General features: G+C 71.4%; 53 protein-coding genes (1 of these 53 running past the window's edge). 26 read left to right on the plus strand and 27 right to left on the minus strand.

Annotated elements, in window-relative coordinates; all coding sequences use genetic code 11:
- The first annotated feature begins 188 nt into the window (after positions 1–188).
- From IG02_RS0103790 to IG02_RS0103820, 7 genes are all read left to right on the plus strand, one after another.
- On the plus strand, positions 189–1,451 hold the full coding sequence (locus IG02_RS0103790; RefSeq protein ID WP_030741802.1) for an MFS transporter: 1,263 nt from the start codon (positions 189–191) through the stop codon (positions 1,449–1,451).
- Positions 1,420–2,592 (plus strand): acetoin utilization protein AcuC, encoded by a 1,173-nt coding sequence (locus IG02_RS0103795; RefSeq protein WP_030741805.1) that lies wholly within the window; start codon positions 1,420–1,422, stop codon positions 2,590–2,592. Before IG02_RS0103790 ends, IG02_RS0103795 begins: the two co-directional genes overlap by 32 nt.
- Before the next feature lie 229 nt (positions 2,593–2,821).
- Positions 2,822–3,637, plus strand: a complete 816-nt coding sequence (locus IG02_RS0103800) for a phosphatase (RefSeq protein WP_030741807.1) — start codon at positions 2,822–2,824, stop codon at positions 3,635–3,637.
- Positions 3,638–3,764: 127 nt separating this feature from the next.
- A complete protein-coding gene (locus IG02_RS0103805) occupies positions 3,765–3,977 on the plus strand; it encodes a helix-turn-helix domain-containing protein (RefSeq protein WP_158712231.1) in 213 nt (70 codons plus the stop codon).
- 142 nt (positions 3,978–4,119) lie between these two features.
- Positions 4,120–4,218, plus strand: a complete 99-nt coding sequence (locus IG02_RS38680; RefSeq protein WP_003948845.1) for a 30S ribosomal protein bS22 — start codon at positions 4,120–4,122, stop codon at positions 4,216–4,218.
- A 309-nt stretch (positions 4,219–4,527) separates the two neighbouring features.
- Entirely contained in the window at positions 4,528–5,574 is a 1,047-nt protein-coding gene (locus tag IG02_RS0103815; RefSeq protein ID WP_030741812.1) for an NAD-dependent epimerase/dehydratase family protein, read from the plus strand.
- Positions 5,567–6,850 (plus strand): lysophospholipid acyltransferase family protein, encoded by a 1,284-nt coding sequence (locus IG02_RS0103820; RefSeq protein WP_030741815.1) that lies wholly within the window; start codon positions 5,567–5,569, stop codon positions 6,848–6,850. The genes IG02_RS0103815 and IG02_RS0103820 overlap by 8 nt, the downstream gene beginning before the upstream one ends.
- 115 nt (positions 6,851–6,965) lie before the next feature.
- Here the strand turns inward: IG02_RS0103820 and IG02_RS0103825 are convergent, their stop codons facing one another.
- The 3 genes from IG02_RS0103825 to IG02_RS0103835 form a co-directional block, all read right to left on the minus strand.
- The gene (locus tag IG02_RS0103825) at positions 6,966–8,216 is read right to left on the minus strand and encodes a DUF5667 domain-containing protein (protein WP_030741817.1); all 1,251 of its coding nucleotides are present in this window, start codon (positions 8,214–8,216) and stop codon (positions 6,966–6,968) included.
- 453 nt (positions 8,217–8,669) lie between these two features.
- A complete protein-coding gene (locus tag IG02_RS0103830; protein WP_030741818.1) occupies positions 8,670–9,473 on the minus strand; it encodes an ECF subfamily RNA polymerase sigma factor, BldN family in 804 nt (267 codons plus the stop codon).
- Between the two features lie 481 nt (positions 9,474–9,954).
- The gene (locus IG02_RS0103835; protein ID WP_030741820.1) at positions 9,955–10,920 is read right to left on the minus strand and encodes an HAD family hydrolase; all 966 of its coding nucleotides are present in this window, start codon (positions 10,918–10,920) and stop codon (positions 9,955–9,957) included.
- Positions 10,921–11,071: 151 nt separating this feature from the next.
- Here IG02_RS0103835 and IG02_RS0103840 point away from each other — a divergent pair, with 151 nt between their 5' ends.
- The 5 genes from IG02_RS0103840 to IG02_RS0103860 all read left to right on the plus strand — a co-directional run bounded on the left by IG02_RS0103840 (position 11,072) and on the right by IG02_RS0103860 (position 16,577).
- The gene (locus IG02_RS0103840; RefSeq protein ID WP_030741822.1) at positions 11,072–11,350 is read left to right on the plus strand and encodes a glutaredoxin family protein; all 279 of its coding nucleotides are present in this window, start codon (positions 11,072–11,074) and stop codon (positions 11,348–11,350) included.
- Positions 11,351–11,735: 385 nt separating this feature from the next.
- Complete coding sequence (locus IG02_RS0103845) at positions 11,736–12,527, plus strand: redox-sensing transcriptional repressor Rex (RefSeq protein WP_030741823.1); 792 nt, start codon at positions 11,736–11,738, stop codon at positions 12,525–12,527.
- The gene (locus IG02_RS0103850) at positions 12,524–13,939 is read left to right on the plus strand and encodes a glutamyl-tRNA reductase (protein WP_030741826.1); all 1,416 of its coding nucleotides are present in this window, start codon (positions 12,524–12,526) and stop codon (positions 13,937–13,939) included. The genes IG02_RS0103845 and IG02_RS0103850 overlap by 4 nt, the downstream gene beginning before the upstream one ends.
- A complete protein-coding gene (hemC, locus tag IG02_RS0103855; protein ID WP_030741828.1) occupies positions 13,936–14,913 on the plus strand; it encodes a hydroxymethylbilane synthase in 978 nt (325 codons plus the stop codon). Before IG02_RS0103850 ends, hemC begins: the two co-directional genes overlap by 4 nt.
- Positions 14,910–16,577 (plus strand): uroporphyrinogen-III synthase, encoded by a 1,668-nt coding sequence (locus tag IG02_RS0103860; RefSeq protein ID WP_030741831.1) that lies wholly within the window; start codon positions 14,910–14,912, stop codon positions 16,575–16,577. The genes hemC and IG02_RS0103860 overlap by 4 nt, the downstream gene beginning before the upstream one ends.
- Before the next feature lie 152 nt (positions 16,578–16,729).
- Here IG02_RS0103860 and IG02_RS0103865 read toward each other — a convergent pair whose 3' ends face one another.
- Positions 16,730–17,761, minus strand: coding sequence for a medium chain dehydrogenase/reductase family protein (locus tag IG02_RS0103865; RefSeq protein ID WP_030741834.1), 1,032 nt, complete (start codon positions 17,759–17,761; stop codon positions 16,730–16,732).
- Positions 17,762–17,913: 152 nt separating this feature from the next.
- Here IG02_RS0103865 and IG02_RS0103870 point away from each other — a divergent pair, with 152 nt between their 5' ends.
- Positions 17,914–18,636, plus strand: a complete 723-nt coding sequence (locus IG02_RS0103870) for a TetR/AcrR family transcriptional regulator (protein WP_030741836.1) — start codon at positions 17,914–17,916, stop codon at positions 18,634–18,636.
- A 152-nt stretch (positions 18,637–18,788) separates the two neighbouring features.
- Complete coding sequence (gene hemB, locus IG02_RS0103875) at positions 18,789–19,778, plus strand: porphobilinogen synthase (protein ID WP_030741839.1); 990 nt, start codon at positions 18,789–18,791, stop codon at positions 19,776–19,778.
- 19 nt (positions 19,779–19,797) lie between these two features.
- Here the strand turns inward: hemB and IG02_RS0103880 are convergent, their stop codons facing one another.
- Positions 19,798–20,139, minus strand: coding sequence for a branched-chain amino acid transporter permease (locus IG02_RS0103880; protein WP_030741840.1), 342 nt, complete (start codon positions 20,137–20,139; stop codon positions 19,798–19,800).
- Entirely contained in the window at positions 20,132–21,019 is an 888-nt protein-coding gene (locus IG02_RS0103885) for an AzlC family ABC transporter permease (RefSeq protein ID WP_078854180.1), read from the minus strand. Before IG02_RS0103885 ends, IG02_RS0103880 begins: the two co-directional genes overlap by 8 nt.
- Positions 21,020–21,081: 62 nt before the next feature.
- Here IG02_RS0103885 and IG02_RS0103890 point away from each other — a divergent pair, with 62 nt between their 5' ends.
- The gene (locus tag IG02_RS0103890; RefSeq protein WP_030741844.1) at positions 21,082–21,540 is read left to right on the plus strand and encodes an Lrp/AsnC family transcriptional regulator; all 459 of its coding nucleotides are present in this window, start codon (positions 21,082–21,084) and stop codon (positions 21,538–21,540) included.
- Between the two features lie 39 nt (positions 21,541–21,579).
- On the opposite strand, the gene crcB is transcribed toward IG02_RS0103890, so the two are convergent.
- From crcB to kdgD, 9 genes are all read right to left on the minus strand, one after another.
- Positions 21,580–21,954, minus strand: a complete 375-nt coding sequence (gene crcB, locus IG02_RS0103895; protein ID WP_030741846.1) for a fluoride efflux transporter CrcB — start codon at positions 21,952–21,954, stop codon at positions 21,580–21,582.
- A complete protein-coding gene (locus tag IG02_RS0103900) occupies positions 21,951–22,379 on the minus strand; it encodes a DUF190 domain-containing protein (protein WP_078854212.1) in 429 nt (142 codons plus the stop codon). The genes crcB and IG02_RS0103900 overlap by 4 nt, the downstream gene beginning before the upstream one ends.
- A complete protein-coding gene (locus tag IG02_RS42510; protein ID WP_420707719.1) occupies positions 22,376–22,732 on the minus strand; it encodes a fluoride efflux transporter FluC in 357 nt (118 codons plus the stop codon). The genes IG02_RS0103900 and IG02_RS42510 overlap by 4 nt, the downstream gene beginning before the upstream one ends.
- 601 nt (positions 22,733–23,333) lie before the next feature.
- Positions 23,334–23,795, minus strand: coding sequence for a RidA family protein (locus IG02_RS0103910; RefSeq protein ID WP_030741854.1), 462 nt, complete (start codon positions 23,793–23,795; stop codon positions 23,334–23,336).
- Positions 23,796–23,901: 106 nt separating this feature from the next.
- Positions 23,902–25,551, minus strand: a complete 1,650-nt coding sequence (locus tag IG02_RS0103915; RefSeq protein WP_030741856.1) for a M24 family metallopeptidase — start codon at positions 25,549–25,551, stop codon at positions 23,902–23,904.
- A gap of 52 nt (positions 25,552–25,603) precedes the next feature.
- Complete coding sequence (locus IG02_RS0103920; protein WP_030741859.1) at positions 25,604–26,383, minus strand: ABC transporter ATP-binding protein; 780 nt, start codon at positions 26,381–26,383, stop codon at positions 25,604–25,606.
- Positions 26,384–26,402: 19 nt separating this feature from the next.
- Positions 26,403–27,428 (minus strand): ABC transporter substrate-binding protein, encoded by a 1,026-nt coding sequence (locus IG02_RS0103925; RefSeq protein WP_030741860.1) that lies wholly within the window; start codon positions 27,426–27,428, stop codon positions 26,403–26,405.
- Between the two features lie 21 nt (positions 27,429–27,449).
- Positions 27,450–28,319, minus strand: coding sequence for an ABC transporter permease (locus IG02_RS0103930; RefSeq protein ID WP_030741862.1), 870 nt, complete (start codon positions 28,317–28,319; stop codon positions 27,450–27,452).
- Between the two features lie 403 nt (positions 28,320–28,722).
- Positions 28,723–29,649 carry a 5-dehydro-4-deoxyglucarate dehydratase gene (gene kdgD / locus IG02_RS0103935; RefSeq protein ID WP_030741864.1) on the minus strand — a complete coding sequence of 309 codons (927 nt, stop codon included), beginning with the start codon at positions 29,647–29,649 and terminating at the stop codon, positions 28,723–28,725.
- A gap of 110 nt (positions 29,650–29,759) precedes the next feature.
- Here kdgD and IG02_RS0103940 point away from each other — a divergent pair, with 110 nt between their 5' ends.
- Positions 29,760–30,725, plus strand: coding sequence for a LysR substrate-binding domain-containing protein (locus IG02_RS0103940; RefSeq protein WP_037802222.1), 966 nt, complete (start codon positions 29,760–29,762; stop codon positions 30,723–30,725).
- A gap of 272 nt (positions 30,726–30,997) precedes the next feature.
- Here IG02_RS0103940 and IG02_RS0103945 read toward each other — a convergent pair whose 3' ends face one another.
- From IG02_RS0103945 to IG02_RS0103955, 3 genes are all read right to left on the minus strand, one after another.
- Positions 30,998–31,384 (minus strand): VOC family protein, encoded by a 387-nt coding sequence (locus tag IG02_RS0103945; protein WP_030741870.1) that lies wholly within the window; start codon positions 31,382–31,384, stop codon positions 30,998–31,000.
- Positions 31,385–31,418: 34 nt separating this feature from the next.
- Positions 31,419–31,916: a hypothetical protein gene (locus IG02_RS0103950; RefSeq protein ID WP_030741872.1), complete on the minus strand. Its 498-nt coding sequence runs from the start codon at positions 31,914–31,916 to the stop codon at positions 31,419–31,421.
- 125 nt (positions 31,917–32,041) lie between these two features.
- The gene (locus IG02_RS0103955; RefSeq protein ID WP_030741875.1) at positions 32,042–33,619 is read right to left on the minus strand and encodes a helix-turn-helix domain-containing protein; all 1,578 of its coding nucleotides are present in this window, start codon (positions 33,617–33,619) and stop codon (positions 32,042–32,044) included.
- 160 nt (positions 33,620–33,779) lie between these two features.
- Between IG02_RS0103955 and IG02_RS0103960 the strand changes: the two genes are divergently transcribed.
- Positions 33,780–34,559 carry a DUF4232 domain-containing protein gene (locus tag IG02_RS0103960; RefSeq protein WP_030741877.1) on the plus strand — a complete coding sequence of 260 codons (780 nt, stop codon included), beginning with the start codon at positions 33,780–33,782 and terminating at the stop codon, positions 34,557–34,559.
- An 81-nt stretch (positions 34,560–34,640) separates the two neighbouring features.
- Here the strand turns inward: IG02_RS0103960 and IG02_RS0103965 are convergent, their stop codons facing one another.
- Positions 34,641–34,940: a DUF397 domain-containing protein gene (locus IG02_RS0103965; protein WP_030741879.1), complete on the minus strand. Its 300-nt coding sequence runs from the start codon at positions 34,938–34,940 to the stop codon at positions 34,641–34,643.
- Positions 34,937–35,764 carry a helix-turn-helix domain-containing protein gene (locus tag IG02_RS0103970; protein ID WP_078854182.1) on the minus strand — a complete coding sequence of 276 codons (828 nt, stop codon included), beginning with the start codon at positions 35,762–35,764 and terminating at the stop codon, positions 34,937–34,939. The genes IG02_RS0103965 and IG02_RS0103970 overlap by 4 nt, the downstream gene beginning before the upstream one ends.
- 112 nt (positions 35,765–35,876) lie before the next feature.
- Here IG02_RS0103970 and IG02_RS0103975 point away from each other — a divergent pair, with 112 nt between their 5' ends.
- The 3 genes from IG02_RS0103975 (at position 35,877) to IG02_RS0103985 (ending at position 38,494) form a co-directional block, all read left to right on the plus strand.
- The gene (locus tag IG02_RS0103975; RefSeq protein ID WP_030741884.1) at positions 35,877–36,323 is read left to right on the plus strand and encodes an ATP-binding protein; all 447 of its coding nucleotides are present in this window, start codon (positions 35,877–35,879) and stop codon (positions 36,321–36,323) included.
- A 101-nt stretch (positions 36,324–36,424) separates the two neighbouring features.
- The gene (locus IG02_RS0103980; RefSeq protein ID WP_324604719.1) at positions 36,425–37,375 is read left to right on the plus strand and encodes an STM4015 family protein; all 951 of its coding nucleotides are present in this window, start codon (positions 36,425–36,427) and stop codon (positions 37,373–37,375) included.
- 63 nt (positions 37,376–37,438) lie between these two features.
- Complete coding sequence (locus IG02_RS0103985) at positions 37,439–38,494, plus strand: hypothetical protein (RefSeq protein WP_030741889.1); 1,056 nt, start codon at positions 37,439–37,441, stop codon at positions 38,492–38,494.
- A gap of 13 nt (positions 38,495–38,507) precedes the next feature.
- Here the strand turns inward: IG02_RS0103985 and IG02_RS0103990 are convergent, their stop codons facing one another.
- Positions 38,508–39,767: a methyltransferase domain-containing protein gene (locus IG02_RS0103990; protein WP_051764445.1), complete on the minus strand. Its 1,260-nt coding sequence runs from the start codon at positions 39,765–39,767 to the stop codon at positions 38,508–38,510.
- Positions 39,768–39,905: 138 nt separating this feature from the next.
- Positions 39,906–41,738, minus strand: coding sequence for an arginine--tRNA ligase (gene argS, locus IG02_RS0103995; protein WP_030741893.1), 1,833 nt, complete (start codon positions 41,736–41,738; stop codon positions 39,906–39,908).
- A 228-nt stretch (positions 41,739–41,966) separates the two neighbouring features.
- Between argS and lysS the strand changes: the two genes are divergently transcribed.
- Positions 41,967–43,754, plus strand: coding sequence for a lysine--tRNA ligase (lysS, locus tag IG02_RS0104000; RefSeq protein WP_030741895.1), 1,788 nt, complete (start codon positions 41,967–41,969; stop codon positions 43,752–43,754).
- A gap of 110 nt (positions 43,755–43,864) precedes the next feature.
- Here lysS and IG02_RS0104005 read toward each other — a convergent pair whose 3' ends face one another.
- Positions 43,865–46,111 carry a BTAD domain-containing putative transcriptional regulator gene (locus tag IG02_RS0104005; protein ID WP_030741897.1) on the minus strand — a complete coding sequence of 749 codons (2,247 nt, stop codon included), beginning with the start codon at positions 46,109–46,111 and terminating at the stop codon, positions 43,865–43,867.
- A gap of 108 nt (positions 46,112–46,219) precedes the next feature.
- Here IG02_RS0104005 and IG02_RS0104010 point away from each other — a divergent pair, with 108 nt between their 5' ends.
- From IG02_RS0104010 to IG02_RS0104025, 4 genes are all read left to right on the plus strand, one after another.
- Complete coding sequence (locus IG02_RS0104010) at positions 46,220–47,170, plus strand: alpha/beta fold hydrolase (RefSeq protein ID WP_078854183.1); 951 nt, start codon at positions 46,220–46,222, stop codon at positions 47,168–47,170.
- Positions 47,171–47,460: 290 nt separating this feature from the next.
- Positions 47,461–47,979: a GNAT family N-acetyltransferase gene (locus tag IG02_RS0104015; protein ID WP_030741901.1), complete on the plus strand. Its 519-nt coding sequence runs from the start codon at positions 47,461–47,463 to the stop codon at positions 47,977–47,979.
- Between the two features lie 102 nt (positions 47,980–48,081).
- The gene (locus tag IG02_RS0104020; protein ID WP_030741904.1) at positions 48,082–49,197 is read left to right on the plus strand and encodes an NADAR family protein; all 1,116 of its coding nucleotides are present in this window, start codon (positions 48,082–48,084) and stop codon (positions 49,195–49,197) included.
- 235 nt (positions 49,198–49,432) lie between these two features.
- Positions 49,433–49,693 (plus strand): hypothetical protein, encoded by a 261-nt coding sequence (locus IG02_RS0104025; RefSeq protein ID WP_030741905.1) that lies wholly within the window; start codon positions 49,433–49,435, stop codon positions 49,691–49,693.
- A 153-nt stretch (positions 49,694–49,846) separates the two neighbouring features.
- Here IG02_RS0104025 and IG02_RS0104030 read toward each other — a convergent pair whose 3' ends face one another.
- The 3 genes from IG02_RS0104030 to IG02_RS0104040 form a co-directional block, all read right to left on the minus strand.
- Positions 49,847–51,454: a DUF2637 domain-containing protein gene (locus IG02_RS0104030; protein ID WP_030741908.1), complete on the minus strand. Its 1,608-nt coding sequence runs from the start codon at positions 51,452–51,454 to the stop codon at positions 49,847–49,849.
- A 297-nt stretch (positions 51,455–51,751) separates the two neighbouring features.
- A complete protein-coding gene (locus IG02_RS0104035; protein WP_030741910.1) occupies positions 51,752–52,555 on the minus strand; it encodes a hypothetical protein in 804 nt (267 codons plus the stop codon).
- A 125-nt stretch (positions 52,556–52,680) separates the two neighbouring features.
- Positions 52,681–53,649, minus strand: coding sequence for a hypothetical protein (locus IG02_RS0104040; protein WP_030741913.1), 969 nt, complete (start codon positions 53,647–53,649; stop codon positions 52,681–52,683).
- Positions 53,650–53,964: 315 nt separating this feature from the next.
- Between IG02_RS0104040 and IG02_RS0104045 the strand changes: the two genes are divergently transcribed.
- On the plus strand, positions 53,965–55,158 hold the full coding sequence (locus tag IG02_RS0104045; protein ID WP_030741915.1) for an RtcB family protein: 1,194 nt from the start codon (positions 53,965–53,967) through the stop codon (positions 55,156–55,158).
- A gap of 192 nt (positions 55,159–55,350) precedes the next feature.
- On the opposite strand, the gene IG02_RS0104050 is transcribed toward IG02_RS0104045, so the two are convergent.
- Positions 55,351–56,141, minus strand: partial view of an SDR family NAD(P)-dependent oxidoreductase gene (locus IG02_RS0104050; protein WP_030741917.1) — the 3' portion only. It continues 34 nt past the right edge of the window; 791 of the gene's 825 nt are visible here — the last part of the coding sequence; the start codon falls outside the window, past its right edge; its stop codon occupies positions 55,351–55,353.

Raw genomic sequence — 56,141 nt, forward strand, 5'->3', positions numbered from 1 at the left:
CTGCAGGGGGGACCCTGTGGGAGAGTAGGACGCCGCCGAACAATTGTTGTGGGTATGCCCCGTGTTGAAGGAGCCTGTGGTTTCTTCGGTGCGGGGCATGCCTGCGTTTACAGGACGGCGCGGCCCGGCCCACTCCCTCCCGTCGCGCGTCTACCCACCGGTAGCGAAGCGCTCTACGCTGTCCGGCCATGACAGACGCGCGGTTGCGGCACGGTCGGGCCTCTCTGGCGCTGAGCTTCCTCGCGCAAGGAGCGACCTTTGCCCTGCTCGTGACCCGTATCCCCGCCATCCAGGACCGGTACGGGATATCCGACGCGCTCCTCCCGGCCTTCCTCGCGGCGGTTCCCGTCCTCGCCGGGGCAGGCAGCGTCGTGGCCGAGAAAGTTGTCGCCCGGGTGCCGCCGGCTGTCGTGCTGCGCTGGTCGCAGCCCGTCGTCCTGCTGGCGTTGCTCGGTGTCGGGGCCGGCGACGCGTTGTGGCAGATCGCCGTCGCCCTCGGGGTGTTCGGGCTGGCGGTGGGTGGGCTGGACGCGTCGATGAACATGCTCGGGGTGAGTCTTCAACGCGCGTACGGGCGCAGCATCATGCTCGGTTTCCACGCCGCGTACAGCCTGGGCGGGATCGCGGGGGCTTCTCTCGCGTGGGGCGGTGCGCACTGGGAGCTGTCGCTGCTCGTGTCGTACCTGCCGGTGGTGGCGGTGTTGCTGCCGGCCGCTCTCGTCGCCAGCCGTTGGTACGTCCATGGCCATGCGGGGCAGCCGACGGCGAGCGGTGGCGGTGGTCGTGGCACTGGCACTGGCACCGGCAGTGGCAGTGGCAGCGAGGAGACCGGCGCCTCCGTGCCGTTCCGGTTGTTGCTGCCGCTGTGTCTTGTGATGTCGTTCGCCTACATCGGCGACTCCACCGTCTCGAACTGGAGCGCCAAGTACCTCCAGGACGTGCTGGGCGGCTCCGAGGAGTTGGCGACCGTTCCCTACAACGCGTACATGGTCACCACCCTGTTGGGACGGGCGGTCGGGGATCTGGGGGTGCGGCGGTTCGGGCCGGTGGCCGTCGTGCGGGCCGGGAGTGTGCTGGCGGGGGCAGGGTTCGCCGTGGTGGCGCTGGCGCCGGGGGCCTGGACGGGGATCGTCGGGTTCACGATGCTGGGGCTCGGGTTGTGCGTGATCGTGCCGCAGACCTTCGCCGCCGCCGGGCGGCGGGCCTTCGAGGCGCACGGTCCGGCGGCCGGGGACGCGGCGGTGGCCCGGCTGAACATCTTCAACTACGTCGGGTTTCTGATCGGATCGCCGCTGGTGGGCGCGCTCGGGGACGCGTGGAGTTATCGCGGAGCCATGCTCGTACCGATGGTGATGGTCCTGGTGACGCTCGGCTACGCCCGCTCGTTCGCGACCGGTCCCGCCCGATACGGTGGCGGGCATGAGCGGCCGCGCACGGTTGATGTGGGATGACGCAGTAACGGGATACGACTTCGGGTCCAGCCATCCGATGGATCCGGTGAGACTCGCGCTGACCATGGAGTTGGTGCGGGCGTTCGGGCTCGACCGGGTGGTGGATGTGGTCGCCGCGCCGGCCGCCGGGGACTCCACGCTCCGGCTCGTTCACCACCAGGCGTACGTGGACGCGGTGCGGCGGGCCTCGCGGGACCCTCGGGGCGCCGACCAGTCGTACGGCCTGGGCACGGTCGACGATCCGGCCTTCGCCGGCATGCACGAGACATCGGCTCTGATCGCCGGGCAGTCGGTCGGCGCCGCGGAGGCGTTGTGGCGCGGGGAGACCGCGCACGCGGTGAACTTCGCGGGCGGACTGCACCATGCGATGCCCGGCTCGGCGTCGGGCTTCTGCGTCTACAACGACCCGGCCCTGGCGATCGCGCGGCTGCTGGAGCTGGGCGCGGAGCGGGTCGCGTACGTCGATGTGGACGTCCATCACGGGGACGGTGTCCAGACGGCGTTCTGGGAGGATCCGCGCGTCCTGACGGTGTCGCTGCACGAGCATCCGCGCACGCTGTTCCCGCAGACCGGCTGGCCGGAGGAGACCGGGGCCGGGGCAGGGGAGGGCAGTGCGGTGAACGTGGCGCTGCCGGCCGGGACGGGGGACGAGGGCTGGCTGCGGGCGTTCCACTCGGTGGTGCCCGAACTGCTGGCGGACTTCCGGCCGGAGGTGCTGGTGACGCAGCACGGGGCGGACACCCACTTCGAGGACCCGCTGGCGCACCTGGCCGTGTCGCTCGACGCGCAGCGGGCCGTACAGGCGTCCTGCCACGACCTGGCGCACGACTACGTCGAGGGCGGCCGGTGGCTGGCGCTCGGCGGCGGCGGGTACGCGGTGGTGGACGTGGTGCCCCGGTCCTGGACGCATCTGGTCGCGATCGCGGCGCACGCTCCGGTCGAGCCCGAGTCGGCGGTGCCGTCGTCGTGGCGGGACGCGGTGTACGCACGGACCCGGCAGCTCGCTCCCGGCCGGATGACGGACGGGCGGACGCCGGAGTGGCAGCCGTGGGACGCCGGATACGATCCGGCGGACCGGCTGGACCAGGCGATCCTGGCGGCGCGCAAGGCGGCGTTCCCGTTGCGGGGGCTCCTGGCGTGAGGAACCCGTGAGGAACCCGTGAGGACCTGTGAGAACCGACGTGCGGGCGGGCCGAGGCGCGGCGTACGGCCGGAATGTTCCTACGGGCCACGGGCCCCGGACCCCGGCGCGCGGCGCGTGGCGTGCGGAGTGGTGAAGAGCGGGGCGGGCGTCGCCTCGTTACGCCAACCGTGCGGCGTCTCCGTCGTTCCGCCCTCCCGCCCTTTTCCCGACCGGCAGGATCAGCAGGGTGTTGAGCACCGGAGCGCTGCGGGCGCATCTGCTGGCGGCCAGGCTGGCCGGACCCGTGGCGACCTCGCGCGAGGCGAGTCTGCGCAGTTACCGTCTCTTCGCGGCCCGTGATCCTCGTGTGATGCTCGGACTCGATCCGGAACGGGCATGGGGGGAACGGGACTTGCTCGGGCTGATGGCCGACAAGTGCGGAGTCTCGGGCGATCCCGGCCATGTGTCCGGGCCCGATGTCATCGATCCCGAGCGGACGCTGACCGCGCTGGACGCGTTCGCGCGGCGGTTGCGGGGGGTGATGACGAGGGGCGCCCCGGTGCTGTTCGGGACCGGGCATCCGCACCGGCTGCTGGAGTTCTACGCAGGTCTGGCAGACGCTTTGTCGGCGGCGGGCTGTGTTGTCCTCACCCCGGCGCAGGGGCGATGTATCGACATAACGACGCGGTTCGGGGTACGCACGTACGCCCTCGACTACGTACGGGGGGTCGCGCTGGTGCGGGAGCCGGGGGTGGTGCACGCCGGGAGTGCGACCGGCGCGCACACACATTCGCCGCTGCCGGTACGGGTCGCCCTGGAGGGTCTGGCGGAGGCCGGCGGGCCGCTCCCCGAGTTGGTCGTCGGGGACCACGGCTGGGTCTGCGGGGCAGGTCAGCTGGGCATTGAGGCCATCGGTCTGGCCGATACGGACGACCCCGCGCTGTTCGTCGGAGAGGCGGAGGGACGGGTGTCGGTGGCCGTGCCGGTCGATGACGCCGTGCGGTCCGCTTACTACCGCCCGCTTACTCGCTATGTACTCAATCGGGCGTGTCTGTCACAGTAGCGGGCCGATGGCTGCTCCTCTTCCCCACTCGCATCACCCGCCCCTACTCTGGGTGTGAGCGCACAGCGACGAAGAGTCACCGGAGGGGAAGCCGGTGGCCGTCGTGTGCGGAAGGTACAGGTGGGTCATGGCTGCTGGCAGCGAGAGGCCTCTCAACGAGGTCAAGTTCCTTACCGTGGCGGAAGTCGCCGCGGTGATGCGAGTGTCGAAGATGACCGTGTACCGCTTGGTGCACAGCGGTCATCTGCCGGCGATCCGGGTGGGGAGGTCATTCCGGGTGCCGGAGCAAGCGGTTCACGAGTACCTCCGCGTGTCCTTTGTGGGGGTGGAATCGGCCTAGTGCCCCTCCCGGTGGCACCAGGACGGGGCAGCGACGTCCCGCGGATTACGTCCCTCACTCGGCGGCGGGTAGGCTAGGCCGACGTAGGTCGTGTGGGCCCAGACGCCCCGCACCGAGTGAAGAGAAGTGAGCGAGGGTAGTCGTGGGCTCTGTTATCAAGAAGCGGCGCAAGCGGATGGCCAAGAAGAAGCACCGCAAGCTGCTCAAGCGCACCCGCGTTCAGCGTCGCAACAAGAAGTAAGCGGCAGCTGTTCGTGCATTCGCGGCCCTCTCACCGGCACGGTGGGAGGGCCGCGGTGTTGTCGTCGGGTGTCGCCGTGTCGCTGCCGCGGTGCCGGGCGGAGAGCCGCGTGCCGGCCCCGGCCCGCGTGACAGCCGGGTGGAGGAGCGCGGTCTCCTGACGGCGGGCCGCGGCAGGGGCGCGGGGTCCGGCTCTGTTCGGCCGAATCGGCCCGTGACGCGGCGTACGGTCACCCCGGCGCGATATCGAGCGGTTACGGTGACCCCGCTACGGTGAGGCCGTGGCCGGAACGAGGGAAAGGCGCTGATCGTGGGCAAGGTCGTGCTCGTGACCGGGGCGGCCCGGCAGCTCGGAGGCCGTTTCGTACGGCGCGTGGGACGTGCGCCCGGGGTGGACCGGGTGATCGCCGTGGACGCCGTTCCGCCCGAGCACGATCTGGGTGGCGCGGAATTCGTCCGGGTGGACATCCGCCGGCCCGCCATAGGGCGGGTGCTGGCCGAGCACGCGGTCGACACCGTCGTCCACATGGATGTGACGGGCACTCCGCTGGGCACCGGTGGCCGGGCGGCGGTCAAGGAGACCAATGTCATCGGCACGATGCAGCTGCTGGGCGCCTGCCAGAAGTCACCGGCCGTGCGGCGGCTGGTGGTGAAGTCCAGTACGAGCGTGTACGGCTCGGCGCCGCGCGATCCGGCGGTCTTCACCGAGACCACCGTGCCGAAGTCGCTGCCGAGCGGCGGATTCGCCAAGGACACGGTGGAGGTCGAGGGGTACGTACGTGGTTTCGCGCGCCGCCGGCCCGACGTGGCGGTGTGCGTGCTGCGGTTCGCCAACATCCTGGGCGCCTCGGCGGACTCCCCGCTGGCCGAGTACCTCTCCCTGCCCGTCCTGCCGACGGTCTTCGGCTACGACCCGCGCCTTCAGTTCGTCCACGAGGACGACGTCGTGGAGGTGCTGCTGCTGGCGTCGGACGAGCCGAGGCGTGCCACGCTCAACAGCGGGACGTTCAATGTCGCGGGTGACGGCGTGCTGCTGCTGTCGCAGTGCTCGCGGCGGCTGGGGCGGCCCACGGTGCCCGTGCCGCTGCCTGCCGTGAACTGGGTGGGCACGGCGCTGCGCACGGTCGGGGTGAGCGACTTCTCGCCGGAGCAGATCAGGCTGCTGACCCATGGGCGGGTCGTCAGTACGGTCCAGATGCGGGAGACACTGGGGTTCGAACCCGCGTACACGACCGCGGAGGCGTTCGCGGACTTCGCGCGCGGTCAGGGGGACGGGCTGCTGCCGCCCGAGACCGTGGCCCGTACGGTCGACCGGCTCTCCACCCTCGTCAGCAAGGAGCTCATCCGACATGGCTGATGCCAAGGTCATTCCCTTCGGTGAGGAGCCGAGGGCGAGGCGTGGGTCCGCCGGTGGCCGGCGGACCCACGCCAAGGACAGTGCCGCGAAGCGCCCGCAGGGGCCGGGGCAGGCCCAGGGGGCGGGCCGGAAGCCCGGGCCGCTGGTGCCCGTACCGGAGCCGGAGCCGGGCGTGGACACGGGTGCCGGGGCGGCGGACGAGGCCGTCGGCGTCGGCGTGGGGGCGGAGGGCGCTCCGGGCCGGGGCGTACGGGACGGACAGGACGCCGGGGACGGGCGGGGAGCCCGGGAAGCGCGTGACGGTGCGTCGGGCGCGTCAGGAGGGCCGTCGGCGTCAGGAGAGTCCGCGGCCGCCGCGGCCGTCCTGGAGGCCGCGGCGGCGCTGGAGGGGCCCGGGGCGGGCGGTCTGCCGGCCGGGCGGGGACCGGACGACGGGAGCGGCTGGGAGCGGCGGCTCGCGGGCGGCCTGGCGTTCCTGCGCCGACGGCTCACCGGTGACTACGAGGTCGACGAGTTCGGGTACGACGAGGAGCTCACCGACCAGGTCCTGATGTCGCTGATCCGGCCGCTCTACGAGAACTACTTCCGGGTCGAGGTGAAGGGCGTCGAGAACATCCCGTCGGAGGGGCCGGCGCTCGTGGTGGCCAACCATTCGGGGACGCTGCCGATGGACGGGCTGATGATGCAGGTCGCCGTGCACGACCACCATCCGGCGGAGCGGCATCTGCGCCTGCTGGCCGCGGATCTGGTGTTCGTGCTGCCGGTGGTCAACGAACTGGCGCGCAAGGCCGGGCACACCCTGGCGTGTACGGAGGACGCGGAGGCGCTGCTGGGGCGGGGCGAGGTCGTCGGGGTGATGCCGGAGGGCTTCAAGGGTCTCGGCAAGCCGTTCGGCGAGCGGTACAAGCTCCAGCGGTTCGGGCGGGGCGGGTTCGTCTCCACGGCGCTGCGGGCGGGGGCGCCGATCGTGCCGTGCTCGATCGTGGGGGCGGAGGAGATCTACCCCATGATCGGTAACTCGCGGACGCTGGCGCGGCTGCTGGGGCTGCCGTACTTCCCCCTCACGCCGACGTTCCCGTGGCTGGGGCCGCTGGGCGCGTTGCCGCTGCCGACGAAGTGGACGATCCAGTTCGGGGAGCCGATCGCGACGGACGGCTATCCGCCGGAGGCGGCGGAGGACCCGGTGCTGATGTTCAACCTGACGGACCAGGTGCGGGAGCAGATTCAGCACACGCTGTACAAGCTGCTGGTGCAGCGGCGGTCGGTGTTCTTCTGACGGCCGTCTGCCGCAGGCCGTCTTCTGTAGGCCGTCTTCTGTAGGTCGTTTTCCGAGAGGCCCGCGGGCGCGGGGGCGCGGCGCCGCCCGGTGGGGGAGCGCCGCGCCCGTTCCGTTACTGGTCCGAGTCGCCGGACCTGAGACCGAGGCCGGGCAGCAGGTCCGGGAGCAGCGGCGGGATCGTGATGTCCGGGGCCGGGCCTCCCTGGTGTTCGTCGGTCTCCTTGTTCTCGGAGGGCGACGGGGGGACGCTGTTCGCCGGGGGATCGAAGAGGCCGCCGGTGCTGCCGCCGAGCAGGCCTTCCTCCGGTGTGCCGGCCGAGTCGGGGGCCGAGGGCTCGGCGGGCTCGCGCCGTTCGGGCCGGTGGGGGCGGCTGTCGTCGGTGTGGCTGGGCGACGAGGACACGGGCCGCTCCTCCGGCGGGCCGGACCCGGGGGCGCTCTGGGAGGAGCCCGGGTGCGTCACGTCCCTGTGTGTCTCCGAGGGGCGTGGCAGCAGTGACCGGAGCGGTGCGACCTCTTCGTCTATGGCGTCGAACACCGAACTCACCTCGTCGCCGACGTCGGTCAGCTGGACCGGGAGCCGGTCGCGCAGCCCGTTCCACGTCTGGCGGTGCGAGCTGGAGAACGAGGAGAGCGTGGCGATCGGGGCGATCGAGCCGTCCTTGTCGTAGGCCTGGCGGAGCAGCCGGTGGCCCTCGGTGACGTCGCGCTTCATCCCGCTGAGCGTGCGCCGGATCTCCGTCAGGGACTCGTGGTCGAGCCGCCCGGAACGGTCGCGCTCCATCAGCCGACGGGCCTCGCCGAGGCGGGTCGAGGCGTGGTCGAGGTAGAGCTCGCCCCGGTCGGACTCACCGTCCGCCAGGTTGAGCTTGAAGTCCTCCATGCCGCGCTTGAGCTGGTACAGCGAATCACCGGGCAGGGCGTCCGAACTGGCAGCGGCCACCCCCCCGAAGGCGCCCGCGGCCACACCGACCGTGAGCCCGCCGGCGGCGATTCCCTTGGACCAGCGGGATCTCGGGCGCAGCTTCCGCAGGGTCGAGGCGCGGTGGGTGTTCCGGGCAGAGGTTCGCTGCTCGGGCACCGTAGGGCCCGGGGATCCGTCCGTGGTGGCGGACCCCTCCCGTTCTCGCAGCATGGTTTCCATGGCGGCCACGAGTTGGGCTCGTTGCACCACCTTGGCCTCGGGGTCCAGCGTGGGCTTCGGCAGTTCACCGAGGCCGCGTGCCAGGGCCAACAGCCGCCCCTGTTCGGCCGGTTCGGCCGACTCGGCGGGCTGTTCGGCCGCCGCGCCCTGGACCTTCTCGTCTTCCAGGGCCTGGGCGAAGGCGTTCGCCCGCCGGTGTGCCGAAACGTTCGCGATCACTGGCGGCACCTCCTCTCGTCATGACGATCGACTCCCCCGGGGGCCGGATGGTTGCGCGTCCCGCACACAACCACACGTGTGAGTGAGTGGCTGTGGACATGACGCGACCGCAGGGAGTCTGCATTCCGCACAACGAGCGGCGCGGCACTTGGGTTACGCGCTGAGGATGATCGGACCAGTGCGTCATCGGGGCGTCACCAACGGTGAGTTGAGTCCGTTGGAGAGAGGGCCGGGACGGACCGGAACCGGCCGGGACGGAGACGAGGGGCGAGGACCGAGGTGCGAGAGGGGTGTGTGCGGTGCCGTGCGGAGGGCGGCGTTCGGAAGGCGGAACGGGGCGAGGACGGTGCGGGTGTGTCTGTGGCCGGTGGGTGCCTGCGCGTGGGTACGAGCCGGGGCCGGCCGGGAGGCGCCGACGGGGACCGGCCGGGAGGCGCCGGACCGGCCGGGGCGTCAGCGGGCGTCCTCGGGGAGCAGCCGGGCCAGGGTGCGGACGGCCCGGTACTGCAAGGTTTTGATCGCTCCTTCGTTCTTGCCCATGACCCGGGCGGTCTCGGCGACCGAGAGGCCCTGGAGGAAACGCAGCGTGACGCACTCCTGCTGCTGCGGATTGAGTTTCCGTACGGCTTCGAGCAGCGCGGCGTTCGAGAGCGACTCCAGGACGGAGTCCTCCGGGCTGCGTTCGACCTCGTTGGCATCGAGCATTTCGCCCGTGGTCACTTCGAGTCGGAAGCGGCTCGACTTGAAGTGGTCGGCGACCAGGTTTCGCGCGATCGTGACCAGCCAGGCGCCGAAGTCACGGCCCTGATAGGTGAACGTGGAGATCCGGCGCAGGGCGCGCAGGAACGTCTCGCTGGTGAGGTCCTCCGCGGTCGCCTTCCCGCCCACGCGGTAGTAGATGTAGCGGTAGACGGTGTCGCTGTACTGGTCGTACAGCCGGCCGAAGGCTTCGGCCTCCCCGGCTTGCGCGCGCTCGACCAGCTCCATCATGCGCGCGCTGTCGCTGTCGGCGGTGGGCCGACGGGCGGCCGGTGCGGCGGTGGAGGCGGCGGCGCTGTTCCGGCCGCCTCGCCTGCCGACCGCCGCACCGCCGTTCGCCAGGGCGTAACAAGGACCGATCGGGCCGCTCACGGCAGGGGCCGGTGCGGCGAGGGCGGGGACGGCGTACGCGGTGGGGACGAAGCCGCGCAAGTGGTCGAGGACCGTTGCGCGCAGCGTAGCCAGGCCCGAGGCGTCAACCCCGACGTGTGGGTACACGGGACTCCCAGAGGCAGAGCTTCCATCACGTGCAGTGCGGGACCGTGCACCCGCCGTGGCGACGTGTGGGGTCCGGTATGCGTCTGAGGAGAATAACGCTTCGTACAGGGAGTGCTACACCCAGTTGCTCAAATCATCGATTACGTCGCTTCCGTGCCGCCTAGGAGGCGGATCTAGTAGCACATCGTGACCGTTTATTGATCGGATTGCGTCAACATCTGCCTGCTGAGGCGATGGGTTATGCCTGAGTGACGACCGGGATACCGGCGTGTCGTCCGGTTGTCAGAACACCGGATTCGCACACGCGCATCCGTGTGCGGAGGCGCGCGGAGGGGGCGTACGGGGCTCGCCCGGAGCGTTCACGCGGTGTGGAGAAACGATCTTCGGCCGCGCGTGTCGTCGGGGCGGGGAGGGCGTGGGCGGCGGGGCGGGGTGTCGCGCCCGCCGGCGACGGTGGCGGGCGGGCGCGGCCCGTGGCGGCTCAGCGGCGGCGGCGGTGCAGGGCTACGGCGGCGGCCGTGCCGCCCGCGATGGCGCCCACGCCGGCCGCTGCCGGGATGCCGACCTTGGCCGCCTTGCGCCCGGTGCGGTAGTCGCGCAGCCGCCAGTCGAGCCGGCGCGCGTGCTTGCGGAGCTTGGTGTCGGGGTTGATCGCGTACGGGTGGCCGACCAGCGACAGCATCGGGATGTCGTTGTGCGAGTCGCTGTACGCCGCGCAGCGGTCCAGGTCGAAGCCCTCGGCGGCGGCCAGCGCCTTGACCGCCTCGGCCTTCGCGGGGCCGTGCAGCGGCTCGCCGACGAGTTTGCCGGTGTAGACGCCGTCGACCGACTCGGCGACGGTGCCAAGGGCGCCGGTCAGTCCGAGCCTGCGGGCGATGATCGTGGCGGTCTCCACGGGCGCGGCCGTGACCAGCCAGACCTGCTGGCCCGCGTCGAGGTGGGCCTGGGCGAGGGCGCGGGTGCCGGGCCAGATGCGGGCCGCCATGTACTCGTCGTAGATCTCCTCGCCGATGGACATCAACTCCGCGACGCGGTGGCCCTTGACGATGGACAGGGCGCTGTCGCGGGCGTCCTGCATGTGCTCGGGGTCCTCGACGCCGGCGAGCCGGAACCACGCCTGCTGCCAGGCGAACCGGGCCAGCTCGCGGCGCTGGAAGAACTTCCGCTTGTACAGGCCGCGGCCGAAGTGGAAGAGCGCGGCGCCCTGCATCACGGTGTTGTCGAGGTCGAAGAAAGCGGCGGCGCGGACATCCCCGACGACGGGGAAGTCCGGTGTCCCGGCGGCCTCGTCCGCGGCGGTGCCGCCGGCCCCGGCGGCCCCGGTGGTCAGTACGTTCAGCGATTCCTGCGTGGACTTGAGTCCAGCCTCGGCTGCGGCCTCGCCCGCGAGCACGCTCCGGGCTGTGGCGGAGCGCCTACGAGGGGTGAGCCATCCCAGTGCGGCCATAGCGTGAGCATAGCCAGTCCGTTCGGTGCCTCCTGACGGGTGGGCATGCCGAGGGGTGAACTCTCCGCGACCGGTGCGTTAATCCGCTGATCGACCGCGGGCTGTGGACAACCGGCGGCCGGGGGCCTTGCGCGGGCGGAGAATGGGGGCCATGAGTCCACTGTTGCGGCGCACGACGAAGAAGAAACCGGGCGAGCGGGTGGTGACGCTCGTCTCCAGGCCGGGGTGCCATCTGTGTGACGACGCCCGGACGGTCGTCGAGGAGGTGTGCGCGCGGACCGGGGCGTCGTGGGAGGAGAAGGACATCACCCTCGACGAGGAACTGCACCGGAGGTACTGGGAGCAGATTCCGGTTGTCCTGGTGGACGGCGAGCAGCACACCTTCTGGCGGGTGGATCCCGACCGGTTGCGCAAGGAACTGGAGGGCTGACGTCCGGCGGAGGGGACGGTGTCCGCGACGGGGAGGAGGGCGGCGCGGTGGGCGGAGCTGGGTGACGGCATGGGCATGACGTGCGCCACGGGGGACCGAATACCTCGGGCGGTTTCCGGGGAGCGGTCCCCGGAAAGACTCCGGGGTGGTCTCGGGGGCGGGTTCGTGAGGAGTGTGCGTGGTTTTGCCCCCTTCGTGTGTGCAACGGGCTGATGCGTTGGCTGGTTCCGTGTTGGCGGGATCCAGTCGCGTGAGCCCGATCACTTTGCTCGGACAAAGCGGACACAATCTTTGTGCACGCGTTCACAAAGACATAGCCTGCATTCGACGGGGCGGTCCTGGGACATACGGCCGCCTGCAGCCCCGCTCATCCCGCAGGAGCACCGTGGCAACTGGCCGAACTCACCGACCGGCGACCCGTAGCCGAGGAATCCCCGAGGCCACCGTCGCCAGGCTCCCGCTGTATCTGCGGGCGCTCACCGCTCTCTCCGAGCGCTCCGTACCCACGGTCTCCTCCGAGGAACTGGCGACCGCGGCCGGGGTCAACTCCGCGAAGCTGCGGAAGGACTTCTCCTACCTCGGTTCGTACGGCACCCGCGGCGTGGGCTACGACGTGGAGTATCTCGTCTACCAGATCTCCCGCGAGCTGGGGCTGACCCAGGACTGGCCGGTCGTGATCGTCGGGATCGGTAACCTCGGCGCCGCGCTCGCCAACTACGGCGGGTTCGCCTCCCGCGGTTTCCGGGTGGCCGCGCTGATAGACGCGGACCCGGCGATGGCCGGGAAGCCGGTCGCCGGGATGCCGGTCCAGCACACGGACGAGCTGGAGAAGATCATCAATGACAACGGCGTCTCGATCGGGGTCATCGCGACCCCCGCGGGCGCCGCGCAGCAGGTGTGCGAACGACTGGTGGCCGCCGGCGTGACCTCGATCCTGAACTTCGCGCCGACGGTCCTGTCCGTGCCCGAGGGCGTCGACGTGCGCAAGGTCGACCTCTCCATCGAGCTCCAGATCCTCGCCTTCCACGAGCAGCGCAAGGCCGGCGAGGACGCCGCGGCCGAGGCGGCCCTGCCCGCCGTCGCCCGGGACGACGCCGCCATCGAGGCCGCGGCCGACGATGTCGCCGCCAGCCGGAAGGGGCCCGACGGGGACGTCCCCGCGGTGATGCCGGCATGAGCCTCCTGGTCGTCGGCCTGAGCCACCGCAGCGCGCCGGTCAGCGTGCTGGAGCGCGCCGCGCTCGCCCCGGACGCGCAGGTCAAGCTGTTGCAGGACACGCTCGCCGCGGAGCCCGCGACCGAGGCCGCCGTGCTCGCCACCTGCAACCGCATCGAGCTGTACGCGGACGTCGACAAGTTCCACGCCGGGCTCGCCGAGCTGTCCACGCTGCTCGCCCAGCACAGCGGCGTCGGCCTGGACGAGCTCACGCCGTACCTCTACGTGCACTACGAGGACCGGGCCGTCCACCACCTGTTCTCGGTGGCCTGCGGTCTGGACTCGATGGTCGTCGGCGAGGGCCAGATCCTCGGCCAGATCAAGGACTCCCTGGCGGCGGGCCAGGAACTGCACACCGCCGGACGGCTGCTGAACGACCTGTTCCAGCAGGCCCTGCGGGTCGGCAAGCGCGCCCACAGCGAGACCGGCATCGACCGGGCCGGGCAGTCGCTCGTCACGTTCGGCCTGGAGCAGCTCGCCGCGGGCGAGCCCGTCGCGGACTGGGCCCGGAACAAGAACGCGCTGGTGATCGGCGCGGGCTCGATGTCCTCGCTGGCCGCCGCGACGCTCGCCCGGGCCGGGGTGGCGGAGATCGCCGTCGCCAACCGCACGGCGGCGCGCGCCGAGCGGCTGGTGGAGATCCTGACCCAGCCGGGCTCCACGGGCGTGCGCGCCCGCACCGTGGAGATGGGCGCCCTGGCCGAGGAGCTGGCGGACGCCGACATCGTCGTGTCCTGCACCGGCGCGACGGGCCTGGTGCTGACCGCGGACATGGTCGGGGCCGCGCTCGCGGAGCGTACGGCGCGTACCGCCGCCGCGGCGGGCGCCGCGGCGGGCGCCGACGGGCCGGGGCGCGCGGAGCCGCAGGCGTTCCTCGACCTCGCCATGCCCCGGGACGTCGACGCGGCCGTGCACCGCCTCGGCGCGGCGGTCCGGCTCGTGGACATCGAGTCGCTGGCCGAGGCGTCCGCCGACGCCCCGATGGCGGCCGACGTGGACCAGGTGCGGACCATCGTCTCCGACGAGGTGGCGGCCTTCGGCGCCGCCCAGCGCGCCGCTCACATCACCCCGACCGTGGTCGCGCTGCGCGCCATGGCCGCCGACGTGGTGCGCAGCGAGGTCACGCGGCTGGAGGGCAGGCTGCCCGGCCTCGGCGAGAAGGAGCGCTCCGAGATCACCAGGACCGTGCGCCGCGTCGTCGACAAGCTCCTGCACGCGCCCACCGTGCGGGTCAAGCAACTCGCCGGCGAGCCCGGCGGCGCCGGGTACGCGGACGCGCTGCGCGAACTCTTCGACCTCGACCCGCAGACGGTCGCCGCCGTCAGCCGGGCCGACCTGAATGACACCGACGGTGTAGGCAGAGGGCGAGTATGACCGACAAGGCATGGAAGCCCGACAGGGCGCTGAGACTGGGGACGAGGCGCAGTCCGCTCGCCCTCGCCCAGTCGCGGCGCGTCGCCGAGGAGGTGCGCGCGCTGACCGGGCATCCGGTCGAGCTGGTCGAGATCACCACGTACGGCGACACCTCGCGCGAGAGCCTGGCGCGGATCGGCGGTTCCGGCGTCTTCGTGACCGCGCTGCGCGAGGCGCTGCTGCGCGGCGAGGTCGACTTCGCCGTGCACTCGCTCAAGGACCTGCCCACCACCGAGCCCGAGGGCCTGACGCTGGCGGCCGTGCCCGTCCGTGAGGACGTGCGGGACGTGCTGGTCGCGCGGGACGGGCTGACCCTGGAGCAGCTGCCCGCCGGCGCGCGCGTCGGTACGGGGGCGCCGCGCCGGATGGCCCAGCTGGGCGCGTACGCACGCAGCCGGGACCGCGCCTTCGAAACCGTTCCGATCAGGGGGAATGTCGACACCCGGATCGGCTATGTCCGCAGGGGGGAGCTCGACGCCGTCGTGCTCGCCGCCGCCGGGCTTCACCGCATCGGCAGGACGGAAGAGGTGACCGACTTCCTGTCGGTCGACACCGTCCTGCCCGCCCCCGGCCAGGGGGCCCTGGCAGTCGAGTGTGCCGCGGTCGACGTGGACCTCGCCGCCGCGCTCGCCGGACTCGACGACCCGCACAGCCGGGTCGCCGTGACCGCCGAGCGATCCCTGCTCGCCGCCCTGGAGGCCGGCTGCAGCGCCCCTGTGGGCGCGCTGGCCGACCTGCTGGCCGACGGACAGGTTGTCAACGAAATGCGCCTGCGCGGTGTCGTCGGTACGACCGACGGCTCGACGCTGGTGCAGCTGTCCACCACCGGTCCCGTACCCATGTCGCACGGCGACGCCGTCGCGCTCGGTCGCGAGCTCGCGTCCGAGATGCTCGCCAAGGGTGCGGCCGGTCTTATGGGGGAGCGAGCACTTTGAGCCCCACCACCTCTGACCGTCCGGCCTGCTCCGCATCGGGGCATGTCACCTTCCTCGGTGCCGGCCCCGGAGATCCGGGCCTGCTGACTCTGCGCGCCGTCGAGGCGCTCGCGGGAGCGGATGTACTGATCGCCGAACCTGATGTGCTCGACGTTGTGCGCCGCCATGCCAGGGCGGGCGTGAGTACCCCCGCGCTGCCGGTAGTTGACGAAGCGTCAACAACCGCCGGAATCCCCGCGATCCGGGATGCGGCCAATATTGTCATGGAGGCCGCGCGGGGCGGCAGGCGGGTGGTGCGTGCGGTCTCGGGCGACCCGGGGCTGGACGCCGACGCGGGCACCGAGATGCTCGCCTGCGCCGCCGCCGGCATCCCCTTCGAGGTCGTGCCCGGGGTGGCCGCCGCCGTCGGCGTGCCCGCGTACGCCGGGGTGCCGCTGCGGGACGCGCAGGGGACGGACGTGCGCTTCATCGACGCCCGTACGGCCGACGAGCGCTGCTGGTCCGAGGTCGGCGCGAGCGACGGCACGGTCGTCGTCTCCACCGTTCTGGAGTCGGTCGCGGCGGCGGCGGGCGAGCTGGTCGCGGCCGGCCGCAAGCCGGACACGCCGATGACCGTCACCGTGGCCGGTACGACCACGCGCCAGCGCACGTGGAACGCGACGCTGGGCACGATCGCCCAGGTCTTCAAGCAGGCCAAGGTGCTGCCCTCGCCGGAGGGACGGCGGCCGGTGATAGCCGTGGTCGGTGAGCGCAGCGCGGCGGCGCAGCGGGACCAGCTCGCGTGGTTCGAGTCCAAGCCGCTGTTCGGCTGGAAGGTCCTCGTGCCCCGTACGAAGGAGCAGGCCGCCTCGCTCTCCGACCAGCTCAGGTCGTACGGCGCGGTCCCGCAGGAGGTGCCGACCATCGCGGTCGAGCCGCCGCGGACGCCGCAGCAGATGGAGCGCGCGGTCAAGGGCCTGGTCACCGGCCGCTACGAGTGGATCGCGTTCACCTCGGTCAACGCGGTGAAGGCGGTGCGGGAGAAGTTCGAGGAGTACGGGCTCGACGCCCGCGCCTTCGCCGGGATCAAGGTCGCCGCGGTGGGCGAGCAGACGGCCGCCGCGCTGGTCGACTTCGGCGTGAAGCCCGATCTCGTACCGTCCGGCGAGCAGTCGGCGGCCGGGCTGCTGGAGGACTGGCCGCCGTACGACCCGGTCTTCGACCCGATCGACCGGGTGTTCCTGCCGAGGGCCGACATCGCCACCGAGACCCTGGTGGCGGGGCTGATCGAGCTGGGCTGGGAGGTCGACGACGTCACGGCGTACCGCACCGTGCGCGCCTCGCCGCCGCCGGCGGAGACCCGTGAGGCGATCAAGGGCGGTGGCTTCGACGCGGTGCTCTTCACCTCGTCCTCGACCGTGCGCAACCTGGTCGGCATCGCGGGCAAGCCGCACAACGTGACGGTGATCGCCTGTATCGGACCGGCGACGGCGAAGACCGCGGAGGAGCACGGGCTGCGGGTGGACGTGCTCTCGCCGGAGCCGTCGGTGCACAGGCTGGCGGAGGCGCTGGCCGCGTTCGGCACGCAGCGCCGGGAGGCGGCGAAGGAGGCCGGCGAGCCGGTGACCCGGCCGAGCGAGCGGCGCCCGGGCGGACGGCGGAGGCGTTCGACGTCGACGACGTGACGCGCCGGTGGCGTGGCGTGCCCACATGAGGTGACGGCGGTGCGGCGACGCGCGGGTGAGTCCCGCGCGGCGCCGCACGGCTGTTTCGTCCTGCCTTTGTCTCGTTCTGCCTTTGTGTGGCGGTGGGGATGTGTTCGGGCTCCGCGCGACCTCTAAGGGTTAAGTACGACCTTTCCGGCGACGGTGCCGGACTCGGCCAGGCGCAGGGCCTCGCCGACGCGGGCGAGCGGCAGTCGGGCGGCGATCCGGGGGGTGACGTCGCCGCGTTCGAGGGCCGCGAAGACCTGGGTGAGGTCGGCGCGCAGCCGGGACCTGAACCGGTTCTTGTTCAGGGACCGGCCGGCCCAGAGGTTGAAGAAGTGGGCGCGGCGGCGGTTGGGCAGGGCGTTCCACAGCCAGACCCGGCCGAGCAGCTTGAGGACGGGCCACTGCCTGGATCCCTCGTCGTCCCGGGTGGAGGCGGTGCCGTAGGAGACGAGCGTGCCGCCGGGGGCGAGGAGACGCCAGGAGTCGACGATGCCCGCGCCGCCGACGTGGTCGAAGACGGCGTCGACGCCTGAGGGGACGAGTTCGCGGACCCGGGCGGGGACGTCCTCGGTGCGGTGGTCGACGGGGTGGACGCCCAGTTCCCGCAGGGCGTCGTGGTGGCGCGCGGACGCCGTACCGATGACGTTCGCGCCCGCGGCGTGGGCCAGCTGGACCAGGACCGAGCCGACGCCGCCGTTGGCGCCCAGCACCAGGACGGTCTGTCCCTGGCGGACGCGGGCCGTGCGGTGGAGCATCCGCCAGGCGGTGATGCCGTTGACCACCAGGGTCTCCGCCTCCGCCGCGCCGATCCCGTCGGGCACCGGCACGACGTCGGCCGCGTCGAGGAGTACGTGGCTGGCCCAGCCGCCGGTCTTGGTCAGCGCGGCCACCCGGACGCCGGCCAGGCCCGCGTCGACGCCCTCGCCGGTGGCCGCCACCGTGCCGACCAGGTCGTAGCCGGGCACGAACGGGAACGGCGGCTGGTCGTAGTAGCGGCCCCGGCGCATCTGCTGTTCGGCGAACGAGATGCCGGTCGCCTCCATCCGGACCAGGACCTGCCCCGGGCCGGGGGCGGGCACGGCTCCGTGCCGGATCCGGAGCCCTTCCGGCTCGACCCTGCCCGGCAGGACGACCTCGACGAGTCCTTCGGCGTTCATGACGACCTCCACCGCGCCGCTCGGCGCGTTATCGCTGCTTGCTGCCGTTAGAAGTTCTAACTCATCGCCGGAGAGAGTGTCAATAACGTTCGTGATAGGTTCTAACCGGAAGATGGGGTCACCCTCGCACGGCTGTGGAAAGGCGGCAGGCCATGGCGGAACCGGGCACGACGGCGGCGGGTACGGCAGCGGGTGCGAAGAGCCCGCGTGAGCGCTATCGCGCCCAGGTGCGCGCGGAGATCAAGGAACGGGCGTGGGAGCAGATCGCCACGTCGGGCGCCTCGGCGCTCTCGCTCAACGCGATCGCCAAGCGCATGGGCATGAGCGGACCCGCGCTGTACCGGTACTTCGCGGGCCGGGACGAGCTCATGACCGAGCTCATCAGGGACGCGTACCGCAGCCTCGCCGACACCTTCCAGGCGGTCCGCGCTTCCGGTTCCGGCGGCGGTGTGGCCGCGCTGGCGCACGCGCTGCGCGACTGGGCGCTGGCCGACCCCCAGCGCTACTTCCTCATCTACGGCACCCCCGTGCCCGGCTACCACGCGCCCGACGACACCACCGCGATCTCCGTCGAGATCGTGACGGTCCTCCTCGACGCCTGGTCCGAACTGCCCTCGGACCCGCCCGCTTCAACCTCGGACCGGCCCGCTTCAACCTCGGACCGGCCCGCGGCGCCGTTCGAGGAACACCTCGCGGACCACCGGCAGTGGGCCGCCGGCCACCCCGCCCCACCGGCGGCCCTCCGTCGGACCATGGCCTTCTGGACCCGGCTGCACGGCGTGCTGTCCCTGGAACTCGCGGGCCAGTTCACCGGTATGGACTTCGACCCCGCGCTGCTCTTCGAGGCCGAGCTGGAGGATCTGCTGCGGGACTGACGGAGCCGGCCGGGGCCGCGCGGGCGTTTCCGGTCGAGGTGTCGGTAAAGGGACGGTGGGAGCGGGTCTATCGTCGGAGGGGGTCCGACGGCCGGCCGGGCCCGTACGGCTGAGAAGCCTGTGAAACGCGACACCGAGAAGGCGATCGACCCATGACTGTGTACGGATCCTTCCCCGGCGCCCGCCCGCGCCGCCTGCGAGTCAACCCGGTGATGCGGCGCATGGTCGCCGAGACCCGGCTGCACCCGGCCGACCTGATCCTGCCCGCCTTCGTACGGGAAGGGGCCGGCGAGCCCGTTCCCATCGCCGCGATGCCCGGCGTCGTCCAGCACACGCTGGACACGCTGCGCAAGGCCGCCGCGGACGCGGCCGCCGCGGGCGTCTCCGGGATCATGCTCTTCGGCGTCCCGGAGGAGTCCAAGAAGGACGCGAACGGCACCGCGGGCACCGACCCCGACGGGATCCTCCAGGCCGGGATCCGCGCGGTGCGGGCGGAGGTCGGCGACGACCTGGTCATCATGTCCGACCTGTGCCTCGACGAGTACACCGACCACGGCCACTGCGGGGTCCTCGACGCCGAGGGCCGCGTCGACAACGACGCGACGCTGGAGCGGTACGCCGAGATGGCCCAGGTCCAGGCCGACGCGGGCGTCCACGCGGTGGGGCCCAGCGGCATGATGGACGGCCAGATCGGTGTCGTCCGGGAGGCCCTGGACACGATCGGCAAGGAGGACGTCTCGATCCTCGCGTACACGGCGAAGTACTCGTCGGCGTTCTACGGGCCGTTCCGGGAGGCCGTCGGCTCCTCGCTCAAGGGCGACCGCAAGACCTACCAGCAGGACCCGGCCAACGTCCGCGAGTCCCTGCGCGAGCTGGCGCTCGACCTGGAGGAGGGCGCGGACATGGTCATGGTCAAGCCGGCCCTGCCCTACCTCGACGTGCTGGCGCGGATCGCGGACGAGGCGGACGTGCCGGTCGCGGCGTACCAGATCTCCGGGGAGTACGCGATGGTCGAGGCGGCGGCCGAGAAGGGCTGGATCGACCGGGACGCGGCGATCCTGGAGACGCTGACGGGGATCAAGCGCGCGGGCGCGAACATGATCCTGACGTACTGGGCGACGGAGGTCGCGGGGCGGCTGTAGGCCGCGCGGCCCGGTCCGGTCAGGGCGCGAAGACGGTGCTGGCCAGGGCCACGTGGACGGCGGTGCCGGCCAGGATGCTGAGGAGCGCGTTGCGGCGCCACAGGTGCAGGCCGACGGTGACGGCCAGTGCCGACAGCGGGGCGAGGAGGCGCGGGGGATCGGCCAGGGGCAGATCCCGCAGGCAGTAGACGAGAAGCATCACCATCACGCCGGCCGGCATGTGGGTGCTGAGGTAGTGGACGGTCCTGCTGGCGCGCAACGGGGTCAGGACGGCGAAGGGGAGGGCCCGCAGGCCCCAGGTGACGGCGGCCGAGAGGGCGACCGCCGCGAGCAGGTACGGCGTGTCCGGTGTCTCAGGCACGGGGCAGATCCTTCTCGTCGCCGGTCTTGTTCCTGGCCCGGGGCTCGTCTTCGCTCCCGTTCCCGCTCCCGGTTCCGCTCCCGTTCTCGGTTCCGCTCCCGGTTCCGGTTCCGCTCCCGGTTCCGGGCTCGGCTCCTGTCCTGGCCCTGGCGGTGAGGAGGTACCGGGCCAGCAGCCCGGCGGTGAACAGGGCGAAAGCGACGAGCAGCAGCCGGCCGGGGAGGACGAGGCGGGCCACCAGCGCGCTGAGCAGGGCGATGACCGGGGTCGGGAGATCGCGGTCGGCCCGTACGGCATCCAGGGCCAGGACCGTGAACAGCGCGGTCAGCGCGAAGTCCAGGCCGGTGACCCGGTCGGGTATCACCGCGCCCAGCAGGGCCCCGATCGTGGCGCCGGCGACCCAGTACAGATGGACGAACCCCTGGAGCCACAGGATGCGCCTGCCCGACGCCGTCCGCGCCGCCCCGCTCGTGGTCAGCGCGTACGCCTCGTCGGTCATCGCGAAGGTGCTGTACGCCCTGGCCGCGCGGCCCCGGACGCGGTGCAGGGGGAAGGACAGCGAATAGAACACGTGCCGGACGTTGACCAGGAAGGCGGTCAGGCCGATGGTCGCCAGCGGCGCGAGTGTGGTGACGAGGCCCACCAGCAGGAACTCGAACGAGCCGGCGTAGACGAGCGCCGCGAAGGCCGTCGCCCACCACCAGTCGAGGCCGGAATGGGTGAGGACCACGCCGAAGGCTATGCCGAGCGGGATCAGGGCCGGTCCGACGGCTCCGGAGTCCTTGAGCGCGCCCCACGCCTCGGAAGCGGCCCGGGGCGCGGGCGGGGGCGCGGGGGCAGGCGGAGCAGGGCCGTCGACGGCGGCCGGAGGTGTTCCCATGAGGAAATATTAGGATGAAATGGCCAGAATATGGTTTCTGATTGTGGCTCTAGAGTGATGCCATGGGTAATGAAGTAACGCTCGATCGCATCGATCGGGATATTTTGTTTCACCTGCGCCAGGACGGGCGGCTGACCAACGTCGACCTGGCCAAGCGGGTCGGCCTGACCCCGCCCCCGTGCCTGCGCCGGGTCAAACGGCTGGAGGAGGCCGGCGTCATCACCGGCTACCGCGCAGCCATCGACCCGGCCGCCCTCGGCCGTGGGCTGGAAGTCCTCGTCGACATCGAGGTCTACGCGAACGATCAGAAGACCATCGAGGCGTTCGAGACCACCGTGTCGGCGTATGACGAGGTCATCGAGTTCCGCCGGATGTTCGGCCGACCGGACTACTTCCTCCGCGTCGCCGTCGCCGACTCGGCGGCCTACGAGGTCTTCCTGACCGCCAAGCTCGGTGGGCTCCCCGGCGTCCTGCGGATGGAGTCGCACCTGACCATGAAGACGATCAAGTCGGACGGCTGATCGGGCTGATCGGGCTGTTCGTGCGGGGCACCCGCCGTCTCATCCCCATACGGCTCCGGCGGCGGCGACCCCCGCGTACGCCGCGCCGAGCCCCGCCACCACGCTCCCGACGGCGTTGGCCACGGCGTAGAACGCCGCGCCGTCCTCGGCCAGTCGCAGCGTCTCGTAGCTGAAGGTCGAGTACGTCGTCAGCGCCCCGCACAGCCCCGTACCCACGAGCAGCCGCACGGACGAGGACGCCGCCCCCGCCGTGACCGCGCCCGTCAGCAGCCCGAGGATCAGGCAGCCCGTCACATTGACCACGAACGTGCCCCACGGGAAGACGCTGTCGTGCCTGGCCTGGACGGCGCGGTCGGTCAGATAGCGCAGCGGACCGCCGACGGCCGCGCCGGCCAGCACCAGGAGCCAGTTCATTCCGCCGTCTCCCCGGTCTCTCCCGTTTCCCCGGTTCCGGTACCGGAACCGGAACCGGAACCGAGGGCACCGGGGCGGCCCGCAGTCCGGTCACGGCCCACATAGCGGATCACCTCGCAGTCGTCGAGGATCACCAGCCCCTCCTCGACCAGTTCGTCCAACTGCGGCAGGAAGGCCCGGATCTTCGCCCCGGCGTCCACGATCACCACCGCCACCGGCAGGTCCTCGCTCAGCGACAGCAGCCGGTGCGTATGGATCAGCGACGACGCCCCGTACCCCTCGATCCCCCGGAACACACTGGCCCCGCCCAGCCCCGCCGCCCGGGCCCGGTGCACGATCTCCGCGTACACGGGCTTGTGGTGCCACAGATCGGACTCCCCGACGAAGATCGTCACACGCAGTGCCGTACCCGCCAGTCTCGTCATGCCCGCCTCCACGCCACGAGGCGGCGCGTCAGCCACACCGCCGCCCACACCGCCGCGAGCGCCGCGAGCAGTGTCGCTCCCAGGTATGTCATGCCCGTACGCGCCCGGCCCGCGTCGAGCAGCCGCTGGATGTCCACCGCATAGGTGGAGAACGTCGTGAACCCGCCGAGCACGCCCGTCCCGACGAACGGCCGCAGCAGCCTGTGCGCGGACCATACGTCGCTGATCAGCACCATGAACACGCCGATCGCCGCGCAGCCGGTCACGTTCACGGCGAACGTCGTCCAGGGGAAGCCGTCCACCGGCATCGGCCAGGCCAGCGAGGCCGCGTACCGTGCCGTCGCGCCCAGCATCGCGCCCAACGCGACGACGGACACAACAGACCACGGCACCCGGGCCCGCTCCCGCCGCCGCGCGGGGACGGAGAGATCGACATCGGGACCGGCGGGCTCCCGGCCGTCCTGGCCGGCCTGGCTGTCCCGGCCGGCCGGGTCGTCCTGGGCACGCACCACTCGGCTCCAGGGGGCTCGCACGGGGTCGGTCACTCCTACTCGCCGGGCACCCGCGCGGTGGACGCGGGCGCGCTTCGTCGCAAGTAGGGACCGTTGGCGGCCCGTCGGCCGCGGTTCGGGTACGGCGGGCCCCACCGCCGCGCGACGACCGTGGACCCGGCCGCCGCTCAGTCGCACATCTGCTCGTACGTCTGCTGTGCGCTTCTGCTCTGTCAGTACGACCAGGGTACGCGGGAAGACCCGGGCATCCCACCGCGGGCCAGGTACGTGCCGTACCAGTGGATCCGCGTTCCGCCGCCGACCGGCCCCTGCCCGGATCATGAGCGGAAACGCGAAAGTGCCTTCTCGACTGGGACGACAGGGCTTGTCCAAGGCTGCTGTCGTCCCAGCGGGAGGGCACTTTCCACGTTCGACGCGCTACCGTCGGCCAGGCACGGGGTCGTCAGCCGCGGACGGCGATCGTGGCGTCGAGTTCCACCAGGGCACCTTGCGGCAGCACATGGGCCGGCAAGGCGGTCCGAGCGTGACGACCCGCGTCACCCAGGACGTCGAGCAACAGCTGCGAAGCCCCGTCGATCACCGACGGCTGGTCCACGAAGGTCGCCGAACTCGAGGCCCAGGCATTGAGCTTCAGTATCCGCCGCACCTGGTCGAGGCCGACCGCGTCATTGATGCGCGCCAGGAGGTTGAGCGCAGCGGTTCTCGCGGCGGTCACTCCGTCGGCCACGGTGGCATCGTCTCCCAGGCGGCCCCGCAGGATCTCGCCCGAGGCGGTCCGTGAGATCTGGCCGGACACGTACAGCAGATCGCCCCATCGAGTGGTCGCCTCATACGCGTAGCGGGGCGCACCGAGCACCGGAAGCTCGATGGACAGCGCCTTGAGGCGCTCCTGCACATCAGTCATGTCGCATCCTGGTTCAACAAGCCGGACGAGTGGCACGCGCGCGCGTTCTGTGCGGCGCGCCGGGCCCGCTCCCGGCGAACGGTTCGGCTCTCGGGTGGTCCAGCCGTCATCGCATGCTCACGATGTAGGTACGGTCGCGTCCGATGTACCAGAGGTCCTCGGTGCCGATCGCCGCGTTCTCATAGCGCCAGGGGATCTCGGCGGCGCCGTACGAACCGACCTCGAGGACGTGCTTGTAGCCGGGCCGGAGCTCGTTGGCGAATGACTCCTGCTTGCCCATGAGGTGGCCGACGTTGCGCTTGCGGTACTCCGTGTTGAAGTCGACGTCCGTCCCGAGCATCCCGATCCGGACCATCCGGTCCAGGTGCGGCGCCAGGTAGCGCATGGTTCCCTCATGCACGTCCTCGCACACCACGCCGGGCCTGAGCTGCCCGATGATGCCCTCACGCACCACCTCGAAGAAGAAGCGGTACGCCTCCTTCGCCGCCGCGGTGCGGGGCAGCGAGCGGGCCATGTCGGAGGTGGCGACGGTGACCCCGTCGAACACGACGCGCACTCCGGCGTCGAGCTGGATGCACGTCGTCTCGTTGTTGATCGGGTAGTCGACCGGCGGGCCGGGGAAGAGCATCCGGTTCGACGAGTGGAGGTTGGTGAAGTACGGCTCGACGCCGAAGGGGATCTCGTTCACCGTGCGGAACTCGACGATCTTCTCGAGGTACACCGCGTTGATGTCGAGCTCGGTGAACGAGCGGCCGGCGTCGAGGCCCTCCTCCGCCCAGGCCAGCGCCTCCTCGATGGCGAACACGCTCGCCCGGGCGGCGACGACCTGGAAGGCGAGGTCCTCGTGATCGCGGATGTCCCGCCAGTGGCCGAGGTCTGTCGAGACCGGAACCAGTTCCGCTCCCTCGCGTTCGAGCTCGCGGGCCAGGCCGACGCTGATCCACTCGTCCTCGACCCCGGTCCGCGCGCCACCGGCCAGCGCCCGGACGGCCGCACCGATGGACGGGAACCGGCCGACGGCCGCCCCGGGGACCCCGGAGGTTCCCTCGGGCGCCAGCACGATCAGCCGGTCCGGACCGGCCAGCCACAGGCCGACCGCGCCATCCGGCTGGGCGAACCCGGTCGCCTCGGTGAAGTTGGGGGGCGCGGCGATCAGCAGCGCGTCGAGAGAGCGGTCCCCGACGAGCGTTTTCAGTGCCGAGAACCGGCTGTCCTTGTCGGAGGTGAACTCCTCCGCGAGGCCGGAGAGGTGTTCGACGTTCTCGATGAGCCGTCGCGCGGTGTGGACGCCCGTCTCGCGCCACGCCGCGAACCTCGCCAGGACCTCCTCGGGGTCGAGCTCGTAAGCGGTGACCGGGGTGGGGTCCTGGTCGGCGACGACGAGCTCGACGGAGCCGGACAAGGTGCGGTAGTGGCTGTAGACGACGTCGGCGGCGAGGCGCACCGCGGCGCCGTCGGCGAGTTCCCGCACCAGGGCCGTCAGGGACTCCGAGGCGGGAGTGTCGGCGACTATTCGGGGGTCGATCGTGACCCAGGGAGCGTAGAACCTGATCTGGTCCTTGGGGACCCCGGCGGAGAGGGCGTTGCCCTGCTCCTGTTGGCGTACGAGCAGGTACCGGTCCGTGTCGGTCTGTGCGATCAGTGGTGCGACGAGCGGGTAGGAGTCGAGGCGGATCGCGGAGAACAGGAGGCTCTTGCGCGCGTTGAGTCCGTAGGTTTCTTCGACCTGCGAGGGGTTCGCGGTGAGGCTCAGCATGGGTGCTCCTCTGCTGTCGATTTCGGTGCCGGCGTCCGGGCGCCGGCGGCGGTCAGCTGATTCCGGTCAGGACGCCGATATGGGATTCGATCTCCGACACGTAGTCGGAGAAGGCGGTGGAGAACCGGTGCTCTTTGCCCCGGGGCCGCGGGAGTTCGATCGAGATGTCGGCGATGATCCGGCCGGGGCGGTCGCCGACGACGACCACCCGGTCACCGAGCCAGACCGCCTCGGAGATGCTGTGGGTCACGAACAGGACGCTGCACCCCGTGGCCTGCCAGATCCGCTGGATCTCGAAGTTCATCGAATCGCGGGTCATGGCGTCGAGCGCGCCGAAGGGCTCGTCCATGAGGAGCAGCTCGGGGTGGGAGACCAGCGCGCGGCAGATGGCGACCCGTTGCTGCATCCCGCCGCTGAGCTCGTAGGAGTAGCGCTTGGCCTTGCCGCCCAGCCCCACCATCTCGAGCAGTTCCTGGGCGTAGCGGCGTGACTCGTCGGTGCGGGTGCCGCGGAACTCCAGGGGCAGGAGCACGTTGTCGAGGTTGTTGCGCCACGGCAGGAGCACGGGGCTCTGGAACACCATCGCGATGTCCTCGATCCCGTCGCGGATCGGCCGCCCCTTGACCAGGATCTCGCCCTCGGTGGGCTCCTGCAGGCCGGAGATCGTCTTGAGCAGCGTGGTCTTCCCGCTGCCCGACTGTCCGACGATCGAGACGAACTGCCCCGGCTTCACGTGGAAGTCCAGGCCCTTGAGCACGGTGTTGCTCTGGCCGTCCCGGGATCGGTAGGTCTTTCCCACGTTGTTGACCGAGATGGCGTACTCGTTGTTCATGTGACTCTCCGTCCGGCCGTCACGGCGCCTGGATGGTCTCGTTGGGGTGCAGCGGCTCGAGGTAGGAGTTGCTGTACACGTCCTCGGGCTTGAGGTCGCTCGCCGGATTCAGGCCGAGGAACCGGCGGGCGACGTCGATCACTTTCTGGGTGCCGGCGTCGTCCATGACGCCGAACTGGCTCGCCGACTTACCGGTGCCCCAGTTGAGACCGCACTGCGCGCCGATCGCGAGGGTGATGGTCTTCGTCTCGTAACCCGAGACCTCTTTCTGGAAGTCCTCAGCGGCCTCGGTCGGGTGCCCGCACGCCCACAGGAAGCCCTTCTGCATCGCCCGGTTGAACCGCCGCACCTGGTCGGGATCGTTCTTGAGCTTCTCGTCGGAGACGACGATCCCGTTGCCGTAGAGGCTGATGCCCAGGTCGGACCACTTCAGCACGGCCGCCTTCCGGCCGAGTGCGTCAATGGCCGGCTGGTCGGAGACGTACAGGGCGAGGTTGGCGTCCCACTGACCGGCCAGCAGTCCGGGGATCTTCGATGCGCTCGAGGCGGGGACGACGTCGACGTCGCCCTCCTTGAGCCCCAGCTTGCTCATCGCGTACGGCCACATCGCGGTCATCGCACCGCCGCCCTCGGTGGCGACCGTCTTGCCCCGGAGGTCGGACCATCGTTTGATCCCGGTGCCCGCGAGGGCGACGACCGCGTAGGCGGACCTGGCCTGCAGGAGGTTGACCTGCTTGACCTTGGCGCCCCTGCCCTGGCTGGTGACCGTGGCGCCGAAGTCCGCCCAGCCGGCGTCGACCTTGCCGGTGACGACGGAGGTGACCGTGTTGGTCGAACCGGAGCCCGGCATGACCGTGAGGTCGATGCCTTCCTCCTTGAAGAAGCCCCGCTCGACAGCCGAGATGAACGGCGCGTGCTTCGGCAGGTACCCCACGTCGAGCATGAGGGTCATCGAATTCTTCCCGCTGTTGCTCACGCAGCCCGACACGGTCATGAGGAGCACCGCCCCGCCGATCGCGGCGATCCCGCGAATCGAGTTACGCATTCGAGTCTCCGATCCCCGCGGTCACTTCGCGTGGCTCTTCCACGGGGCCAGCTTTCGTCCCGCGAAGTCGACGATGAAGAACAGTGCCAGGGCGATGGCGGCGAGCACGATGAAGGCCGCGAACATCGACGGGAGGTCGACCTGGCTGTTGGCGAGGAGGACGACATAGCCCAGCCCCTTCGAGCCGGCGATGAACTCACCGACGACCGCCCCGCCCACGGCGAGCGAAATGGAGATCTTCGCTCCGGAGAAGATCGACGGGACCGCGTAGATGAAATCGATCTTTGTCATCTTCTTCCACGGCGACGCCTTGTTGATCCGCGCGAGCTCCTGCAGCTCGTGGGGTACCGAACTCAGGCCGTCATAGGTGTTGATCACCAGCGGGAAGAACGCGATGGCCATCGCGACGAACGCCTTCGACTCGAAGCCGAACCCGAACCACACGATGAACAGCGGTGCGAGGGCCACCTTGGGGATGGTGTCGATCGCGATGAGCGCGGGATAGAGGAAACTGCGCACGGTCGTCGAGTAATGCAGCGCCGCGCCGCACAGAACACCGAGCGCGGTGCCGAGCGCGAACCCGGCAAGCGCCTCCTGCAACGTGACGAGGGTGTTGCTCGCGAAGTATTCGGGCCGTTCGATCAGCTCGGCGAAGGCCGAGACCGGCCCGACGAACAGGTATTCCGGCGGGGCGAGGATGCTCACCAGCAGCTGCCACACGACGAAGAGCCCGACGATCCCCGCGACTGCCTTCGCGCCGGCCGCGACCGAGTCGCGGCTGAACCTTTTCGGCCGGGGTGCCGACGGTTCGCCGAGCGCTGCCTCGGGCGAGGACCGGCGCAGGCCGTCCGAACCGACGTCACCGATGTCGCTGATTTCAGGAGAGGCCATGGCGGGACCTCCCGTCCAAGGGCGCGCCGTGCGGAGGCAGGGGCGCGGCCACCGGCCGCGGGGGGTGTGAACGCCGACAGGTGCCTGCGGCGGGGAGCGGCGACGCGGCCGGGATCCGGCGCGACGGGCGTGACGGGGGTGACGGCGAGAGCCATCGTGGTGCCATTACGTCCTCACAACATTGGAAGGGTTGCCACTGGGCAGTCGCCGGCGTGGCCGGCGGGGGCCGGGACCGGGACGGGTGGACAGCCGCGTCACCCGGATCACTGGTCAGCCGGCGCTGTCGACGGCGAGTGCGTCCCGACCGGGTTCACCGTCGAGTCGACGCCACACACCAAGGGGATTTTCGTCACGGATCCAGATCGTCATGGATCCGGATCGTCACGGCTTCAGATCTGTGGCGTCAGGCGATGGCGGCGCGTGACGCCTCGATGACACCGGCCAGCAGTTCACGCTCGGGATCATCCAGATCGGTCAGCGGCGGCCGCACGGGACCGGCCGGCTGTCCGGTCAGATCCATGCCGGCCTTGACGATGCTCACCGCGTAGCCCGCCTTACGGTCACGAATCTCGGTGTAAGGCAGCACGACGGCGTCGAGCAGTCGACGTACCTTCGTCCGGTCCCCGGCCCGCACCGCGTTGTAGAAAGTCAGGGCGAATTCAGGCAGGAAGTTGAAGATCGCCGAACTGTAGGTCGTGACACCCAACTCCAAGTACGGCAGGGCAAACGTTTCTGCCGTCGGCAGCCCGCCGATGTAGACCAAGCGGTCGCCGAGACGCGCGTGGATCCGCGTGATCTCCTCGAGGTCGCCGACACCGTCCTTGAAACCGATCAGATTCGGGCAGGTGTCGGCGAGCGTGGCCACAGTGTCCGATGTGTACACGGCATTCGCGCGGCTGTAAAGCACTACGCCCAGCGAAGTGGATTCGCAGACCGCGCGCACATGAGCGGCGAGGCCGTCCGCGGAGGCCTCGGTGAGGTAGGGCGGGAACAGCAGCAGACCGTCGGCGCCGGCCGCCTCGGCATCGCGGGCCGTCGCGACCGCCTGTGCGGTGCCGTGTCCGGCAGGGGCGAGGATCGGGGTATCCTCGGGCGCGCTGCCGACAGCGGCTCGGACCACGGCGCCGACTTCCGGCGGGGTAAGAGAAAAGAACTCTCCCGTCCCGCCGGCGGCGAACAGACCGGCGATCTCGTACTGGCCCAGGCGGATGATGTTCTCCCGGTAGGTGGGCTCGTCGAACGCCAGGTCCCGCGTGAAATGGGTGACCGGAAACGACAGCAGCCCGGAGCCGAGGCGCTCGGCAAGCTCGGTCGGGGTAAAGGCGGGCATCAGCGTTTCCTCCTGGAGAACATGCAGGACAGCGACTGCGATGACCATAAGAATTAAAACGATGCCCGTCCAACACTTCTTTGGGATCGATTGATACCTATAATGGATCGATGTTTACGCTGAGTCAGCTGGAAAGCTTTGTCGCCGTCGCCGAGACACTGCACTACGGCCGCGCGGCGGAACGGCTGTCGATGACCCAGCCCCCGCTGTCCCGGCGGATCCAACTGCTGGAGCGCGAGCTGGACGTCGAGCTGTTCGACCGGATCGGCCGGTCCGTCCGGCTCACCGCGGCCGGACGGGCGTTCCTGAGCGACGCCCGGCGCATCCTTGGGCTGTCCGAGCAGGCGGCGCTGTCGGTGCGCCGGGTGCCCGCGGGCGAGATCGGGACAGTGGCGCTCGGTTTCACGGCGTCGTCGGCGCACTCGGTGCTCGACGCCATCGTCGGCGGCATTCACGCCCGTCTGCCGTGCGTCGACCTGGTGCTGCGCGAACGGGTGTCCGGACGGCAGCTGGAGGAGCTGCACTCCGGGGAACTGGACCTGGGCCTCGTCCGCCCCCCGGTCCCCGGCACCGGTCTCGAACACCGACCGCTGCACCGGGAGACCTTGCTGGCCGCGATCCCGGCCGGGCACCCGCTGGCCGCGCCGGACCGGGTGCCGCACGTGCGCGACCTCGACGGCGAGCCGTTCGTCATGTACTCACCGGCCGAGGCCCGCTACTTCTACGAGGTGCTGATCGGCGTCTTCCGCGGCGCCGGGATCGTGCCCCGGTACGTACACCACGTCAGCCAGGTGCACACGATCCTGGCGCTGGTGCGAGCCGGGCTGGGGCTCGCGCTGGTGCCCCGGGCGGCCGAGTCGCTCGGGCTGGACGGCGTCGTGCTGCGCCCGGTGACCGGGGTCGAGGGCGAGCCGGTCGAGCTCGTCGCCGCCTGGCGGGCGAACGACGACAACCCGGCCCTGCACGCCGTCCGGGACGTGGTGACCGGCCTGGCCGGCCAGTGGCGAAACCTGGAAGACGACCTGCCGAGCAGCCCCCTGACCAGCGCGAGATCGGTCCGCCCGGTCCTGCGGTGAGGCGGCCGGGCCCTGGAACGGTGGCGGGGGCAGGGTGCGCCGCGTGCGGAGTCCTTCGCTCGCGCGCCCCCTTGGAGCGCGGTGGCCGTGGCCGGCCGACCCCGCCGCGCCCCCCCGGGCGGGCCCAGCGCGCCCGACGACGGCACCACCTGGGTGGGGACGGCCGCCTCGGTCCGCGCCGAGGACCCGGCCACGGCACGCGCCGTCCTGGCGGCCGGAACAACTCGTGGACCCGATCGAGCAGGCCGGCCTGCGTCCGGTCGCCCCTCCGATCAGGGGTGGCGTCCCGCAAGGACGCAGAACTCGTTGCCCTCCGGGTCCGTGAGTACGACAAAGCTCGCGTCGCCCTGGCCGACGTCGGCCCGTCGCGCGCCCAGGTCGAGCAGGCGACGGACCTCTTCGTCCTGCTCCCTGTCGGTCGGGTTGACGTCGATGTGAAGCCTGTTCTTGACGGTCTTGCCCTCGGGCACGCGCGCGAACGTCAACGTCGGTGGCACTGGGCCGACGCGGTTCTTGCCTTCGGGCACGATGGGCGAGCCAATGGTCACAACCCCGTCGTCTTCGTCTTGCACCTCGTAGCCGAGGACCGCGCACCAGAACCGGGCGAGGCCGCCGGGATCGGCGCAGTCGACGGCGAGCTCGGTGAACTTACTGGTCATGCGAGGACCTCCCGGTCGAGTCACGAGTCACGAGTCACGAGACGCGCGGCAGCGCGAGCCAGTCCTGCCAGGTGATGTCGCGGCCCAGGAAACGGGGCTGCCGGAAGGGCCAGTCGGCGGCGATCCACCGCGGCACCAGCGCGTCGAGCGCGCGCTCCGCCTCGCCGCCGACGAGGTCGTCCACCACCCACCAGGCGACGTCGCCGTCGGAGCCGGTGCGCTCGGGCGGGTCGATGTAGACGCAGCCGAGGACCGCCGTCTCCTTCTCGTCCATCAGCACATAGTTGAACGACTGGTGCGCGGCTATCTCCCTCTCGTGCCGCAGCAGGTCGACGCGGTCCTCCTCGTAGGTCATCGTCTCCTGCGGCCAGCCCCAGGCCGGGCCGAAGATCTCCCACAGGCGCTCTCGGGAGCCCATCACCGCCGGGTAGTCGAGCGGGGTGTCCGCCTCCCGGATCGGCCGCAGATGAAGCGTGCTGTCGGGTACGGGCACGTGGACGGGGTGGACGAAGTCGTCAGGCAGCCAACTCATAAGGGCTGAGATTACAACTGGCCGCAGGGCGTTCCAGGCGGCCCGTGGTGTTCCGGGCGGCCCGTGGTGTTCCGGGCGCACGGGTGCCGAGGGGGACGCCCACCGCTCCATGCGCCCCGCGCCTGTCACCCCTCCTCCCGTACGATCCAGTCGCTGCCGCCCAGCGGGTAGTCGTAGCCGGGACGGCCGACGTTGCCGCTGGTGCGGAACGGGGTGCCGTTGTTGTCGATGTGGAGGGTGCCTCGACGGCTGCCGCTGGACCAGTCCAGGGTGAGGTCCCAGCGGACGTCGTGCGCCTTGGTGCGGGCGGTGACGTAGAAGACCTCCGGGTCGGACTCGCTGACCTTGTACGGGAAGTCGCGCTGGCCGTTCTTGACGGCGACCGTGGGGCTGCCGTTGTCCAGGTCGATGTCGAACGACCTGGTCTCGACGCCACCGCCGCAGCCGACGCCCATCGAGTAGTCGTTCCAGGCGAGCGGCGCGCCCTTCGCCACGACGCGTACGTGCAGCGCCTCCAGGACGACGGTGTCCGCGCCGGTGCCCTGGAGGGTGAGGGCGACCCGCTGTTCGCCCGAGGAGACCGCGCCGAGCGCGGCGGCCCAGCGCGGCGCGTCCTGCTCGCTCGCGGGCGGGCCGACCTGTTCGGGCTCGCTGTCGACCAGGAAGTGCTGGCTGCACGGGCTGTCGTAGACGTAGGGGCGGGTGCCGACGATGACGGGGACACCGCCGGTGTCGCCGCCGCCCGTTGGCTCGGCCGGAGCGTCCTGCTCGCCGCCGTCCTGCGGGGCGCCGGAGCCGCCCTTACCGGATCCGGTGGCGGAGGCGGTGGCCGATGCGGACGGCGTACGGCTCGGTGCGCTCGGGGAGGGGGTGCCGGTCGGCTCCTTCGGGTCCTCGGCGTCGGCCGTGCCGCCGGCCGGGGCGGCTCCGGCCGCCTGCCCGTCCCGCGCGTCGTTCCCGTCTCCGCCCGCGTGCGGAATCACCGTGAGCGCCACGGCTCCCAGCACGACGGCCGCCGCGGCGGACGCGATCAGCGCGGTACGACGACGCCGTGCCCGCACGGGCTCCCGCGCCACGTTGACGACGACCGGCTCAGCCGGCTCCCCCGGATCGCCAGGCGCCCCGGGGGCGCCGGGTGCCCCGGTCGTTCCGGGTACGTCCGGCTTACCGGGCCCGACGCCCGCGCCGCGTTCGTCGGATGCCGCGCTCACCGGCTCCGCCGAATCCGCCGCCGAGCCGGCCTTCTGGGGTGAGTCCTCGGTGGTGTCGGCCGTAGGGGAATCAGCCGTATCGGAGCCCGGGACGGAGGCCGCGGTGGTGGAGTCCGGGGGCGTGGTGCCTTCGGCCGTGGTGGCCGCGGTCGTGGCGGCCGCCTCCGTCGCCGCCCGCGTCGCCGCCGCCTGCTCCGCTCTCTGTGCCCGTGCCGCGTCCGCCAGGATCCAGCGCCGGTGCAGTTCCACCAGCTCCTGCGGCGTCGCCCGGCACACCCGCGCGAAGCGCTCCACCGGCGCGTACTCGTTCGGGACGGCCGTGCCGTTGCAGTAGCGGTGCAGCGTCGACGTGCTCATGTGCAGCCGCTTCGCCAGCGCCCCGTAGCTCAGTCCCGAGCGGTCCTTGAGTTCGCGCAGCAGCGACGCGAACTCCTCCGTCCCCCTGGCTTCCACAGCCCCTGACACCCGTTCCTCTCGTCCCCCGCGTCCCATTCCCGCGTTCCAGGGGCGCCGTATCTGCCCTGGTCAGAGCCTGTTTTGGCGTTCCAGTGTCCCCAACTGCCCGCCGAGCGTGGCGGCTGGGACGGATCACCCCACAAGCTTCAGTCATCCAAGCACCACACCGACCCGAACACCCAAGGGGGACTCCCGCATGTCCGGCATCCGTAACTCCCGTACCCGTACGTCCCGCAACTCCCGTACCCGCCTCGTGGGCGCCGCCGCGTCCGTCGTCCTCGCCGCGCTCTCCCTGACCGCGTGCAGCGAGGGGACGGGCATCAAGGACGAGGGCGCCTCGGCCCCGGCAGGCGCGTCAGTGAACGAGTCGCTCTCCAAGGACGCGTCCGACAAGTCGGAGGAGTCCGCCTCCCAGGAAGCCATGGGCGGCGAATCCCCGTCGTCGGCCGACGAGCAGTCCGAGGGGACGGGCGGCTCGGAGGAGGCGGCGAACACCGCCGACACGAAGGCCCCGGCCTCCGCCGGCAAGAACGCTTCCGGCTCCTCCAGCACGCCGGTCACATGCGAGGGCTCCAACACCAAGACCGTCGCGTCCGTGCTGAAGCGCCCCCTGAACCACATGCTGCTCACCGTCACCAACACCGGCAGCAAGCCGTGCTTCCTCTACACCTACCCGGCGGTCGCCTTCGGCGAGGCCCAGTCGGTGCCGCCGGTCATGGAGGACACCCAGCCGCAGGCGGTCGTCACGCTTGAGCCGGGTCAGTCCGGATACGCCGCGGTGATCCTGTCCGCCGGCGACGGCAGCGGCTCGAACGGCCGCACCGAGAACTCCCTGTCCGTCTACTTCCACGGCCGTTCAGGCAACGAGAGCGTCGGCAAGGGCGCCACCCCGGCGCTGCCCGACGGGGGCGTCTACATCGACGACTCGCTCCGGGTCACGTACTGGCAGCAGGAGATGGAGGACGCCCTCAACTGAGGACGGTCACCAGGCCGACAGCGCCGTGGACCGGCCGGCGGGCGACCGCCGGACCCCACGTGGTCCCGTGTCAGGCAGAACTCAGCGGGTGACGTGACCGGTGAAGGCGGCCCAGGTGGTGGGGGTGACGGTGAGCATCGGGCCGGCGGGGTTCTTGGAGTCCCGGACGTGGATGGCGGCGGGGTGGGTGGCGACCTCGACGCACGCGCCGCCTTCGCTGCCGCTGTGGCTGGACTTGTGCCAGTCGTAGGCGACCTCGATGCAGGCGCCCCCTTCGTCGCCGCTGTAGCTTGACTTCCGCCAGTTGTAGGCGACCTCGATGCAGGCGCCGCCTTCCTCGCTGCTGTAGCTGGACTTGAACCACTCCAGTGCGGTGTTCATAGCTCTCCTAGCAGCCGGTCCAACAGGCTCTTCGATTCTTCGGCGTTGAGGGCCTGCGTTCGCAGCATCGCATATTTCTGCGCCAGGATGCTGACCTCATGCGGGTCCGAGACGATCTGGCTGCCTCGCTGGGTTTCGGTGTACCCGAGGTGCTGATGGTCGGGGGTTTCCAGCAGGATGAACGGGCCGTTCAGCCCGGCGTGGGTTCGGCGACCGAGCGGCAAGACCTGCAGGCTGATGCCCGGGAGATCGGCGCACGCGCGGAGGTGGCGCAGCATCTCCTCGTACACCTCTTCGCCGCCCAGCCGGTCGAGAAGGATCGCCTCGGAGATGACGAAGCTGACCATTGGAGGCACGTCCCGGTGCAGGATCTCCTGGCGCTGGAGTCGTGTGGCGACTTGCGTCTCGATCTCGTCCTTGCCGATGACGGGGACCCTGCTGCCGAACACCGCACGTGCGTAGTTCTTGGTCTGGAGCAGTCCGGGCAGGACCTGGTTCTCGAACCAGGACAGCGCGACGGCCTCTCCTTCCAGATCGATGTACTCCTCCGCCCACGCCGGGATCAGGTCCACCTCCGGCATGTTCTCCACCGCCGTCGCCAGCGCCTTCTTCGTCTCCAGCAGGCCGTCCAGCAGCTCCGCCATGTCCGGTTTCAGCGGACGTCTGCCTTGCTCGATGGAGGAGATCGTCTCCTCGTGCACATTGATACGCTCGGCCAGTTGCGCCTGCGTGAACCCCGCCGCCTGCCGGAACACCGCCACCAACTGGCCGACCAGTTTCATCGCCGACGCGTTCTTGCGCCGCTGTCGTTTTCTGGGCTGCATGACTGTTCAACTCCCCGCCCGTGCTCGTACGTTACGTGGCCCCGCCCGTACAGATTCCTTGTACGGGTTCGCGCACTGAAACAGCGTAATCACAGCCAGTGACAATCGCCTCGTGAGCGAGACGATGCAGCACCATCTCCTGCGTGAGCGCTTCTACCGCCGCGAGCGCCAGTCCGTCCCCGCCGCGCGGGAGTTCGCCCGTACCGCTGTCGTGGACTGGGGGCTCGGGGCGCGGGTGGACGACGTACTGCTGTGTGTGAGCGAGCTGGCCACCAACGCGCTGGTGCACGGCGTGCCGCCCGGACGCGGGTATCTGCTCAGGCTCTGGTGGCGCGAGGGCGGGCCGTTGCGGGTGGAGGTGCACGACAGCGGTGGCGGGCAGCCGCGCGTACGAGAGCCGGGCGGGGCGGCAGCCGGTTCGGGCGTGGCCGCCGACGCCGAATCCGGACGGGGGCTGCTGCTCGTGGCGGCGGTCGCCGACGCGTGGGGCGTCGGGGAGCGTGACCCCGGGAAGATCGTGTGGTGCGAGTTCGCCGTCAAGGGCGCGCAAGCCATGTGAGCGCCGGGGCCGCCGCTCGGGCCGCGTTGTCAGAGGTGGCTGCTAGAACGTGTACGCAGAGTTGTCGGACACGGAGCCGCAGGAGCCCCAACTTGTCGTACGTGCAACATCAGCAGAACTTCTACGGACTACCCGTAGTGACCGTTCCGCAGTACACCCCCGCCACGCTTCTGCCCGAAGCCGGTTCCGTCGCCTGGCGCCTTGCGACCGGGCCCTACTCGACCGATGAGGACTACCACGACTATTGGAAGCGTTTCACCGGCACGGTCGAGCTGGAGAAGGTGCGGGCGCTGGTGTTCGGCTTCGGCCCGCACTACATGCCCCACCAGGAACTCATCGACATGAGTTCCCGGCTGACCGGCCTCGAGGCGCTCTTCCTCAACGACCTGGAGGACGACGAGGAGATGATCTCCTCGATCGAGGGGGGCGATCTCGCACCGCTCCTGGAGGCGTTCCCCAACCTGCGGGAGCTCGTCGTCCGGGGCGGCGACCGGCTGGACTTCCCCGTATCGGGCCACGCGGGGCTGCGTTCTCTGCGCATCGAGTCCGGTGGGTTGCCGCCCGAGGCGGCGGAGCACATCGCCGCCGCCGACCTGCCCTCGCTGGAGCGGCTGGAGCTGTGGCTGGGCGACGACTGGTACGGGGGCGGCACGACCGTCGAACAGCTCGCACCGCTCCTCGCGGGCGAAGGCAAGCCCGCTCTCCGGCACTTGGGTTTGCAGAACAGCCCGATCCAGGACGAGCTGGCCGCCGCCGTAGCCTCCGCTCCGGTCGTGCCGCGACTGACCTCCCTGAGCCTGTCCATGGGCACGCTGTCGGACGAGGGGGCGGAGGCGCTGCTGCACGGTCAGCCGCTCGTCCACCTCGAAGAACTCGACCTCTCGCACCACTTCCTCAGCCACGACATGATGCTGCGGATCTGGACGGCGCTGGAGCCCGCCGGGGTCCGGGTGAACCTCATTGGGAAGCAGGAGCCGGAGGACGACGAGGAGGACGAGGACTGGGACGACGAGGACGGGCGCAACGGCCGTTACGTCGCGGTGTCCGAATGACCGCCGGCTCCTCGCCCGGTTCCTCCCTCATGTCCGTCAGCCGCGCCACCGCCGAAAGGTTCCATGATGTATCTGTATGAACCCCCGTTCGATGACCAGGACGACCTCCGGATCACCAGTTACCGCCTGAAAGGCGAGTCCCCCTGGCTGGCCCCCGACAGGACGGTGGCGTACGGACACGTCCTGCTCGCCGCCGGCACGCTGGGGTGGAGCGCGGACGCCGTCGTCTCGCGACTGACCGAGCTCGGGTACGGGCAGATCGAGCGGCCCGACGGCCCGCTGCCCGCCACCGTCGACCGCGCCGACGCCCTGCTGGTCAACACGGAGGGCAAGGACGACCAGTTCCGCTGGCTCGGTGTCGAGGGGCGCGTGCCACTGCGGTACGTACTCGCGGCGGCGGGGCGCACGAACCAGGGCCCTGCCGAAGTCGCCCGGCGGATGGCCGCGCTCGGCTACGAGATACCGGCGGACCCTCCGCTGCCCGAGACCCCGGAACCCCGGGACATCGTCCTGATCCGCACCGACCGCAAGGGGTACGGAAAGTGGCTGGACTGGGACGACGAGGTGCCCATGTCGCTGATACACCAAGCGGCGCGGGAGCTGCGGATGAAGCCGCACGAGGTCGCCGACCGGCTGACCGAACTCGGCTTCAAGCCGCCCGCCACGCCTCGGCCCGAGGACGGGCCGAGCCGTCCGCCCGGGGTGTCCCCGTCCGAGCCCCTGGCCGAGGACGACCTGCTCATCCTCAGCCAGGAACTCGACGGCCGGGAGCCCTGGCTGCATCCGGGCAGTTACGGGAAGGTGCCGCTGCCGCACGTCCTGCGCGCGTCTCTCGCCACGGGGCGGAGTCCCGCCGACGTCGCCGCGAGACTGGCCGAACTGGGGTGCTCCCCGCATGAGAACGCGAAGGTGCCCGAGGTCGCGGACCCGGCGGACATCCGGCTGCTGACGGCGGTCGACCGCTCGCACCGGGACGGCGTCCACCTCGAACACGTTCTGCGCGGCGCCAGTCTGACGGGGCGGAGCCCGGCGGACGTCGCGGCACGGCTGACCGAACTCGGCTACCGGCTGCCGGACGAGGTGGAGTACCCGGAGGTGCGTGCGGCGCTGCGCGGCTGAGGTCCGCCGCTCGTCAGGGCCGGGGAGGGACGGGCCGCCCGTCGGCCGGGGCCGACTCGTCAACCGGTACCGATTCGTCAACCCGTACCGGCCCGTTGACCGGTACCGGTCTGTCGGGTGTGTCGAGCCAGAGGAACTGGCCGGTGGACGTGACGGTGAGGCCGAATCGGGTCCGCTCGGGGGCACCGTGCTCCCGCCCCCAGGCGTACGCGGCCTCCACCTCGCCCCACAGCCCGCGCGGGCCGGACTGCCGGGCGGTGAACTCGTCCGCGCCCGGCACGTAGTCGACCGAGGCCCAGGAACCGGTGGCGTGGTCGGCGAGCCAGAGAGTGAACGCGCCGTCCGGTCCGTGCCCGACGCTGTAGCGGCAGCCCGGGACCAGGACACCAGCGGTGAACGTCGCGTCCTCGTCGCCGAAGACGAGTCGGGGGTCGAGGGCGGTACGGGTGGCCGTGGCCCGGTCCGGGCTCGTGCGGCGGACGGTGGCCATGACGTCCCGTTCGGGCGTCTCGTACCTGTTCCACATGAAGGCGCAGTCGCCGACGACGGGACCACCGGCCGTCCGCGTGCCGTCGTCGGCCACGGTCAGGCGCAGCAGGACGCCGTTGTACAGGCCGGTCCCCCAGGGCAGCACGATCAGCCCGCCGGGAACGGTCTGTTCGACCAGGGCGTACGGCACGGCGTGCAGGGCGCAGGTGCTGATGACGCGGTCGAACGGGGCGCGGTCGGGGCAGCCGAGTGTGCCGTCGCCGGTGACGACGGTGGGGGAGTGGCCGGCGGCTTTCAGGTTCGCCCGTGCGGTGTCGGCGACGCGGGGGTCCGCCTCGACGGAGACCACGTGCTGCTCGCCGAGCCGTTGGGCGAGCAGGGCGGCGTTGTAGCCGGTGCCGGTGCCGATCTCCAGCGTCTTCATGCCGTCGGCCACCGCGAGGGCGTCGAGCATGGTCGCGACGACGCGCGGCATGCTCGCGGAGCTGGTGGGGATCAGGGCCGCCGCGCTGTTCCCGGCCGCCGCACCCTCCGCGTCCGCGTCCGTGGAGTCGCCCTCGACCTGGGTGACGAGTGCCTGGTCGTCGTGGACGAGGGAGAGCCAACGGGCGGGGTCCGTCGCGCGGTCGACGGGGCGGTAGCCGTCGCCGTCCCGGACCCAGACGCGGTCCGGGACGAACCGCTCGCGGTCGACCCGGGTGAAGGCGTCGCGCCAGGCGGGGGACAGGTAGCCCTCCCGGGCCAGCCTCTCGACGAGGCCGGCCCGGGAGTTCGCTTCGCTCACTTCTCCGCCTCCGGTGACTCCGGTCGCTTCGTTGTGTGTCTGAACGGTAGCGGACAGTGTCTCTTGCGTGCGAGGTTGCGTTACCGCGTACCAGAGGCGCGAGTGGCGCGAGAACGCACGGAGACCGCGCGGGGCGCGTTACAGCCGCTCGGGGGAGCGGATGCCCAGCAGGGCCAGGCCCTGGTGGAGCGTGCGGGCCGTGACGTCGCACAGGAAGAGGCGGTTCTCCACCTGCTCGGCCGTCTCGGCCTTCAGGACCGGGCACTGGTCGTAGAAGGTCGTGAAGTGCGAGGCGAGCTGGTAGAGGTACGCGGCCAGCTTGTGCGGTTCGTACGCCGCCGCCACCTCCGCCAGGACCTCGCCGAACTGATCGACGTGCAGGCCCAGCGCCCGCTCGGCCGGGGCCAGGGGCAGCTCCGGGTGGGCGGCGGGGCGGGTGTCGCCGGCCTTGCGGAGGATCGACTTGATCCGGGCGTACGCGTACTGGAGGTAGACGGACGTGTCGCCGTTCAGCGAGACCATCTGGTCCAGGTCGAACTTGTAGTCCCGGACCGCCGAGGTCGACAGGTCCGCGTACTTCACGGCGCCGATGCCGACGTACCGGCCGTTCTCCGCGATCTCCGGCTCGGCCAGCCCGGCCTTCTCCGCCTTCTCCCGTACGACCGCGGTCGCCCGGTCGACGGCCTCGTCCAGCAGGTCCTGCAGCCGTACCGTCTCGCCCTCACGGGTCTTGAACGGCTTGCCGTCCTTGCCGAGGACGGTGCCGAACGCCAGCTGGACGGCCTTGACGCCGTCGTTCAGCCAGCCGGCCCGGCGGGCCGTCTCGAAGACCATCTTGAAGTGCAGGGACTGCCGGGCGTCCACCACGTACAGCAGTGTCGTCGCGTCCAGGTTCGTCACCCGGTCGCGGATGGCGGAGAGGTCCGTGGCCGCGTAGCCGTAGCCGCCGTTGCTCTTCTTGACGATCAGCGGGACCTGGTTGCCGTCCGGACCCTTCACGTCCTCGAAGAAGACGCAGAGCGCGCCCTCGGAGCGGACGGCGACGCCCGACTCCTCCAGCAGCCGGCAGGTCTCCTCCAGCATGTCGTTGTAGCCGGACTCGCCGACGATGTCGGGGTCGTGGATCTCCATGTCCAGCTTGTCGAAGACCGAGTAGAAGTAGATCTTCGACTCGTCCACGAACCGCTGCCACAGGGCCAGGGTCTCCGGCTCGCCGGCCTGGAGGGCCACGACCCGGTCCCGCGAGCGCGCCTTGAACTCCTCGTCGGAGTCGAAGAGCACCCGGGAGGCCTTGTAGAGGCGGTTCAGGTTGGACATGGCCTCCTCGCCGGAGGTCTCCGTGTCCGCGCCGGAGGGGCCCGACGTCGCCGACTCCGACTCCGGGTCCGCGCCCGGCCGGGGGGCGCCGGCGGCCTGGTGGTCCAGCTCGTGCGGGTGCTCGATCAGGTACTGGATGAGCATGCCGAACTGGGTGCCCCAGTCGCCGATGTGGTGGCGCCGGATCACCTTCTCGCCGGTGAACTCCAGGATCTCGACCATGGCCGCGCCGATCACGGCGGACCGCAGGTGCCCGACGTGCATCTCCTTCGCGACGTTCGGCTGGGCGTAGTCGATCACGGTCGTGCCCGCCCGCTCCGCGTGCGGGACGCCGAGCCGGGCGTCGGCGGCGCGGGCCGCGAGGGTCTCGATGATCGCCCGGTCGCCGACCGTGATGTTCAGGAAGCCGGGGCCGGAGACCTCGACCTCCTGGATCACGTCCTCGGTGGGGATCGCGGCGACGACCTTGGCGGCCAGCTCGCGCGGGTTGCCCTTGAGCTTCTTCGCGAGGGCCAGGATGCCGTTGGCCTGGAAGTCGGCCCGGTCGCTGCGTCGCAGCAGCGGATCGGCGGAACCGGCCTCCGGCAGGGCTGCCGAGAGGGCGTCCGCGATGCGCTGATCGACGGTCGATGCGAGTGAGGGGACCGAGGCCATGGCCGGCTGCCGTTCCTGTTGGGTGCGGGGAAAGTTCCGTCCAGTATCCCATGGGGGCGCAATCCGTTTTCGCGCTGTCGGGGGGACCTGGGAGAATGGTGGGGCCCATCAACGCCGGCGTCTTCGCCAGGTCCGCGCCAGGTGTTCGCCAGCACCGTCCGGAGCACACTCCGGAGCACCTTCCGAAGCGCCTTCCGGCGTATCCGGCGTACGAGAAAGAAGAAGGACGTGCCGACCGTGGCTCAGAGCACCGAGACCGACTGGGTCTCCCGTTTCGCGGACGATGTCATCGCCGAGTCGGAGCGACGTGCCCCTGGCAAACCGGTCGTGGTCGCGTCCGGGCTGTCCCCCTCGGGCCCGATCCACCTGGGGAACCTGCGCGAGGTCATGACCCCGCACCTGGTCGCGGACGAGATCCGCCGCCGGGGGTACGAGGTCAGGCACCTGATCTCCTGGGACGACTACGACCGGTTCCGGAAGGTGCCCGCGGGCGTTCCCGGTACGGACGCGTCGTGGGCCGAGCACATCGGCAAGCCGCTGACGTCCGTGCCCGCGCCCGAGGGGTCCCCGCACCCGAACTGGGCCGAGCACTTCAAGGCGGCCATGACCGCGTCGCTGGCCGAGCTGGGCGTCGAGTACGACGGGATCAGCCAGACCGAGCAGTACACGTCGGGCGCGTACCGCGAGCAGATCCTGCACGCGATGAAGCACCGGGCGCAGATCGACGCGATCCTCGACCGGTACCGGACGAAGGACAAGGCGAGCGGCGCGGCGGCCGGCACCGGCGCCGGCAAGGCCAAGGCCGCGGGCACGGCGCAGGGTGCCGCGCGGCAGAAGAAGGCGGACGAGGCCGAGCTGGAGGCCGCCGAGGGCTCCGGCGCGGCCGGCGAGGACGACGGCAGTGGCGGCTCGGCGGGCTACTTCCCGTACAAGCCGTACTGCGGCGGTTGCGGCAAGGACCTGACCACGGTCACGGCGTACGACGACGAGACCACCGAGATGTCGTACACGTGCACGAGCTGCGGCTTCGGTGAAACGGTCCGGCTCAGCGAGTTCAACCGCGGGAAGCTGGTCTGGAAGGTCGACTGGCCGATGCGCTGGGCGTACGAGGGCGTGATCTTCGAGCCGTCCGGCGTGGACCACTCCTCGCCGGGGTCGTCGTTCGTCGTCGGCGGGCAGATCGTGCGCGAGGTCTTCGACGGCGTGCAGCCGATCGGCCCGATGTACGCGTTCGTCGGCATCTCCGGCATGGCGAAGATGTCCTCCAGCAAAGGCGGGGTGCCCACCCCGGCCGACGCGCTGAAGATCATGGAGGCGCCGCTGCTGCGCTGGCTGTACGCGCGCCGCCGGCCCAACCAGTCGTTCAAGATCGCCTTCGACCAGGAGATCCAGCGGCTGTACGACGAGTGGGACGCGCTGGCGCGGAAGGTCGCCGACGGCTCCGTGCTGCCGGCCGACGCCGCCGCGTACACGCGGGCCACGAGCACGGCGGCCGGGCCGCTGCCGGCGACGCCGCGCCCGTTGCCGTACCGGACCCTGGCCTCGGTCGTGGACATCACGGCCGGCGCCGAGGAGCAGACGCTCAGGATCCTGAGCGAGCTGGACCCGGAGTCCCCGCTGGCCTCGCTGGACGAGGCGCGGCCCCGGCTGGACCGCGCGGAGAACTGGATCACCACGCAGGTGCCGGCGGAGGCGCGCACGATCGTGCGCGCGGAGCCGGACCGGGAGCTGCTGGGCTCGCTGGACGAGGAGGGGCGGGAGTCGCTGCGGCTGCTGCTCAAGGACCTGGACAGCCACTGGTCGCTGGACGGTCTGACCACGCTCGTGTACGGCGTGCCGAAGATGATGGCGGGGCTGGCGGCGGACGCCAAGCCGACGCCGGAGCTGAAGGCCGCGCAGAGGTCGTTCTTCGTGCTGCTGTACCGCCTGCTGGTGGGGCGGGACACGGGGCCGCGGCTGCCCACGCTGCTGCTGGCGGTGGGCGCGGACCGGGTGCGCGGGCTGCTGGGGGCGTAGGGCCGTACGGCGTCGTGCCGGAAGGCCGTGTGCCCGCCCCGCCGGTGTTGGCGGGGCGGGCACACGATTCGATGACGCGGCAGGGGGAGGTGTGCTCATCTCGGCCTCCGTCAAAGGGAGTTGCTCGAGTCGCTCAGCGCGGCGGCGACGGCGGCGAGGTAGTGGTCCACGGGGCCGAACGAGAGCAGCCCGCTGCCGGCGCCCGCGAGTTCGCCGGAAGCCGGCAGCAGGCGGGCGTGGACCCGTTCCAGCGCGGTCCGGTCACCGGTCGCGAGTGCGGCGACGGCCTCCAGGCAGCAGCACGCCTCGTACATCAGGTCGGGTGCCGGCTCCGGCAGGGTGGCCAGCGCGTCCCGCGCGTCGTCCCGGCGGCCGGCCGCCGCGAGGGCGAGGGTCTCGGCCCAGGGGCGGAATGGGCCCCAGTCCTCCGTCAGGTCGATCGTCAGGCCGGGGGCGGTGACGGAGCCGTAGCTGGTGGTGGCGGGCGCGGGCGCGGGGGCAGGGGTGGGCGTAGGCGTAGGGCCGGCGTCCGCCGGTGTGCCGTACGGCGGACGCGCGTCGGGGAGACGTGCGTCCTGGGCACACGCCGACGGCAGGCGCAGGCTCAGCAGTGCGAGCGGCAGGAGGCCCTGGCGCAGGCCCGGCATGCCGGCGCCGTCCAGCCGGGCGTCGGCGGCGCGGTACGCCGCCCCGGCCCGTGCCCGGTCCCCGGAGGCGGACAGCCGCAGCGCCGCGTACCACTGCGTGAAGACGCCCACCAGCGGCAGTTCGTGCCGGGCGGCCAGGCGGTCCGCGGCGGCGGCGTGGACATCGGCCGCCGGGAAGTCGCCCAGTGCGGAGCGCGCCTGTAGCCGGACGAGGTGGCCCAGCACCTCGAAGGTGGTCAGGCCGTGCCGGGCCGCGAGCGCCACGAGTTCCGCGCCGATTCCGTCCCGCCGGGGGGCCAGGCCGGCCCGGGTGCAGGACTGCATGAACACGCCGTTGAGGGCGAACGCGAGCAGGGCGGGGTCGTCCAGGCGCCGGGCGGTCTCCTCCGCCCGGCGGGCGGCTTCGGGGCCGCGCGGCGACCGGCTGCCGCGCGTCTCCACGGCGATGGTGGCGAGCAGGCGGCAGCGCGCCGCGTCGTGGGAGCCGCCCGGCAGGGCGGCGAGGGTGCGCTCGGCGGCGGCGACGATGTACCGGGCCAGTTCGGGGTCGTCGCCACGAGTCCAGAGGGCGGGGATGTCGAAGGCGCCGATCACGCGGGCGGTCAGCTCCGCGTCGCCGAACTCCTCGGCGGCGGCGATCGCGGCCGGACGGTGCCGCCGGGCCGCCTCCAGCCCGCCGCCGCCCGTCACCGCGAGGTCGCGTACGAGGCCGACGGTGGTCTCCAGCCGGGCGCGGGCGCCGGCGGCGACGGTGCGGTCGTAGGCGGCGGCGGCCTCGTTCCACAGGTCTGCGGTGCGTGTGGCGGGGTCGGGGGTGTGCGCGGCGGGGTCTGAGGTGCGCGCGGTCGGGCGTATGGCCGGGGCGGCGGTGCCCGCGGCCGGGCCGGGGGCCGGGCCGGGGAGGTGGTCCAGGCCCGGGTCCTGGGCGAGGATGTCCGCTTCCAGGCGGCGCAGGCGGGGCCCGGGGTCCAGGCCGAGCTGCCGCCCCAGGATGGCGCGGGCACGGCGCAGTACGGCCAGGGCGTCCCCCTGGCGGCCCGTCCGGTACAGGGCGAGCGCCAGCAGCCGCCAGGCGTCCTCACGCCACGGGTGGTCGGCCAGATGCGCGTCCAGGTCCGGGACCGCCTCGGCGGCCAGGCCCAGGGCCAGCCGGGCCTCGGCCAGCCGCTCGACGGCCTGGAGCCGCAGTTCGGCGAGGCGGGAACGTTCGCCCCGGACCCAGTGGTCGTCGGGGATGCCGGCGTACGCGGGCCCGCGCCACCACCCCAGCGCCTCCTCCAGCCGGGCGGGCACGGCGTCGATCGGTACTCCGTCGACCGGCATCCCGTTGACCGGCACACCGTCGGCCGACAGCGGTTTCGCGGTCTCGGCGAGTGCCGCTTCGAAGCGCCAGGCGTCCACCGCGTCCGGCCGCGCGCGCAGCGCGTACCCGGGCCCCTCGGTGACCAGCAGACGGGCGCGGGCACGGGGCGCGCGGCCGGGCTCCAGAGCGCGGCGGAGATCGGCGACGAACGTCTGTACGGCGCCCACGGCGCCCGGCGGCGGATCGGCCCACAGATCCTCGACCAGGCGGCCGACCGGGACGATCCGGCGACGGGCCACGATCAGCCGGGCCAGCACGGCGCGGTGCCGTGGGCCCTTCAGCGCGAGCGGGCCGGCGGGGCCCTCGGCGACCACGGGGCCGAGGACGCCGAACACGACCTGTTCCATTTCCACCTCTCGGTTGCGCGCTGACCGGGTGCTGATTCGCGTCCGCCAGGCTCGACACGTCCGTCACCCGACTCGACACGTCCGTCACCTGGAGACAAGGAATCCACCATGACACCGGCCTCTGCCCCGGCCCCGGCTCCGACTCCGTCCCTGGCTCCGGCTCCGGCTCCGGCTCCGTCCCCGGCCCCGGTCATTCCGGGCTTCGAATACCGGCGCGTAGCCGTCACCGACGACGTCTCGCTCAACGTCGCCGTCGCCGGCTCCGGCACTCCCATTGTGCTGCTGCACGGCTTTCCGCAGACCCACCTGATGTGGCGCCACGTCGCCGCCGATCTCGTGGCCGACCACACCGTCATCTGCCCCGACCTGCGGGGGTACGGTGCCAGCGACAAGCCCGCCGACACCGACGGCACGGCCTACACCAAGCGCACCATGGCCGCCGACATCGTCGCCCTCGCCCGCGCGCTGGGCCACGAGCGCTTCGCGCTGGCCGGGCACGACCGCGGGGCCCTGGTGGCCGTCCGCGCGGGCCTGGACCATCCTGACTCGGTCAGCCATCTCGCGTCGCTGGACGTCCTGCCCACGCTGGACATGTGGGACGTCATGCGCGGCACGGCCGGAGCCGTCGGCTTCCACCTCTATCTGATGGCGCAGCCCCCCGGGCTGCCCGAGCGGATGATCGGCGCCGCCCCGGACGCGTTCTTCGGCCACTTCCTGGACCTGTGGGCGCTGAGCGGCGACGCGATCCCGCCGGAGGTGCGGGCGGCGTACCTGCGGGCGTCCCGCGAGGCCGTGGTCTCCATCGTGGCCGACTACCGGGCCTCCGCGGGCCCGGACGTCGCCCACGACCGGGCCGACCGCGACGCGGGCAACCTGCTGCGCATGCCGGTGACCGTGCTCCAGCAGGACTGGGGCTCGGCGCTGGGCTTCGACGCGGCCGGCCGGTGGCGGGCCTGGGCGCCGGACCTGGAGCACACGACGGTCTCCTGCGGACACTTCATGGCCGAGGAAGCGCCCGCCGAGGTCGTCAAGGCCCTCCGGGCGCTGATGGCACGCTGAGCGGGGGCACTGGCTCCCACGGTTCCCACCCGTTCCCACCGGCCGACCCGTTCGACCCGTTCGACCCGTTCGACCCGTTCGACCGTACCCGCAGGCGGCGCTCACCGGCCTGTGGCCGGCAGGCCGGTAGCCGGCAGGGCGACAGCGCGAGCGGCCCGGCCTCCGGTATTTCGATTGCGGCGGACGCGCCCCGACCGTATGTTCCACCAGCCGCCCACCGTTTCCGTCGCGCCGGCCGTCCCCGTCGCGCCGGAACGGTCCGCCGCCGCAACGAAAGGGATCACCCCGCCATGGTCACCCGCAGCACCTGGACCACACGCGTAGAGACCGGTGCCGACCTCCCGGCTGTCCGCGCCGTGCACCTCGCCGCTTTCCCCACCGCGGAAGAGGCGGACCTCGTCGACGCCCTGCGCACCGACCCGGACGCGTGGATCGGCGGTCTGTCCGTCGTCGCCACCGACGCGGCGGACCGGCCGGTCGGCCATGCCCTGCTGACGCGTTGTCACATCGGTGACACCCCGGCCCTGTGCCTGGCGCCCGTCGCCGTGCTGCCCGAGCACCAGAGGACCGGTGCGGGCTCGGCTGCGGTACGGGCCGCGCTGGAGGCCGCAGGCGAACTGCGCGAGCGGTACGTCGTCGTCCTCGGGCACCCCGCGTACTACCCGCGTTTCGGCTTCACCAGGGCCTCGGCCCACGGCATCCGGCTGACCATCGACGTACCCGACGAGGCGCTGATGGCGCTCACCCTCGACGCCGGGCACCCGCTGCCCGCCGGTACCGTCCACTACGCCGCGCCGTTCGGAATCTAGGGTGCCGGCCGCCGTACCGGGCCCGACCGCAGCCGACGGCAGCCGACCGCGGCCCGATCAGGCGCCGGGCTTCCGGATCCCCGGCCCCGGCACAATGACCGCATGATCGGCAATCGGATCACTCATCGTACGGCGGACGGCGTCCGCATACCCGGCACCTGGCGGCACGCGTTCATCAACAACGGCGGCCATTTCTTCCTCACCGACCTGTTCATCTTCGCGGACGCGCTCGTCGACTGCTGGGGCCTCGTCACCCTCGAGGAATTCGAGGAGAAGCTGCGCAGCGGCTGGGTCGCCACCTCCTTTCCCGAGGGGGCCCACGCGTCCGCTCACGAGCTGGCCGCGTGGACATTCCAGGGGGCGCGGTCCTGGCACACCCCGGAACTGCTGCTCGCCGAGGTACGGGACACCATCGACCAGCTCAACGGCCGCCCCGACTCGACGGATCGCTGCCTCGACGCCGTGGACGTGTTCCTCGCCGACCGTACCGAGTCGAACCGCGCCGCCGCCCGTGCCGCCTACCTCGCCATTCCGGAGACCCAACGCCCTTACGCGCTGGGCGACATGGACAGGAAGGACCAGCCGCTCCAAGCACTGCTGGCCGGGCCGGGCGGAGTGATGGAGAGCTGGTCCGACGAGCCGCTCAGCCAGGAGGCGTACGACGAGGCCGTCGAGTACTTCGAGGAGCGGGACGGGCTGATCGCCGAAGGGGCCTCGCGGATGCCGGTGGACGGGCCGGAGGGCTCCTACGCGCCGTCGGTCCACCTCTACCAGACGTTCTCGCGGCGGGCGGTGGAGGACCCGGGTCCGGCCGGTCTGCGTGACGACTACCCCGCGCCCGTCGACGTCGACGGGGTCACCTATCCCTCCGTCGCCCATGCCTACTGGTCCCTCTCGGCGGCGGAACCCGTGGCGCGGGCCGCTGTCGCGGCGGCGGAATCCTCGTACGCGGCTCGCGCACTCGCCGCCGACGCCGTACGCCGCGAGGGCTGGGAGCAGGCCCGCACCGCGGTCATGACACGGCTCCTGCGCGCCAAGTACGCCCAGCACCCCGCCCTGGCGGAGATCCTTCTGGCGACCGGCGACGCGACCCTGGTCTACGACGACGCCGGCTCCGGCTTCTGGGGCGACAACGGCGGGCGCGGGCGGAACTGGTCCGGCCGCCTCCTCGAACTCGTACGCTCCGAACTCCATGCCCGGCGGGCCGGCATCGGATGACCACCGGGCCGGCAACGACGTGTATTCAGCCATTGACCGGCCGTCCCTCTTCATCGGCCGCAATGTATGAATCCCTATTCCCTAATTGCCGCAGGGAGGTCAACGGCGGGATATTTGAAATTTTTTGTCACTGAGTGGCAGTCAGGCGCTGCCGACGAGTACTTCTTTGTGGTAACCGGAGAATAACCATGGTCGACATGGGTAAAAGAAGGTTAACGGAAGGAAGTGATGCTTCGTGGACGAGAAGATTCGCAGGTTCGCGTTCTGCGCGTGCATCCTCGGCGGCCTTGTGGGTGCTCTGCTCGGAGCGGCCTCCGCCGGCCATCTGGTCAGCACCGCCTTCGGAGGCGTGCTGGGCGCGGCACTGAGTCTCGCGGCCGTCGCCTACTGGAGCGAGCACGGCGGCGCGCGGCAGCACCCGAGGCGGCGTGCGGCGCGGCTGGATCGCATTCCCCGTCAGCACACCGCGGGCGGCTCGCACTCCTCCCACCGCTGAGCGGCCGACGGTGGGCATTGACCGGCAGCCGGCTGTCCGCTGTCCGCCGGCTGTTCGCTGACTGCCCACCCCCGGCCCCGTCCTGACAAGTCGTCATCCTCGCCGATGGAGCCCGGGGCATCGGCCGCCGTTGTGGTGGCCGATGCCGACGGGTCAGGCGATCTGCTCGGAGTCGACTTCCGACTGGTAGCGGTAGCGGAACTCCTTCATATACGGCCGCAGTACACCCTCGCTCAGCGGGCCGTCGTTGTTGCCCTTCACGCCGTAGAGGTCCATCAGATACAGCGCGAACTTCCGTGAGTTGGGGAAGTCGCCGTGCTGGACGACGTACGCCCGGAAGGCGTCGAAGTACGCGTCGTCGCTGGAGATGCCGTCAGGCAGGGTGAGGATGGGCAGCTCCTCGGGCTCCTCCGGGGCCGGAGCGGGGGCCGAAGGCTGAGGCCCGCCCTCGGACTGACTCTCCGCCGGTTCCTGTACCTGCTCCTGTCCCTGCCCCTGCCCGTGCGTCTGTGTCTGGGGCTGAGGCTGCGTCTGCGCCTGCGCCGGGTACGGGCTCTCCGTGCGCTGGCCGGGGACCATGCCGCCGAGCGGGCGGCTGCGGCCCGGGCCCGACGGGATCATCACCGGCGTGGGCTCCAGGCCCTCGACGTACGTGGGGTTGTACGCGCCCTCGTAGGCGGTCGCCGGCACCTGCGGAGCCGCGAACCACGGACTGACCTGGGCTTCGGCCCCGGCCCCGGCCCCGGGCAAGGGTCGGTCGTGGGGCGCCTGCGCCTCGTCCCGCCGGGGCCCCTCCGGGCCCGGAGCCTGCTGCCCGTCCGGTTGCTCCCGCGGGGACCGGGGCGACTGGGGCTGCTTCTGGTACGGGGACTGCGGCTGTTCCCGCGACTCCGGCCGCTCCGGCCGCTCCTGCTGCGACGGGGACAGCGACGGCTGCTCCTCCAGCGCCTGTTCCTGCCGCTGCCGCTCCCGGCCGCGCTGCACCAGCTCCGCGTACCGGCTCTCGGCCGCCTCTTTCTCCTCCCGCGCCTGCGTGAGTTCGGCCATCGGCGGCGCGGGCGGCAGCAGCACCGGTTCGATGCCGGCCGCGGCCAGTCCCGACGGGGCGGTGTCGGCGAGCGGGACGCCGTATTTCGCGAGCCGCAGCGGCATCAACGCCTCCACCGGTGCCTTGCGGCGCCAGTTGCGGCCGAAACGGGCCTGGAGGCGCGACTGGTAGATCAGGCGGTCCTGTTCCAGCTTGATGACCTGTTCGTACGACCGCAGCTCCCACAGCTTCATCCGGCGCCACAGCTTGAACGTGGGGACCGGCGACAGCAGCCAGCGCGTGAGCCGTACGCCCTCCATGTGCTTGTCGGCCGTGATGTCCGCGATCCGGCCGACCGCGTGCCGCGCCGCCTCGACGGAGACGATGAAGAGGATCGGGATCACGGCGTGCATGCCGACGCCCAGCGGATCCGGCCAGGCCGCCGCGCCGTTGAAGGCGATGGTGGCCGCCGTCAGCAGCCAGGCCGACTGACGCAGCAGCGGGAAGGGGATGCGCAGCCAGGTCAGCAGGAGGTCGAGCGCGAGCAGGACGCAGATGCCCGCGTCGATGCCGATCGGGAAGACCAGGGAGAAGTTCCCGAAGCCCTTGGCCTCGGCCAGTTCGCGCACGGCGGCGTACGAGCCCGCGAAACCGATCGCGGCGATGATCACCGCACCGAAGATCACCACCCCGATCAATATGCGGTGCGTGCGTGTCAGTTGCATCGCGGCCACCCGCGATCCCCTCCCGTACTCGACCCCGTTGAACGCCGTTCGCGGGCTCGGAGCCCGGACACCCGGCGGCCACAGCGTGGCACATGTGTACGCATGAGGATGGCAGCGGGGAGTGGAGCCCGGCCCTCCGGTGAGGACCGGGCTCCGTTCAAAAGGTGCCAAACGGCGCTAATGGTGGCGGTGTCCTGGCTGCCGTGGTCGCGCGGGCGGCGGATTCCCGCCTCGCGCGACGTGCCGGGCCGCCGGTTGCCGCCTGCGAGCCGGCCCTACGAGCCCTGTGAGCCGGCCCTGCGAGCCCTACGATTCCTTCGAGTCCTTGGAGAAGTCGTTCGTCGTGCCGTCCTCGGAAGCGCCCTTGGAGGCGGACGCCGACGGGCTGCTGCCACCGGCGCCGCTGCCGCCGCCGTCGCTCGTGGCCGCCGTCACGGCCTCCTTCGCCGCCTTCACCGCCTCCTTCGAGAGGTCGCCCACGCTCGGGTCCTTCGCGCCCGCGTAGCCCGTGCCGTTGTACGTGAAGGTCATGACGATGTTCTCCGCGCGGGCCACGACCGTGGCGTAGGAGAAGTTCTCGCCGCTCTTCTTGAGGGTGTACGTGATCAGCGTGCCCTCGTTGCCGAGGCCGCTCGCCGGCTCCGCCTTGACGTCCTTGGCGCCCTCGGTGCCCTTCGCCCCGTCGACGGCCTTCTTGTAGTAGTCGCCCGCGCGAGAGGCGCCGGGGCCCAGGGCCGCGTCCGAGTCGTACCGTACGAGCGAGATGTCGAGCCAGCGGTACTGCGACCCGTCGACGCCCTTGTCGTCCAGGCCGTTCCAGGAGCAGCTCGCGCGGCTGTCGGTGTCGGAGGACTTGCCCGCCGTACCGCCCTTGGACTTCGCCTCGGGGACCAGTGAGCGGACGGTCTTGGAGGCGAGCGTCTTGCACGCGTCGGGCAGGCCGGTGTACTTGGCCGGCGCGACCGTCGGGGACGCCTTGACGCTGGGGGTGGCCGGCGCTTCCGCGTCGTCCTTGCTGTCGGAGCCGGACGAGCAGCCGGCGACGACGAGCATCACCGGGACGACTGCGCAGGCGAGTGTGCGGGTGAGTCGCGTGGCTGATCGGTGCATGGTTCCCTCGGTGAGTCTTGTCGTACGGTCCGATCGGCCACGGTAACCGCAGCGCGCGGTCCGCGGGCCCGGTCGCCGGACTCCGTGCGGCAGGTCAGGGCGGTCCGCCGAGCCGCGGCCGGAGGCTACTCGTCGAGCTGATCGGCGAGCGTACGGGCCAGGTTCCGCGCCTTTTCCTGGAGTTCTTCACTGTCGGGGACCCCGGTCGTACGGGCGGGCTGCTCGGTGTACCGGACGGTCACGATCACGTTGGATGTGCGGAATACCACGCTGACGGTCCGGTTCCTGGCGGCGGAACCGGGGCGCGCGAGCACGTCGTCCAGGAAGGCGGCGTCGCCGAGACCCTCCAGGCGGCGGGGCTGGAGGTCCTCGGGGGTGGTGGGAGCGCCGGGGGAGCTGGAGGGCGAGGGGGAACCGCTCTGGGGTGTTGTGCCCGGTTCCGTGTCCTGGCCGACGCCCTGAGATTCGTCCTGGGCTGTGCCCTGTGTGCCGTTCTGCGTCGTTTTCCCTGTCGAGCCCTGGTTCGATCCGTCCTCGTCCGGGCTGTTCTGGTTCGAGCCGTTCCGGCCCGGGTCGTTCTGGTCTTCGGAGGGGGTGCCGTCGCCCGTGGTGGCGCCGGGGTCCGGCGAGTCCGAGGGGGTGATGACCGGCAGGTCGGCCGCGGCCTCCTTCTCCCCGTACACCTCCTGCGCCCGGTCGTCGTCGCTCACGGTCGGGTCGTACGAGACCACGCGCTCGACGTCGATCGCCAGTTGGTGCGACGCCTCGGGCGAGTCGGCCTTCCAGTCGCAGCCGACGCGGCGGTCGGTGTCGTACGTCACGGCGGCCGTGCCCGCGTACACCTTCTCCCGCTGCTCCTCCGGCAGCGACGCGGCGCCGGGCAGGAGACTTTCGAGCGTGGCCCGCGGTACGGAGCCGCACGGCTCGCGCAGGGTGCGGTACTTGCCCGGCTGCGCGGTCGTGGTGCTGCTGGAGGTGCCGGGCTTGGCGTCGGCGGCCGAGCCGTCGCCGCCGCTGCCGCCCGAGCAGCCGGCGACGGCCGCCACGAGGAGCGCCGCCAGGCCGGGTACGTACGCGCTCGCCTTTCGGTGCACGGTCCCGGGCTCCCTTCTGTGCCGGTGAACGAGCCTTTGCCGACGTACGGGACCGTGCGGGCCGCGGGGGCCCGAACGGCGCCCGGGCCGTGCGTGGGTGCGCGGCGCGCGGGTCCACGGCGCGCGGGCCCGCGCTCGCGCCCCGCACGAGCTGTGCGGGACGCGAGCGCGGGCGAAATCCGCTTGCCGCCGGACGACGGTCGATGGAGACAATGTCTACCGCACGCGACACCGTTGACGCTGGTCGGCCGTCTCTTTTGGCGGCCCTGGCTCCGGTTTTTGCGCTATCCGGCTTTTCGGGGGAATTGGGGAATCATGTCGTACGTGGAGATGCCGGGCGCGAAGGTCCCGATCCGGATGTGGGCGGACCCCGCGACCGTCGAGGACGTCGCCATGCGGCAGCTGCGGAACGTCGCCACGCTGCCGTGGATCAAGGGTCTGGCCGTGATGCCGGACGTGCACTACGGCAAGGGCGCGACGGTCGGTTCGGTGATCGCGATGCACGGGGCGGTCTGCCCGGCGGCGGTGGGTGTGGACATCGGCTGCGGCATGTCGGCGGTGAAGACGTCCCTGACGGCGAACGACCTGCCGGGCGACCTGTCCCGCCTGCGCTCCAAGATCGAGCAGGCGATTCCGGTGGGCCGCGGCATGCACGACGACGCGGTGGATCCGGGCCGGCTGCACGGATTCCCGACGGCGGGGTGGGACGACTTCTGGAAGCGGTTCGACGGGGTCGCCGACTCGGTCAAATTCCGCCAGGAGCGCGCCACGAAGCAGATGGGAACGCTCGGATCCGGAAATCATTTCATTGAGTTCTGTCTCGATGAGTCAGGTTCTGTCTGGCTGATGCTGCACTCCGGGTCGCGCAACATCGGCAAGGAACTGGCCGACCACCACATCGGCGAGGCGCAGAAACTGCCGCACAACCAGGGCCTGGTAGACCGGGATCTGGCCGTGTTCATCGCGGACACCCCGCAGATGGCGGCGTACCGCAACGACCTCTTCTGGGCGCAGGAGTACGCGAAGTACAACCGGGCGATCATGATGGGGCTCTTCCAGGACGTGGTCCGCAAGGAGTTCAAGAAGGCCGGGGTGACGTTCGAACCGGTCATCTCCTGCCACCACAACTACGTGGCGGAGGAGCGGTACGACGGCATGGACCTGCTGGTCACGCGCAAGGGCGCGATCCGCGCGGGCAGCGGCGACCACGGCATCATCCCGGGCTCGATGGGGACGGGTTCGTACATCGTGAAGGGCCTGGGGAACGCGGCGTCGTTCAACTCGGCCTCCCACGGGGCGGGCCGGAAGATGAGCCGCAACGCGGCGAAGCGGCGCTTCTCGACCCGCGACCTGGAGGACCAGACGCGGGGCGTGGAGTGCCGGAAGGACGCGGGCGTGGTGGACGAGATCCCGGCCGCGTACAAGCCGATCGAGCAGGTCATCGACCAGCAGCGGGACCTGGTCGAGGTGGTGGCGAAGCTGAAGCAGGTCATCTGCGTGAAGGGCTGACGGTCGAACCGCGGGTTCGGTGTTCGGCGTCCGATTCCGCCGTATACGCAACGACGGACACCAAAGAGCCCACCCACCCGGGCGTGAGTGGGGGTGAGTGGGCGTGCGCGCGGGGGGGGCGTGTGCGCGGGCCCGGCGGCTCCAGGGGGTGGGCCGCCGGGCCCGCGGGCTCTCAGGTCACAGGCTCTCAGGTCACAGTTCCCGGTGCACCTTCGTGTTGGACGCCTGGGCGCGCGGGCGGATGACCAGGAGGTCGATGTTGACATGGCTGGGGCGGGTGACCGCCCAGGTGATGGTGTCCGCGACGTCGTCGGCGGTGAGGGGTTCGGCGACGCCCGCGTAGACCTTGGCCGCCTTCTCCGTGTCGCCGTGGAAGCGGGTCGTGGAGAACTCCTCCGTCTTCACCATGCCGGGGGCGATCTCGATGACCCGGACCGGCGTGCCGACGATCTCCAGGCGGAGGGTCTCGGCGAGGACGTGGGCGCCGTGCTTGGCGGCCACGTAGCCCGCGCCGCCCTCGTAGGTGGCGAGGCCGGCGGTGGAGGAGAGGACGAGGACCGTGCCGTCGCCGCTCGCGGTGAGGGCGGGGAGGAGGGCCTGGGTGACGTGGAGGGTGCCGATGACGTTCGTCTCGTACATGCGGCGCCACTCGTCGGGGTCGCCGGTGGCCACGGGGTCGGCGCCGAGCGCGCCGCCGGCGTTGTTGACCAGGACGTTCACGGCCGGGAAGCGGTCGAGTCCGGCGGCGAAGGCGTCGACGGCCGCGCGGTCGGTGACATCGAGGACGCAGGCGGTGGCGCGGTGCCCGGCGGCCTCGATCTCGGCGGCCAGCGCCTCGATGCGGTCCTTGCGGCGGGCGGTGGCGACGACGTGGTAGCCGGCGGCGGCGAGCCTGCGCGCCGCCGCCGCGCCGATTCCGCTGCTCGCTCCGGTGACGACGGCGACGGGAGCGTCGGTGGCTGAGGGGGCGGTGGCCGCGGCGG

The organism is Streptomyces sp. NRRL F-5135 (assembly GCF_000719775.1).
Classification (GTDB): domain Bacteria; phylum Actinomycetota; class Actinomycetes; order Streptomycetales; family Streptomycetaceae; genus Streptomyces; species Streptomyces hebeiensis.

Bases quoted from the DNA above. Each gene is read 5' to 3' on its own strand.
- IG02_RS0104020 (WP_030741904.1), top strand. From the start codon at position 48,082: ATGATCGGCAATCGGATCACTCATCGTACGGCGGACGGCGTCCGCATA.
- IG02_RS0103850 (WP_030741826.1), top strand. From the start codon at position 12,524: ATGAGCCTCCTGGTCGTCGGCCTGAGCCACCGCAGCGCGCCGGTCAGC.
- IG02_RS0104015 (WP_030741901.1), top strand. From the start codon at position 47,461: ATGGTCACCCGCAGCACCTGGACCACACGCGTAGAGACCGGTGCCGAC.
- IG02_RS0103820 (WP_030741815.1), top strand. From the start codon at position 5,567: ATGGCTGATGCCAAGGTCATTCCCTTCGGTGAGGAGCCGAGGGCGAGG.
- IG02_RS0103920 (WP_030741859.1), bottom strand. From the start codon at position 26,383: ATGAACAACGAGTACGCCATCTCGGTCAACAACGTGGGAAAGACCTAC.
- hemC (WP_030741828.1), top strand. From the start codon at position 13,936: ATGACCGACAAGGCATGGAAGCCCGACAGGGCGCTGAGACTGGGGACG.
- hemB (WP_030741839.1), top strand. From the start codon at position 18,789: ATGACTGTGTACGGATCCTTCCCCGGCGCCCGCCCGCGCCGCCTGCGA.
- IG02_RS0103960 (WP_030741877.1), top strand. From the start codon at position 33,780: ATGTCCGGCATCCGTAACTCCCGTACCCGTACGTCCCGCAACTCCCGT.
- IG02_RS0103795 (WP_030741805.1), top strand. From the start codon at position 1,420: ATGAGCGGCCGCGCACGGTTGATGTGGGATGACGCAGTAACGGGATAC.
- IG02_RS0103965 (WP_030741879.1), bottom strand. From the start codon at position 34,940: ATGAACACCGCACTGGAGTGGTTCAAGTCCAGCTACAGCAGCGAGGAA.
- IG02_RS0103950 (WP_030741872.1), bottom strand. From the start codon at position 31,916: ATGAGTTGGCTGCCTGACGACTTCGTCCACCCCGTCCACGTGCCCGTA.
- IG02_RS0103805 (WP_158712231.1), top strand. From the start codon at position 3,765: ATGGCTGCTGGCAGCGAGAGGCCTCTCAACGAGGTCAAGTTCCTTACC.
- IG02_RS0103915 (WP_030741856.1), bottom strand. From the start codon at position 25,551: ATGCTGAGCCTCACCGCGAACCCCTCGCAGGTCGAAGAAACCTACGGA.
- IG02_RS0103790 (WP_030741802.1), top strand. From the start codon at position 189: ATGACAGACGCGCGGTTGCGGCACGGTCGGGCCTCTCTGGCGCTGAGC.
- IG02_RS0103970 (WP_078854182.1), bottom strand. From the start codon at position 35,764: ATGCAGCCCAGAAAACGACAGCGGCGCAAGAACGCGTCGGCGATGAAA.
- IG02_RS0104035 (WP_030741910.1), bottom strand. From the start codon at position 52,555: ATGCACCGATCAGCCACGCGACTCACCCGCACACTCGCCTGCGCAGTC.
- IG02_RS0103955 (WP_030741875.1), bottom strand. From the start codon at position 33,619: ATGGGACGCGGGGGACGAGAGGAACGGGTGTCAGGGGCTGTGGAAGCC.
- IG02_RS0103870 (WP_030741836.1), top strand. From the start codon at position 17,914: ATGGCGGAACCGGGCACGACGGCGGCGGGTACGGCAGCGGGTGCGAAG.
- IG02_RS0104045 (WP_030741915.1), top strand. From the start codon at position 53,965: ATGTCGTACGTGGAGATGCCGGGCGCGAAGGTCCCGATCCGGATGTGG.
- kdgD (WP_030741864.1), bottom strand. From the start codon at position 29,649: ATGCCCGCCTTTACCCCGACCGAGCTTGCCGAGCGCCTCGGCTCCGGG.
- IG02_RS0103890 (WP_030741844.1), top strand. From the start codon at position 21,082: ATGGGTAATGAAGTAACGCTCGATCGCATCGATCGGGATATTTTGTTT.
- IG02_RS0104010 (WP_078854183.1), top strand. From the start codon at position 46,220: ATGACACCGGCCTCTGCCCCGGCCCCGGCTCCGACTCCGTCCCTGGCT.
- IG02_RS42510 (WP_420707719.1), bottom strand. From the start codon at position 22,732: ATGCTGGGCGCGACGGCACGGTACGCGGCCTCGCTGGCCTGGCCGATG.
- argS (WP_030741893.1), bottom strand. From the start codon at position 41,738: ATGGCCTCGGTCCCCTCACTCGCATCGACCGTCGATCAGCGCATCGCG.
- IG02_RS0103885 (WP_078854180.1), bottom strand. From the start codon at position 21,019: ATGGGAACACCTCCGGCCGCCGTCGACGGCCCTGCTCCGCCTGCCCCC.
- IG02_RS0103925 (WP_030741860.1), bottom strand. From the start codon at position 27,428: ATGCGTAACTCGATTCGCGGGATCGCCGCGATCGGCGGGGCGGTGCTC.
- crcB (WP_030741846.1), bottom strand. From the start codon at position 21,954: ATGAACTGGCTCCTGGTGCTGGCCGGCGCGGCCGTCGGCGGTCCGCTG.
- IG02_RS0103985 (WP_030741889.1), top strand. From the start codon at position 37,439: ATGATGTATCTGTATGAACCCCCGTTCGATGACCAGGACGACCTCCGG.
- IG02_RS0103900 (WP_078854212.1), bottom strand. From the start codon at position 22,379: ATGACGAGACTGGCGGGTACGGCACTGCGTGTGACGATCTTCGTCGGG.
- IG02_RS0103940 (WP_037802222.1), top strand. From the start codon at position 29,760: ATGTTTACGCTGAGTCAGCTGGAAAGCTTTGTCGCCGTCGCCGAGACA.
- IG02_RS0104005 (WP_030741897.1), bottom strand. From the start codon at position 46,111: ATGGAACAGGTCGTGTTCGGCGTCCTCGGCCCCGTGGTCGCCGAGGGC.
- IG02_RS0103945 (WP_030741870.1), bottom strand. From the start codon at position 31,384: ATGACCAGTAAGTTCACCGAGCTCGCCGTCGACTGCGCCGATCCCGGC.
- IG02_RS0103835 (WP_030741820.1), bottom strand. From the start codon at position 10,920: ATGGCCGCACTGGGATGGCTCACCCCTCGTAGGCGCTCCGCCACAGCC.
- IG02_RS0103865 (WP_030741834.1), bottom strand. From the start codon at position 17,761: ATGAACGCCGAAGGACTCGTCGAGGTCGTCCTGCCGGGCAGGGTCGAG.
- IG02_RS0103910 (WP_030741854.1), bottom strand. From the start codon at position 23,795: ATGACTGATGTGCAGGAGCGCCTCAAGGCGCTGTCCATCGAGCTTCCG.
- IG02_RS0103840 (WP_030741822.1), top strand. From the start codon at position 11,072: ATGAGTCCACTGTTGCGGCGCACGACGAAGAAGAAACCGGGCGAGCGG.
- IG02_RS0103930 (WP_030741862.1), bottom strand. From the start codon at position 28,319: ATGGCCTCTCCTGAAATCAGCGACATCGGTGACGTCGGTTCGGACGGC.